Origin of the sequence: Rossellomorea sp. LjRoot5, assembly GCF_964253455.1 — a bacterium.
GTDB lineage: Bacteria > Bacillota > Bacilli > Bacillales > Bacillaceae_B > Rossellomorea.
In genome coordinates, this window is record NZ_CAXUQN020000001.1 from 2,239,869 (window position 1) to 2,296,599 (window position 56,731).

Genomic DNA, 56,731 nt, shown 5'->3' on the forward strand with positions numbered 1-56,731 from the left:
GCGTTTAGATTGTTTCAGAATGTTTCCGATTTCTTGTCGTGATGGATTTTCCATGGTTGTTTCCCACTCCTTTATTGATCCTTAACGAGAAAGTCTCGAACTGTTTCTTAAGTCCTATTCTTCTTTTATACCATATTTCCCTTTAATTTTTCAAAATTTCCTAAAATTATCTAAATAAAAGGAAGTGTCAAAAGGGAAGTGAGAATGCGTTTTTGTATTCCGCTGCACCTCCCTCTCCGTTGACACTCCCGTTATAGTTACTGTTTGATCAGCCCTTTGGATATAAGGAATTCCCGTGCGACATCTTTGGGATCTTGTTTATCCATATCTACTTTTGCATTCAATTCGCTCATTTCCTCTTCCGAGATTTTGCCTGCTAATTCATTCAACACTTTCTTTACTTCAGGATGCTCTTTCAGTACTTCTTGACGGATAACCGGTGCAGCATCGTAAGGTGGGAAGAATCCTTTATCATCCTTTGTCGTCTTTAAATTGTAACGCTGGATCCGACCATCTGTTGTAAAAGCAGGAATAATGTCTACATCACCGTTCTTAACCGCTTCATACATAATGTTCGGGTCAAAGCTTTTCTTTTCTTTGAATTTGAATCCATATGCTTCACTGAAGGCATCGTATCCGTCCCCTTCCCGTTCATAGAACTGATGGGGTGCACCGAAACTCAAGTCTTTGGATAGTGGCACGATATCTGAGAAGGTTTTTGCATCAAAGTCCTGATCTTCGGTATAGGCAAGCGTATACGTATTTTCAAATCCAAGTGGCTTCAACCAGGTGACATCGAACTTCTTCTCATAACCTTTACGCACTTGTGAAAGGATTTCATCTGCTGAAGCTCCTTCTTTTGCTTGTTCTTTCAAGACCGCTTCAAGACCTGTACCTGTATATTCCACATAGACATCAATGTCGCCTTTTTCAAGAGCTGGGGTGAGGATCGATACTTCCCCTAAACCTTCCTCGACTTTTACATCAAGGTCTGTCTTTTCTTTTAAGAGTTCAGCCATCATTTGTGTAAGGATGAATTGCTCCGTCCACATCTTTCCTGACACGGTGATGGTATTTTTATCCCCGCCATTTCCGCACCCTGCGATGAGGATGGATAATACAGTGAGTATGATAAATCCTTGTAATTTCTTTTTCATTCTTACTCTCCTTTGGAATTTGCTTTATTTTCTTGCTTTCAGTCCTTTAGGTGTGGTCATTTTCTCCAGGATCTTTAATATGAAATCAAAACTTAATGCGAGTAATGCTGAAGGAATGGCACCTGCAAGGACCAGTGCATTATTCCATGTGGATAGTCCGCGGTAGATAAGATCACCAAGTCCTCCTGCTCCTACAAAGGTGGCAAGTGTGGCCACACCAACTGTCAGCACTGTAGCGGTCCGGATCCCTGCCATGATAAACGGCAGGGCCAATGGAAGCTCCACTTTAAATAATAGCTGGGAGTTGGTCATCCCCATGCCTCTTCCTGCCTCGATGACGCCTTCGTCCACTCCGATTATACCTGTGTAAGTGTTCCTTAGAATCGGAAGCAGTGCGTATACCGTCAGGGCAATGATAGCCGTAATACTGCCGGTTCCTAAAAGGGGAATAAGAAATCCGAATAGGGCCAGACTTGGTATCGTTTGGAAGACGGCTGTGATCCCGATGAAAAATTCGGCTGATTGCTTCTTCCGTGATATGTAAATGCCTAAAGGAAGGGAAATCGCAATCGCAATGAAAATCGATACAAAAGATAAATAAAGATGTTCAAATAATCCTGTTAATATGGCATCGGACCGGTTTGATATGGTTTGGACGAACAGGATGGAAAATGCATTCATACAGAACCCGCCTCCTTATTTCCTTCTGAGGCCACAGTTTTAAGAATATCACTTGATGTGACGATCCCGATCTTCCTGTCGTCTTTTGTCACCATAAGATAAGGTTTACCGGATGACAGGAGCATGCTCGCCGCCACGTGGATGGATGCATCAAATGGGATCAAGGAGTATTCCGGTTCCTCAAGCAGGTTGTGAAAATTGGTTTCATCGTCTCTCATGATGTCTGATACCTGCTTGTGCCGCCTATGAACGTTCAATCGGTTTTCACCGATGAAGGCACGGACAAATTCATTGGCTGGTTCTGATAGAAGGTCAGCAGGGGCTGCAATCTGTTCGATTTTACCATCGCGCATGACAGCAATCACATCCGCGATCTTTAACGCTTCATCAATGTCATGAGTGACAAACACAATGGTCTTATGTATCGAATTTTGGATGCTTTTCAGCTCATCCTGAAGCTGTTCCCTGCTAATCGGATCCAGGGCGCTGAATGGTTCATCCATCAGAATGATCGGTGGTTCCGCTGCAAGGGCGCGTATCACCCCGACCCGCTGCTGTTGTCCTCCGCTCAATTCGAGGGGATACCTTTTCTTGTATACGTCCGGTTCCAGTCCTACCAGATTGAGGAGCTCATCGACGCGTCCCTCATATTTTTCCTTCTTCCATCCCTTTAAACGTGGGATGAGGCTGATGTTTTCTTCAATCGTCATATGAGGGAGAAGTCCGATCCGCTGAATGACATACCCGATGTTCCGCCTGAGCTCCACTTCATCCGTTTCTGAAGTGGCTCTTCCATCAATCAGAATGGTCCCCCCTGATGGAGCGATTAGTTTATTGATCATCTTCATCGTAGTCGTTTTCCCGCATCCGCTCGGACCGATCAAGGCAACAAGCTTCCCTTTTGGGATAGTCAGGTTGATACCCTTTATGGCTTCTGTCCCATCCTCGTAGACTTTCGTGACATTTTGGAATTCAATCATTTTTACACCTGCTTTATGTACTGAGAAATTTTACTAAACATAGACGGGATACCCTCATTATACAAAAGGTAAACATGTTGTAAAAGAAAATGCCTTTGTTCCATTAGTTTATGATGAATGTGGGATGGGCATACGGTTTACTTCGTTTTTCGACAGATAAAAAGACCAGCACCCTACTGGTTGCTGGTCTTTTTGATGATATATTGTTCCGCTATGATGGCTGTTATCGTACCCAGTATCAATCCATTATTCAAAATGGAAGCAACGACGACCGGCATGTCCGTAAAGGCAGAGGCAGGAACAAACATGGCTCCGACCCCGACAATGAGTGAGAACCCCGCCACAAAGTGAATTCTTTCTACGTCTTCCTCTTTACGATATTCGGATAATGCGAGTCCGACCATCTTGATAAAGATGACCGTCGTCACTGCATACCCGACAGGTGCAGGAAGACTGGCAAATAGATTCATGATCTTTGGAATCAGGCTGACGACTATAATGATCCCGCTGCCTATGATGAAGGGGATGATGGAATACATTCCCGTCGCAGCAACAAAACCTGCTGATCCTGAAATGGGAACTGAGCCAATGGCAGAAAACACTCCCCCGAACAGCTGATTCAGTCCTGAGGCGAAGCCGCTCTTCGTATACCGTTCATATGTAGGTTGCCCCTTTGCTCTCATCACCTCTTCCATCACCCGTATGGAAGCAATCATATTGGTCGTTAACAGGAAAGTGATGAATATGGAAGTCACGATGACACCCGTATCAAATACAGGTGCTCCGAATACGAACACATGAGGTAAAGAAAACCAGCTGTCTGAAACGGAAGTACTCTCAGAAAGCCCCATGATGATGAATATGAGCCATCCAGCGAGCAGGGCAAGGATAATGGAATATTGCTGAATCCACTTAACCTTATGACTTGAAAAGTATAACGCTGCAAGGATCGTCAGAATACTTCCCAGTAGGACGAGCGGTTCCATGGATTGTCCTTCATGCTGGATTCCGAACATCCCTTTAATAAAGGATCCGCTTAATTGCAGAATTAACAGCATCAAATAAATGAACGTAATGGTCGGAGTGAACAAAGAAGATAACCTCTTTAGAAGTCCTGTGGAAGACAGAATGAAAAAAATCGCTCCACTGACAATCATCCCCCCCTGCAGTACGGTCAGGACTTCTTCGTGACTGCTATAAAGAGTTCCGGAAAACCCTGCATAAATGGCAAAAACGCCCCACCACAGTCCTGCCGGTCCTTCATTGATCGGAAGTTTATGACCAAAGAGTGCCTGGATCAGGCTCGCGAATCCCAAAACGAATATGGTCCGCTGAATGAATCCGGCTGTATCGGCTGGAGACAATTGGAACAAGTCAGCAATCGCGATGGGTGCGGCAATGGATCCCGCTACCATGAAGGCCACCCATTGAAAAGCTGATAAAAGTATTTGCATCTGTGTACACCTTCATTTCAACTATGTAAAGTGTGTTCATTTTAACATATTTCGTTCATAAGATGACGGTGGAGGTGGAAATTTAAGTTATAATATCTACTTTTAAGAACAGGTACTAATTTTTTCGCTTATTTTCTCCCCTTTGGAGGAAAAACATGTTAAAATAAGAACGGATTAGTTATTTTCAAAGGAGCAGTGATGATGATTTTTGCCCTTATACTCATACTTTCTTATTTACTGGGTTCCATTCCATCAGGTTTACTGATCGGTAAGACGTTTTACGGTAAAGATATCCGTGAACATGGGAGCGGAAATCTTGGGGGAACGAATACCTTCAGAACCCTGGGTGTGAAAGCCGGAATGATTGTGACGATCATGGATATTCTAAAAGGAACCCTCGCCACCTTGCTGCCATTGATGTTTGCAAGCGACGTACATATGCTGCTTGCAGGGGTGTTTGCCGTAATCGGTCATATGTATCCCGTTTTCGCAAACTTCAGGGGAGGAAAGGCAGTGGCAACCTCGGCTGGTGTCCTTCTAGGGTACAATTACATCTTATTCTTAATCTTACTGGCTGTCTTTTTTATTTGCTTGTACGCAACGAAATATGTGTCCCTTTCTTCTATGATTGCAGCGATACTTGCCTTTACGTACTCGGTCTTCACTGGAGATATTCCACTCATCATTGTTGTTGGCATTCTGACCATTTTTGTCATTTACAGACACAGGGCTAATATTGTCCGGATCAAAAATAAAACAGAACCCAAAATTAAATGGCTTTAGTGAAAAAGCGACCTGTGCACGGGGTACCGGACTCTCGGGTACCTTCGCAAAGGTGGCTTTTTTTATTGGACTCACCCAGGTATAGGCATTCTCACATTTGAGAAAGATGATGAATAATAATCGGGTCCAATAAAATGATAATATTCTTCAGAATTCTCTAAATTTCTCCCCGTTCCCTCTTTTTTTTTCGTAAAATGGAAGTAGTGCATAATAAAGGATGATGAATATGAATAAAAAGCGAATGATAACAGGGGTGGTTCTCTGTATTCCGTTCCTACTGGTGATTGGCTTCCTGCTAAATAGGCAATATGCCGACTGGAACACCTCTTCGAAAGAAGTTGAATTTAATTCCCTCCTCCATACGACAAGGGAGGTGCAGGCATCGGGCAAATCGATCAAAGCCAGTGCTTCCATCGCTGCAATCGGGGATATCCTCATACACGATACCGTCTATAATGATGCAAAAAAACAAAATGGATATGATTTTACACCGATGTTCTCTCCCGTTAAAGATATGCTTACTGCACCCGATTTTTTGATTGCCAATCAGGAATCAACCCCGGGTGGTGTGGAACTGGGCGTTTCGAGCTACCCCCTATTCAACAGTCCGCAGGAAGTGGTTAAATCACTGCAGGAGGTTGGAGTGGATGTTGTGACCACTGCCAATAATCATTCGTTGGATCAGGGCGAGGCAGGTCTACTGAATGCGATTGATTATTATGGGGAGATATCGATGCCGTATGTCGGGGCATTTAAAAGCCCGGAAGACCAAAGCAGGATACGTACATTTAATGTGAATGGAATTAAATTTGCCCTACTCTCTTATACCTATGGTACAAATGGGATTCCTGTCCCTGAAGGAAAAGAGTATTTAGTTAATGTAATAGATGAACAAAACATGATCGGGGAAATCCAGAAAGCTAAAAATATGGACGTTGATTTGGTGATCATGAGCCTTCATTGGGGAAATGAATATCAACGTTTCCCTACTGAGGAACAGCAGAGACTTGCCAAGGTGTTGACGAATAATGGGGTCGACATCATTTTCGGACACCATCCACATGTCCTGCAGCCGATTCAGACCTATAAGACGAGTGATGGTCGGGAAGCCGTTGTCATTTATTCACTTGGGAATTTCCTTTCTGGCCAGAAGGATGATTTTAAGGATATCGGTGGCATAGTGACGGTTCAGGTTGAGAAAACGAAGAATCCGGCGGGTTCCAAAATCATCTTTCCGTCCATTGGATTCCAGCCTACTTTTGTGTCTGAGAATCATTACAAAAACTATCGGATCTACCCCCTCGATTTTGCCAGAAAGAATGGCATGATTGCATACACGGAAGAAGAGATGGTTTCCCATATGGTGAACGGGGTACCGGAATAGATAGCATGGTTATCGTATGAACGCAAAGAACGAGCTTTCCTTATGCTCATAAGGAAAGCTCGTTCTTTTAATGTCCCCCGAATATCATTGAATTGAAGAATATGCCAACTAAAGCTACAATAGCCAAAAAGGTATTGGCCAACAAGAAAGTTTTACGGGTGCCCTTAAAGTACAGAGTCACCATCCCATAATAAATGCCTGCTGCGATTACAATGAAACTCCCTGCTTCGATCTGGTATTTGGGTTCATGCAATTGTAATAGAGTTAATATACTTAATCCGGCAAAGATAAAGGCACCAATGTAATAAAATAATGCTTGTGTTTTCATTATTCTCACCCTTTATACGTATTAGTAGAAGTTCCGGCTTTATTATGTTTATAATAGGAAATGAAACTTTCTTTGTCCAGGATCACTCTGGAAAAATACCTAGTAGAGAAAGGAGTCTCACCAATGAACATACATATTTCAGAAGATGCTCTTACGTGGTTTAAAGACGAGATGCTTGTGGAGGAAGGCGAACAAGTCCGTTTTTATGTGCGATATGGAGGTTCCAGTCCTCTCCACGATGGTTTTTCATTAGGAGTGAACAAAGACGAACCAGTGGATGCTGGTGAACGGGTCGAGATCGACAAACGGGAATTTTTTATAGAAGAAGGAGATTTATGGTTCTTTGATGGCCATGATTTATTTGTTGAGTTTGATGAAAAGCTTCAAGAACCATCATATGAGTACAAGAAATAACGGAATGATCATAGGCTGGCGTATGCCAGCCTGTTTACTTTTATGACTGACCCTTACTTTTTAACAAAACGGGAAATATGCTCCTGAAGGCCTTCTTTCATCAGAATTTCATATTGTATATCCCCTACCAAATCAAAATGTGGAAAGCCGTCTTTCCTTTGATGGATCCATTCCTTTTTCAAACCATATTTCTCTCCCCAACCGGATAATACCTCAATGTTACAGCAGCCCACTTTCGTTACAGAGCGAACATCGGGAAATCGGTCATCCAGCCAGTAGTGGGTAAGGAAGGCAATCTGTCCATTACTCACCTGATGTTTCCATCCGTTTAGCTCTTGTTTGGTTAATCCGAATGCCATGACCCTCTTCCTTTCCAATCCCCTTTTTATGAAAAGATCCCGGACCCCCCCTATGTAAGGTTTATTTTTTTGCCTTTTCATAGGCTACGTGCCAATCGGGGAACATCTTTCGGATTGAAATCGGACGGAAGTTCTCTTGCTTCACGCACACATGTTTCGACTGCCCGGTAATGGCCAACTGGTTCTGTCCGTTATAAATTTCGTATGCATATGTAATCCGGAGTCCATCATATTCTTCTACCCATGTTTTAATAAATGCTTTTTCGCCGTAGCGAACAGGTGACTTATAGCTTACATTCAGGTCAATGACCGGGGAAAGAATTCCTTCTTTTTCGATATCAGCATATCTGAAGCCCAGGTCTTCAATCAATTGTGTACGACCAAGCTCCATCCAAACAAGGTAGTTTGCATGATAGACAACCCCCATTTGATCCGTCTCTGCGTAACGCACTTCAATGGTTTTTTCTGCAATTTGCATCCTTTACACCCTCTTCATCTAATCAGTATCCTATCCCATTTTATCATACAAGCAACAGGCATAGAATTAATCGGCTTGAACTGACATCGAATATGATTTCTTTCTCGGAGAGGACAAAATTGCCAATAACATCATGACCCGAACAGAAAGGCTAATTAATAAAACCTTTCTGTCCGGGTCACTGAAATCTTTATCCTTTATTGCTTTGTCTGATTTGCTTCATCTTTTATTTCATTGCGGAAAGCCTCTAGACTCTCGCGGCGGCGTTCATTCTTTGCCTGGATGGACTGAAGCTGTTCTTCACTGTCCGTGCAGGCCATCGACTCCTCGGCCCGGTCCATATTCTCAATCGTATGCTGAACCATACCCTGAAGCTTCTCTACATTATCACTGCGATCATCCGGATTCGGTTTATCCCATGCCATCCTGCATTCCTCCTGTGTCAATAGTATGAGGGACGGACCTCAAGGGCTGCTCCCTCTTCAAACGAATGAATTATTCACCCTTGGTTTGAATTACTTGCGCATGCTTGCCTGATTTATCCTGCATTTGTTTCCCTTTGTTGCCTCCTGCGGACCTCGATTGTGTCCCGATATGGTTAGGTGCGAAGTGATTCGGACTTCCCTTTGAGTTACTCATGAATATCCCCCCTTACTAGTATGATTACCAAAATAACAAGGAAGAATAGGCGTAATAATTGGTAGTAATATTTTCAGGGCAAAAAAAATAAGCCTCGTAATTACTTACTCGGCTTTGCTTACTGGACGCTTTATTTCAAGTCTTGCATCAATTCGCTCTTCTATGGCGTCAATGGCATCCTGATCCAACAGAAGCTGTTGTTTGTTTTCTTTCACCAGATCTGCAAATGATTTTTTGCGTGGTCTCCGCATTTCAATCCCCTCGCTCTCTATTGTGGTTTGTATAAATAGTATATCCAAATGTCAGATATTTTAAACAAAGGTCACAATTGATGATGGGGAGTGATTTAGGACTCGCTGTAGAAAAGCGGTTCCCATGTTTTAAGGTCCGTCCCTCACTTAAACAGTGCTTTGAGGGAGTCCATATTGGTGATCGCTCCGATTTGTTTGTGGGTGATGATGCCTTGTTCGTTGATGATGAACGTGGTGGGGACGGTCAGGATGTCATAGGCATTATTGATCTTGTCATCAGTGTCCAACAGAATCGGGAATGAGAGTCCCAGTGATTTCTGGTATTCTTTGACGTTGTATTGTGGATCGATGTTAATAGCGAGTAGTTCAACATCTTTCCCGTATTTCGTATAAAACTCCTGCATGACAGGCATTTCTTCTTTGCAGGGAGGGCACCACGTAGCCCAGAAGTTTACGATCACTTTCTTTCCTTTTAGTTCAGTTAAGGTAATGGATTTGCCATCCAGGGTATCCAGTTTAAAATCAATGGCCCGATCCCCGACATTCGGTCCTGGTGAATTTTCCACTGGAGTGGCTTCAGAAACCTCTCCTTCTTCTATATCGATCAATTGATTGTAGTCATCAGCTTGTTGAAACGTATTTTCTGAAAAGGAAGAAGGATCGGATTTATTCTCAATATAGAATGAGAAGACTAATAAGGTGACAAGTAAAACGCCAAATACAGATTTCAAAGGAGTGCTCTCCTCTCAAGTAAATGATTTTACTATCATCATATGTAGGCTTGTCTCTGTTTAGTCATGGATTTTTTTTAGATTTCAATAATGAGGAATTAAAAGCCCCGGGGAAATCCCCCGGGGCTTTGAACACATATTATGCTTTTAATTTATTACGAAGAACCATTTGTAGGATACCACCATGACGGTAGTAGTCTACTTCTACGTCGGAATCAAAACGAGCCAGTACTTCGAATTCAGTTGTAGAACCGTCTTCAGCCACAGCTGTTACCGTAAGGATATCACGAGGTTTTACATCGTTTGTTACATTTACGGAAATCGTTTCTCTACCCGTCAATCCTAATGACTCAGCGCTGTCACCCTTCTTGAATTGAAGGGGAAGAACACCCATCATCACAAGGTTCGAACGGTGAATACGCTCATAGCTTTCAGCGATGACAGTCTTGATTCCAAGTAGATTCGTACCTTTCGCTGCCCAGTCACGAGAAGATCCCATGCCGTAATCTTTTCCTGCCAGAACAACTAATCCAGTTCCATCTTGTTGATACTTCATGCATGCATCATACATCGGCATCACTTCATCTTCCGGCCAGTAAGTGGTGAATCCACCTTCAGTACCAGGAGCAATTTGGTTACGGATACGAATATTTGCAAATGTACCGCGCATCATCACTTCATGGTTACCACGACGGGAACCGTAAGAGTTGAAGTCACGTGGCTCTACATTATTCGCACGAAGATATTTACCTGCCGGTGTATCTTTGCCGATTGCACCTGCTGGTGAAATATGGTCAGTCGTGACAGAATCCCCAAATTTACCGACGACGCGTAGTCCGTTCAAGCCTTGAATGTCTTCAGGCGTTGTCGCAAGTCCTGTAAAGAACGTTGGATTTTGGATGTAAGTCGAATTTTCGTCGAAGCTGTAAAGTGGTTCGTTACTTGTCTTGATTTCATTCCAGCGCTCGTTTTCAGAGAAAACGTGCTCATATTCTCTACGGAATAATTCAGGGGTAACGGTTGATTTCACAGCATCCTTCACTTCATCCTGTGAAGGCCAGATATCTTTGAAGAACACGTCATTACCATCTTTGTCCTTACCCAGAGAATCTTTTTGAAGATCGATGTCCACAGTACCCGCCAGTGCATATGCAACAACAAGTGGTGGTGAAGCCAGGTAGTTTGCTTTCACAAGTGGATGGATACGACCTTCAAAGTTACGGTTACCTGATAGGACGGATGTTAACAATAAATCAGCATCTGAAACAGCCTTTTCGATTTCAGGACGAAGTGGGCCGGAGTTACCGATACAAGTCGTACAACCATACCCGACAAGGTTGAATCCGATATCTTCCAAATAAGATAATAGACCTGAATCTCTCAAGTAACCAGTTACAACTTTAGAGCCTGGTGCAAGAGATGTTTTGACATAATCAGGAACATTCATTCCAAGTTCCACTGCTTTTTTCGCAACTAAACCGGCACCTAACATAACATATGGGTTTGATGTGTTTGTGCAAGATGTGATGGCAGCGATTCCGATTGCACCAGTTGGCATCTCGACATCTTTACCATCTTCTGTTGTATATTTGGCCGTTTTGTTAATTTCAGACGCATCCAGCCCAAAGCCTTGAACGCCTTCTTTAGCTGTGATGGACTTATGGAAAGCTTCTTTCATATCAGTAAGAGGAATTAAATCCTGTGGACGTTTTGGTCCTGAAAGGTTTGGTTCCACTGCTGAAAGATCGATTTCCACTACATCTGTGTACGTTGGTTCTTCTTTCTCTGGAGTGAAGAACATTTCATTTTTCTTTAAGTATTCTTCAACCATTTTGATATGTGTTTCGTCACGGCCAGTCAGACGCAGATAATCCAATGATTCTGAATCCACTGGGAAGAAGCCGCAAGTCGCGCCGTACTCAGGAGCCATGTTGGCAATCGTTGCACGGTCGGCAAGTGGAAGAGTCGCAACACCCGTACCGAAGTACTCGACAAATTTCCCTACTACCCCTTTTTGACGAAGTACTTGTGTCACTTTAAGGGCTAAATCTGTAGCAGTAGCTCCATTTGGTAGCTCACCAGTCATTTTGACCCCGATAACTTCAGGGATCGGGAAGTATGAAGGCTGACCAAGCATTCCAGCTTCCGCTTCAATACCGCCAACACCCCATCCAAGTACACCGATACCATTGATCATGGTAGTATGAGAGTCAGTACCAACCAATGTATCAGGGTATGCTTCAAAATCGCCTTCTGTTGTTTCAACAGCATGAACGACATTTGCTAAATATTCTAAGTTCACCTGGTGAACGATACCTGTTGCTGGTGGAACAGCACGATAGTTTTCAAATGCTTTTTGAGCCCAGCTAAGGAATTGGTAACGTTCAGCATTCCGTTCAAATTCAAGGTCCATATTGGCCTGCAGTGCGTTAGCTGTACCGTATTTATCAACCTGTACAGAGTGGTCGATGACAAGGTCAACCGGGATCTCAGGATTGATCTTTTGTGGATCTCCACCGATATCTGCCATTGCTTTACGTAGAGACGCTAAATCAACTACTGCCGGCACACCGGTGAAATCCTGAAGGATGACACGTGATGGTTTGAAAGGAACTTCTGCATCCTTGACTTCAGTTGATCCCCAGTTTGCCAGGTTTTCAACATGATCTTTGTTAATCACACGTCCGTCAAATTGACGAAGTACAGACTCCAAGAGTACCTTCACACTGTAAGGCAAGCGGTTAATTTTTGTTACTCCTGCTTCTTCAAGCGCTTTTAAACGATAATAATGATAACGTTTTCCTTCTAGTTCGAAAGAAGATCGTGCATTAAATACATCGTTCTTTGCCATTTCGATTCCCCCTCTAAACTGCATCAAACAATAAGTCGAAAAGTTTTCGTTCTAAACGAACTTTTCTCACATTTACATCTTAATACAAGCGATTACATAAGTAAATAACAATAAAGTTATTGTTTTTGATAAGTTTTACTTATCTAAATGATTAAACTCCTAAAGGTTTCTAGATAAATATTGGTATAACAACATTTCTGCCCTTGTCAAATCGTGTCAGCTCGTCCAAAACATTATTTTAAAAAAATGAATCTGTTAGCGATTCCCTTTCATAGATCGTCACAGATGGTGGCATTCTATCCTTATGGAGGTGTTCTACATTGGCAAATCGTAAATCAAACCATGTAATAAATGGAATGAATGCAGCAAAAGGTCAAGGCCAAGGTGCAGGTTACAATGAAGAATATTCGAATGAACCATTGACTCCAGCACAACGTCAATTCAATAAGAAAAGAAAAATCAATCAGTAAAAAATAAAAGGGTGGCTATTAAAGTTCTGCAAAGAATTTGTAGATATGGTCACCCTCTCTCCCTGGAACTATTTTCATCTATTTTCCCCTACCCTCTTCGTCCCAAAATAAAACCCACCCTTCAAGCAGGGTGGGTTTTATTTTGGGACGAACCAACAGGTTGATTCCGTTATTGTTCATTCACTTCATTCACTATGGATGACAAATCGTATTTGAATTGTTGAAGTTGTGCCCGTTGAGTATCCGATGCGACTTCAAGTGCATTTTCTATTTGTTGATACGCCTCATTCACTTCATTTTTGAGATGTGCGAGTTGTGAGCCGTAGCTTGCTCCATCCAGTACCAGTTCGTTAATGGTATGCTGTACTTCCGTCACGCTTTGTTCAGCAGCTTGAAAGGCTTGTTGTTTATTTTTATTGTAAGGCATTGATGATCTCTCCTTATTCAGAAATTAGCTTCTTTAGTTTAACCAAAACACCAGGAACCTATACATCTGAATAAACAGTTCTCTAACTTAGCATGCTAAAGAGTAGGAGGGATGATACATGAACAAAAATGATGGCAAAGATATGCGTAAAAATGCTCCAAAACAATCAGGACAGCCGGAGCCTTTAAGTGGTTCACATAAGGTGAAGAACCATAATCATACCCGTCAAAAAAATAATAGTCACCACGATATGTAAGAGATTTTAGGGAGTGCCGGCGCTTTATGCCTGCACTCCCTTTCGGTCTGTCCCTTGTATGGTCTTAAAAGCGTGGAGGACTTCTATCTGTTCGTCCATGGAAACGGTCCGTAGATCAAAGAGGACGACACCATCCTGAATCCTTGTAAGAATGGAGGGATTCCCCTTTCTAAGCTTCTCATGAATGTTCTGTGATGAATCAAGAGCGTGGGATACTGCGACAATATAGGTGTCTAATTCAACATCCGGCATCGTTCCTCCCCCGATCTGGCTATGTCCTTCAACGATGGTGGATGTGTAACCGCTCCCGAGTCCCTGTATATCCCGGACGAACTTCCGGGACTGATGCAGGATTTCTTCTTTGGTCCGCGTGATGGCCGCAATGGTTGGATTTTTCTCTTGTTCCTCCCCCTTTATATAGTGTAAGAGTGTCATTTCCAGGGCTGCCAGTGTCATTTTGTCGACCCTGAGGACGCGGGCAAGCTGATGTTTCTTTAATTGATCGATCAAAGCTTTTTGCCCTGCTATGATTCCCGCCTGAGGTCCCCCTAATAATTTGTCTCCACTGAATGAGACGATGTCTGCCCCTTTATCCAGCACTGATTTAACCAGAGGCTCATTTCCGATTCCCAATCGGGTGAAATCGTAAAGAGCACCGCTTCCTAAGTCTTCATAATAAAGGACTTTGGCATGCAGGCGTGATAATTCAGCCAGTTCTTCTGTCGGTACAGAAGCTGTAAATCCTTTTATGATAAAATTACTTTGATGAACCTTCATGATCATTCTTGTTTCATCGTTCACCGCTTCGTCATAGTCTCTTAAATGGGTTTTGTTCGTTGTCCCCACCTCGTGAAGGAGAGCACCGCTTTCTTCCATGATAGAAGAAATCCGAAATGACCCGCCGATCTCCACCAGTTCGCCCCTTGAAACAATTACTTCCTTATTCTTGGCAAGAGCAGTAAGGATAAGAAAAATGGCTGCTGCATTATTATTGACAACCATGGCTGCTTCAGCCCCGGTCAATTCACATACGAGCCCCTCTGCATGACTATGCCTTGAACCCCGGACACCTTCCTCGATGTCATATTCCAGATTGCTGTAATGACAAGATGCACCCATGACATGGTTCATCGTTTCCTTGCCTAACCGTGCCCGCCCTAGATTCGTATGTAAAATGGTTCCCGTTGCGTTTATGATCCTTCTGAGAGACAGGGAATGAGATGTGCGTGCCATAGCTTCAGTTTGGCCAAAGACTTCCTCAATGAATTCTGTGGACGATGGATGAGGCCCGCTCCACTCTTCTTTCAAGATGAAGGCCCTGCAATTCGAGATCACCTCTTTCAAGAGGTCCGTCCCTCTTTCCATCGAAAGGTTGTGATGATGGAGGAAAGTATGGAATTGGTTGGTTTGCTGCAGTTCGTGAATGGATGGAATGTGTCTGACAAGATGGTTCATGACTTTTGCCCCTTCTTTCTTTTCCCTCATTATAACACCCTCACCATTTATAGTAGAAAGAATACAATATGTAAAAGATGTTGTTGGGGGTCAGGTGTAAATGAGTAAGGATAAGGAGGATTTCTATTTAGAGAATTGGGAGGAGAGTATGAAGGATTGGTTATTGGATCCTGCTACGGTTCAATTGGATGAACAAGAATTCCGTGTGGATTTTCTTGATACGACGGAATCGTTCATAGTGGAGATCGAGACAGAAAATATTTGTCCCGAAGAATTGATTATTAAGAAGAAGGACACTCAATTGTTGGTATTGATCATGCTGAAAGACGAAAGTAAAGTCAGAAAACGCTCCATTCGTTTTCCTTTTTGCTTAAAGCAGCGGGCGATTACCTATTCCATTGAGCATCATACAATCGAAATCAATGTGCCTAAAAAGGCATGTTCCACCCCCTCATCCATCGTGATTCGAGTTCAGGGATTGTCGAATGAATAACCGTCATTCTTTAAATAGAAGAAAAGGTCATCAGCATGGGCTGATGACCTTTTCTATGTGTTTTATTGAGATTCAATGATTGAAATGGTTTCGTTGATATCAGGAAAAACGCCTGTATCGAGTTTGGAGTAAATCTTTTTCCCGTCTACTGTAATTTCGAATGCCCCTCCGGAAGACGGTATCAACGCCAGTTCCTTTATATCGGATCTGAAATGGTTGAATAACTGTTCCGCGAAACTCGCGGCTTTAGGTGCATAGTTTCACATCATACAGAATTCAATCTTCACAGCTTTCATCAAAATTATCCTCCCTCCGCCTTAGGTCATTTTCAACGTGTATGTTCATTTTATTACAGGGGAAATAGTTGTGCAAATATTCAAATCTCTTCCTTATTTCTGTATCTCCTTCCTTCTCCTTTGCTCAATTGTATTTTTATCCTGTACAATGAATTTATTCATACATAAAGGGGTGAATAGAATGAGCAAGGAAGAGATCATCCGCTTAACAGAACTTTCTTCAAAAGCTGGCTGAGGCTGTAAACTTAGTCCTAGTGACTTGACGCAAGTTTTGCGTCAACTACCTCCTCAACCCTTTACGAAAGAATTATTAGTAGGGAATGAATCATCCGATGACGGCGGCATCTTTCAGCTGACAGATGACCTCGCCATGGTTCAAACGGTTGATTATTTCACTCCGATTGTGGACGACCCTTACCAATTCGGTCAAATTGCTGCTGCAAATGCTCTAAGTGATGTATATGCGATGGGTGGAACGCCGAAAACCGTTTTAAACATTGTAGGCTTCCCGATTAAGAAGCTTGGAAGCGAGATGCTTGCCGCTATCCTTAAAGGGGCACAAAGCAAAGTGATCGAAGCCGGTGCCGTAACCGTGGGAGGTCATTCCATTGACGATCAAGAACCTAAATTTGGTCTTAGTGTGACCGGAATCGTTCATCCGAAAAAGTATTGGACCAATACCGGTGCACAAGAAGGAGACGTCATTGTATTGACAAAACCATTGGGTGTAGGGATCTTGACAACCGGGATCAAGCGAAGGGCTGTGACTCCCGCTCAGGAAGCGGCTGTAATCGAGGTTATGAGCATGCTGAATAAAACGGCTGCAGAATTGCTGCAAAAATTTCATCCGAATGCTGTGACCGATGTGACGGGATTTGGATTGATGGGGCATGCGTATGAAATGGCGAAAGGCAGTAACGTATCAATTGAAGTCTCTTATTCCTCCATCCCACTTTTAGATGGGACGAGAGAATTAGCAGATCAGGGAGTGATTCCTGGGGGATCGAAAGCGAACGCTACTTGGCTTCAAGACATGGTGCATTATGATGCGTGTCTTACCCAGGAAGAACGATGGATCCTCTCAGATGCCATCACTTCCGGAGGTTTACTTGTCAGCATGCCTCTTTCCGAAGGGGAAAAATATGTAGAAGAACTTCAGCGTCACTCCATCTCTGCCAGTGTCATTGGCCATGTCCGACCGCAACAAACATGGAGTATATATGTAGAAAAATAAAAAACGGTGATCCCTTTGAGGAAGTAAACAGCTCAAAGGGGCACCGTTTTTTGTTCTTCAATCATTTTGAAGAATTGGCGGGTTATTTTTTTGGATAAGATTCTCACCGAGAAAGGAAATCGATTTGATTCCTTTGTAAAAGAATTGAACCAGATTACTTTTTCGTCGAATGCGATGAATGGTATCGAAGTGATGGATTTTTTCATTTTGACGCTTGAATAGGACTGTGAATCACTGCCTGCTTGACTGAAAATCGTCACCTGTTTATCCTTTGCTGCCATTTGTAAGGCCCGCATCATATCGTTTGGGATCTCTTTTAAATCCTGGACATTCACCACGATCTGAGCTTTTGCAGCTGCCATATCTTTACCCAGCTTATGGTGGTCATCGGTTCTGAACCACTTCATTTTCTTTGTGGAAGTTGGAATGAGTGAAGCGCTCGATTCATTATGAACTTCCCGCTGAAGGTGAGAAATGAATTGATGGACAGGTTTAGAAGGATGTGTCTTTTCCTGTATGAATCGATCATTCCCCACTAAAATAAACTTCCCCTTGGCTCGGGTGACGGCTACATTGATCAACCTCTCGCTACCTTTCCGGGTAATCAACGTGCCCGGACTGCCATGGGACTCTCCATCGACTAAATCGAATAGAATCATATCATTTTCCGACCCTTGAAAGCCATGGACCGTGGCGGCGTATAGGTCGGCTGAAGGGGCAATACTCTTTACCAGTTCATCGAGTAAGAGGTTATACCATTTGGCTTGGGCCCGATACGGGGTCACGATCCCAATGGAAAGTAACCCGTCACGTATGGATTGAAGCGTCAGTTGGATAGTGACTAAGCTGGACAACAGATTCCATCGTGATCCTTTTTGGGTTTCTGCCCACTCCGTCCCTTCTCTCAGGGAAAATAGTACCGCTCCATGTGACGGGAAGGGTTTTTTATTTGTGATGATCTCCCGAATCGTTTTGACCGAACGATGGTCCCCCACCTGTGAATGATAAATGTACCGATTGGTGAATGCCGAAATACTGGGATGCATCCTCCTTTGTTCCGGAAGTAATAAGAGATGGGGGTGATCCAGCTCTTTCTCGACGGCTCCTGCCACCCCGGCTGCATGAAAGATGTCTTCCTTCAGCCACTTGGCTGCCAGGGGATGAAAGGATGTTGAGATGGGTGGAAGCTGTTTGAAATCTCCACATATGATGATCTTCTTCCCCATGGTCGCAGCGAACGCCACTTGAGGTATATAGGCCATGCTTGCCTCATCCACGATCACTAAGTCGAACTCCTCTTCATACAGAAGTCGGTCAATGGCCGCCTTTGAAAGGGTTGTCCCGATTACCTTAGCCTCCGAAACTAACTCTCCTTCCCTTCTCTTGAACGTTTCCTTGATTTTTTGATAGTGAATTTCGAGATGGGATAACCTCTCTGAATCATAAGAAGAATAGGTTCTGGACAGTTTGTTCTTTAACCTTCTTCTGTACTTTTCAACCTTCCCTTTTTCCTCGGAAAGAGTCGGATCCTGTTGTTCCAGTAATTGAAGAGCGCTTAAATCCGTCACGTCACCGCTATAGGTTTTCCTGCTTGTACCATACCGGATCACCTCTCCAGTGGTCCAACGGTCATGACTGCTTAGAAAACGATACATTTCTTCTATTAATACATCCACTGCTGCATTACTATGGGAGAGAAGCAGCACTCTCTTCCCTTCTGAATAATGATAAGCGGCCACTCTTGCAAGGGTATAAGTTTTTCCTGTTCCAGGTGGTCCCCACAGGTACGTAACAGGATTATGCTTACTTCTGACATAAGCTTCATGCAATGGGGTCTTGTATTCGTATTCAGGATGTCTTTGAGCAATTTCCGGAAACATCACCTTCTGAATGCGCTTGGATTTCCCATGGCGTTCCCTTGCTTCATCCAACCGTTCCATCAGCTTCTCAAGGATATCCCATGGCTCGTGAAGGATCTGTCCGTATGGTAGAGTATCCCCGAGGAACTGATCGAGCTCTATGATGCATTCTCGTTCTTCTGAATTAATCACGATCCCTTGGGTTGAAGAATGCTTCCGTTTATATAGGACGCTTCCCCCTTCAGGCAGCGAAGCGGGATAGTGAAGGGTGAACCAATAAATATAGGCGCCTTCTTCTTTTCGGATGCATCTTCCCTCTTCAATGAGGATCCCATTCGTTTCCCGTTTTTTTAACTGCAGTATCTCCATATCCAAAGCAGATTTCCACTCTTCTATCATGTCTGTTGTCTTCATTTAAATCACCTTTGTTAAACGATAAAAATTCAAGACCTTTATCATAACAATTTATGTAGTAGGTGTACATGGATATTGCCCGATTAGGTACCTTTTTCAATCATATAAATAGAACGTGAATCGGTTCGTATCCTCATTATAATTCTGCTGTTAATTGACTCAATTGATCTGCAGAAGTCGTTAGAAGGGAAATGGCGTTAGAAATCTCCTCTACAGCCAGTGAAATCTCTTTCATCTCTGTTTCTACATGCTCACTTTGGCTCTTCGAGGAATAAATGGATTCTACAATTTCGTGAAAGAAAATATGAGCTTGATTTGTAGAGTCCATCCCCTTCTTAGCAGTCTCTTCAACCGAAACAATATAACCAGAAATTTTATCCACTTGTGATTTTGTCCCGTTAATTAGACTGGAGACATTGGTTACAGATTTTTTTGTCTGCTCTGAAAGTTTTCGTACTTCTTCAGCTACTACAGCAAACCCTTTCCCATGTTCCCCTGCTCGTGCAGCTTCTATACTAGCATTAAGAGAAAGTAAATTCGTTTGCTCTGCAATGGTTTGCACGATTGAAACGATATCAAAAATTTGGTTGGAAATATGTTGTAATTGACCGATCTCCTTCAGCATCTCTCTCAAGTCAGACAGGATTTTACTCATATGGTCTTTCTGAATCCCCATATTACCCTTTCCCTCAATTGAGAAATGACTGATTTTTTCAATTGATTGAGTTCCTTTGACCGATAATAAGCTAACCTCACTCATTTTTGCATTAATTGAATCTAAAGAAGCCATTGACTCTTCTGATATTGCCGATAAACCGATAGTGGCTTCACGGACATTTTCATTCATCTTTTCTTTTAAACGTTGAGACTCAGCTCTAACACCTTCGATTTCTTCTTCATATGCTTCTAAAACCAATTGTTGCTCCAAATTTAATATCTTGGTGAAGGCATTAATAACCTTGTTATAATCATCTATGTGTGTAAAGTAACGGTACATCACTGTGAAAATGGTGGTTTGAAGGTTTTGAAAAGAAGCAATGTACCATTTTGTAGGAAGTCCTATATGTATATGCATCTTAGCGATTTTTCTGCGTTTTTCAATGAATGGTTGATCAATGATACCGTTTGTCAATTCAGTGACATGGATTGCTAGCGTATGTTTTAAACGATCTATAGAGCTGTATTTTTCTATAATCTCCAATAAAGTAGGGTTATTTTCAATTGGATTATAAAAGCCATCAATAATTTCTTCAATATTCTCCACTAGATAAGATTTGGTAGAAGATAATACAGCTAATTCCTCTTTAGACAATCGAATCATATTTAATTGTTTTCTTACATCTTGTGAAACCTCGAGTTTTACTTCCTGTAACTTTGATGCTTCATTTAGTCTGTTATTTTCTTTGTGTTTCAACCTATTTTTTAATAGCACTATTTGTACCCCTCATCATAATGATAATTAGAATAAAAATCCTTTTATGGAAATCTTGCGTGAATAATATAACAAAAAAACACCCTAATGAGTATGGGTGTTTAGAGAAAATTGTGACAAAAATAAGAAATTACATGGGTTTACCTTCCTCGTCCTCTTCCACGAATCGGTCAGCATAATAGAGGACATCTTCAACATATTGTTCGCTATGGTTGTAGGCAAATACAGCTTGTTCGAGCTTTCCTTCAGCAGCTCCATTATGAGCCAGATAGTTGGCGGCACTGAATATGGCATCTTCAATCTGGAAAGGATCCGCTTTTCCATCCCCGTTTGCATCCACGCCATATCCGCCATATTTTTCAATGACGGCAGGGTCCGTTTTTTGATCTGTTGGGATATCCCCTTTTCCGAGTCCCGAACAACTTGGATGTGACCAGCCTACAAAGGTACAGGGCATAAACTGCATGTGGCCCTCTGCCCCGGCTGGAGAGACAAGGGACTTCATGGTGGAGAATTTCGTTTCAACCCTGTGGTGGGCAGCTAAAAGATACCAGGGCACTCCGTATTCATCTTCAGCTGCTTTATAGATGGGGATATATTCAGAAGGTATCTCATTTTTTCCAATCGATGAGAGGTTAAATGATGGGTCATCATAATTGAGTGCATAATAAATAGCTAAAATGATGATGGGGATAAGAAGCATTCTTATGGGTGATGATTGCTTATTTTTTCTTGACTGCTTTTTTCTGGCCTGTTTTTTTGTCATTGATGTCGATCCTTTACAAGGTTATGGCTGCACCTTGTATTCTAATATGAGAATTCATTTATGACAATCCATTATGTAAAAAAAGATGCCCCCTAAGCAGAAGGCTCTCTGCTTCTAAAGGACATCCATCCATTATCTATTTATTGTTAACAAACAAACGCTGCTCCAACGATAATTAAAAGGATGAATAAAACTACGATTAACGCGAAACCACCAGCGTAGCCACCACCACCGCAGCCATATCCATATCCAGGGTATCCATATCCATACATCATCAGTCACCTCCAGTTATCTTACTACGATATTAATGTATGTAGTGGACAAAATGTAGGTTAATTAAAATCATCAAGCATTTCCCATCCAGGTTCTGCATACGGATCGAAATCCGCATAAATAAAGGTTTTTGGTTTTTAAATAAGAGAAAAAATGAGTAAAATGTCTAGTTGAACCTAATGAAAGTATAAATAAAGCGCCTGGAAGTTTCCAGGCGCTTTTAAGTCGTTTACATGTGTTCTTTAGGTTCTTTTGTTTTTCTTGGCTTAGGTTTAATGTATAACCCAAGTTCCTTTTTCTCCTGGTTCAATGACTTGTACAGAGAAACCATCATGAGTGCCATGATCACCGAGAATGGCAGTGCTGCAACAATCAATGCATTCTGTAAAGCCTGTAACCCTCCGCTGTATAGTAAAATTAATGCTACGGTAGACTGTGCGAGTCCCCATGTTAGTTTTACATAGTTTGGAGGGGTTAACGAACCATAAGTCGTTTGCATCCCCAACACGAATGTAGCCGAGTCAGCAGATGTGATAAAGAATGTTCCAATCAATGTAATGGCAATGACTGAAAGAATCGTTGACCATTCAAATCCGTTAAAGACAGCAAACAATACTTCTTCCGTTTTTAAATCAGAAAGAGCTGCGCCGGCTTGTTGAACTTCAATGGCGGATGTACCAAAGGTAGCGAACCAGATGAAGCTGACTAGAGCAGGTAATAATAATACACCAATCAGGAATTCACGAATCGTTCTACCTCTTGAAACACGTGCGATGAAGATACCCACGAACGGTGACCATGAAATCCACCATGCCCAGTAGAAAATGGTCCAACCATTGATCCATGAACGGTGCTCTTCATTTAATGGAGCGATCCTGAAACTCATTGCGGCGATATTTTGAATATAAGCCCCAATCGTATCAGTAAACATATTGAGAATTAATAAAGTCGGTCCAATAAAGAATACCAGTACGAGAAGCAATACAGCGAGTACCATATTTGTATTGGATAAGTACTTGATACCTTTACTTAACCCGGACCATGCAGAAATCATGAACAGAACGGTTACAATCCCGATGATGATCGCCTGGACGGTGAAGTTGTTTGGAATATCCAACAGATAAGATAATCCTCCGTTAATCTGTGCCGCTCCAAATCCGAGGGTTGTGGCTACCCCTACAACCGTAGCGAATACAGCCAGGACATCGATGATCGTTCCGAGTGGTCCATTCATCTTATCGCCAAAGATCGGTTTCAATGTCGCGGAAATTAACCCAGGCTCATCTTTTCGGAATTTAGAGTATGCAAGTGCTAAAGCAACGATCGCATAGATCCCCCATGCGTGAACCCCCCAGTGAAAGAATGTATAACGCATTGCTTCTTTAATCGCCTGGTCGGTCCCCCCTTCTGCCATCGGAGGGGTCATATAGTGAGACAGCGGTTCGGCTGCCCCCCAGAATACTAATCCAATTCCCATTCCTGCACTAAACAACATGGCGAACCATGTTCCTCTTGTATACTCGGGTTTTTCATCCGGTTTTCCTAATCGAATTGTTCCCATGGGACTAAAGATTAAGAACACACAGAAGATGACAATCACTGTAACTAAAATAAGATAATACCAACCAAAAGTTGAAGTGATAAATGCTTGCATTTTTGTTGTTACGTCTTCAAATGATTTTGGCGCGATTGCTCCATATGCAACGGAAGCAACAACCAAAATGACGGTAATCCAGAAAACATTTGATATTCTCTTCATGAAATTCTCCTTTCCGTATTTAGGTTTTTGTTTTGGCTCTTTCTAAATGAAGGGAACTACAGTGGGATTCGAGGTGTTTATGAATTCGTATGTACACCTACTGTCTAGACCCCTCATCGAAGAGTCCCGGTTAATGCAAATGGGAAAATGTGCATTCTGAGGATGAGGGAATGATTACTTATTACCTATTCCCTTGTCACTCTCTTATAAAACCAACATTTGTTACCCTATCAGAAAGAAGTTTAACTTTGCAAGTGAAAACCATCATTATTTTTATTAGTCTTTGTCTTTTTTTCATTTTCATTCCTTTTCTTTTAGATCGATTTCCCCTTAATATCAAAATCTTTTTAACGAAGCTTAGATGGAAATGAAACCGCTTCATCAAAAGCCCTGAGTGCAAAGGTTTAGTGTTCTGCTTAAGTGAGATTTTATGACTATATAGGAAGAAGTGATGCGAAAGAGAACACGATTAGAACCCGATGCCAGAAAGGATGAATTGGTAATTTTGCCATGATTTTAGTATGGTGAAACGCCTCCAGTAGTGGAACATATAAAGAGACATATGTGAGGAGGAAATTCAATGAAAAATAATAATAAGAGAACACAGCATGAAGCAGCAAAAAAATTGGCACAACAACAGATGGGTGAAGAAATCGAGTTAAAATCCGTTGCTCCATCAGCAAGAAATAGCCGTAAGGAAAAGTAGGAACTCCGTCAGCCGTTATTACGGGAAATAAGTCAACGAATGAAAGAGGACGCCAACCGGCGCCCTTTTCATTCATTATTCTTCAATAATTTTGACTTTCACATTTCTTACCCCATATTGAAGGGCATCTTTTTCTTTTTCCATATAGATATCGATGCGGTTCCCTTTGATGGCTCCACCGGTATCTTCTGCTCGGGCATAACCATACCCTTCAATATATACCTTGGACCCTAGAGGTATGACGTTTGGATCGACAGCTATGACTCTCGCATCAGGATTCTCAATCAGGTCTACCCCTGTCTTCGTAATACCGATACACCCATCACAATGTGCCGTATAAGCAGTTGCTTTGATATCTAATTCTTTCACAACGTTATTAGTTTGTTGATCAGTGGTCTTTGCTGCTTTCACTGCTTGCGTTTCCTCTGAATCATTATTCACAGAATACCCTTCTTCTAACAATTGCTTGCGTGTGCCGACCTCGTCGACGGAAACATGATATCGGTTCGCGATTTCCCAGAGGATATCGCCTTCTTCTATATTATGATAATCATTGATAGCAGTATCATTACTCTCTGCAGAAACAGAGGCAAGTCCGATTGAAAGAAAAACTGCGAAGGAAAAAATGGAAAATAAACCTTTTTTCATCTTGTCAAATTCCTCCTTTTGTGTTTGGCCTTTAGACCAACAGTTGAAATAGTAACATAGACTTACCTCAGATACATAACAAACTGTTTATAAACCAATAACAATTAGATGACAAGCATGTAATATTTCTACTATTGAGTCGACCTTGTCGTACTTAATCCTATGTATTTCTTATAGAGGGAAATATTGATAGTTAATGAGGAAAATATAAGTGTAAACTGGAGGGATCATGATTAATCACTATCCGGAATAAACAAAAAACCACTGAGAATCTCGTCTCAGTGGTTTAGAATCTATTATTTTGTTTCAAGAATTTTTACGTTTACTGTTTTTCTTCCAAAATCAACGGCTTGATCTTTTGATGGAATGAAAACATCAATTCGGTTTCCTTTGATCGCTCCGCCGGTGTCTTCCGCAGTAGCATAGCCGTAGCCTTCAACATATACTTTTGATCCAAGCGGGATGACATTAGGATCTACTGCAATTACTTTAGCATCCGGATTTTCTTTTAAATTCACACCGGTAGCTGTAGTACCTGAACAACCTTCACAATCGGCTGTATAAGCAGTTGCTTCAACAGTAATTTCTTTCACTGCTTTTTCTTCGGCAGCCGGTTCAGCTTGTACAGGTTTTGCTTCTGCCGTTTCCGCTGCAGGTGCTTCAGCTTCTGGAGCTACTTCTGCTTTTGGTTCTGGAGCAGGCGCTTCTGCCTTCTCAGAAGTATGTGCAGTAGCTGAAGGTGCTTTATCGTCTAAGTTGATGACTAATTCTTGGCCAGGGACAATCAGGTCACTTTCAAGTGCGTTCCATCCTATCAAGCTGTCCACTGAAATACCATATAGGGAAGATATTCCCCAAAGGGTGTCACCTTTTTTGACTGTATAGTATTCCTTTGAAGAAACCTGTAATTCCTGATCAGGATAAATGATGGATGAACCTAAGTTGTTCCATGTCATGAGTTGATCAACGGATGTTCCGTATTCATTTGCAAGTCCCCATAAAGTGTCGCCTTTTTTTACTTCTATGTCTTGTGCTGAAGCGCTAGCTCCACCAGATACTGCAAGTGTTGTAAATGCAGCCACAGAAATAATCGATTTTTTTAGTTTCATTGAAAAATTCCTCCTTATGTAGCTAGCGGTTTATTTATTTTTGCTAACAGGGAAAATACTAACATAGTAAAATCTCAATTCAATAACAGGAACTTTAACATCGTGCGTCAAGAATATTTCACTACTGTAATAGAAAGCGATTTCCTGTATAAACTATCATGTAGAGGAATACTATGGAAAAAAGTTTAGAATAATATAGATATAAAGGATATTTATGGATTTATTGGTGGTAGAGTATTCCCCTTTGGTTAAATGGCATTTGAGACAAGCAAGGTCAATTAGCGTCAGAAAATAATTGAATGAAATGCATTTATTAGCAGATTGTGACGATTATTCCTTAACAAGCTTGACTGTTCCCTCTATACTATAGAGAGAACAATGGTTTGTATTGGAGGAATAGCTGGATGGAAAATCAAGAAGAGATTGTAGTCCTTTATAAAGATGATCCCGACGAGCATAGTGGTCGTTGCGAATGTGGAAATAATATTTTCAAATCAAGGGTACTGGATGGGAAGTTTTATCGTAAGTGCCAGGAATGCGGGAAAACCAAAATCGTATAGCGTGGAAAGAAAAGGGAAACCGGTTGAATCCGGTTTCCCTTTTCTTTTATTTGTTAATTTTCCGAATGATGGTGGAAGCAAATTGGACCAACTCGTCTGTTGTGTGATTGATTTTCTTGATTGCCTCTACGATATGATTTAATTCTGATTGGTTTCGTTTAAACATATCCATATAGTTTTCCATTTCCATCTGGACCGTCATGATCCCGCTTTGAACATTTCCGATTTCTTTACGTGAGTTTTCGGTCAGGTCTGTCATGTTTCGAACACGATTTGAGACCACTCCGATTTGCTTATTGCTTTCATTCACCAACTGATGAATGGATGTGCTTAGTTCTTTGGAATCTTCGGCAAGCTTTCTTACCTCCGATGCAACGACTGCAAACCCCCTGCCTTCATTTCCTGCCCGTGCGGCTTCAATGGAGGCATTCAATGCCAGAAGATTTGTCTGTTCAGCGATTTGCTGGATTGAGTTAGAAAGAGGCGTGATCTGTTCTGCAATGTTCTTAACGCCCTGGATTTCCTTAAGGAGCGTGTTGATTTGCTCTGTGATGACACCAAAGCTATCTATCATATGATCCGTTTGATCTTTATTCATTTTTGATAGTTGAAGAAGATTTTTGCTGCTTTTCTCAGTATTTTCCGATTCTGCACGTATGCTTTCAGCTTTCTTGGCAGTCTCATTCAGGCTTTGCTCCGTTTGACTGAGTGATGATTCCAGTTCTGTATTCATATTGAGCATTTCTAGTTGCAGTGCCTGATTTTCCTGATGCAGTTTTTCAAGCTCGTCCATCCTGCTCTGAATATAGTATTCTGAAACGATGCTTGCATCCAGATGGATACCATGATCGATCGCAACAAGTACAGATGCAAGTTTAGAAGGTTCGTTTTGGTACAGTTCTACAATTTTTGGGATTAGTAAATGTTGAATGGTGGTGTAAGTCGAAATAAACCAATCGATTGTTACCCCATTCCGGTTATGGGTTTTTCCCATTCGCTCCCTCATTGAAAAATACTCATCATTCAACTCACCTGAAAATAAAGAACGGAAATAATCGTTGAAAACGGACTTTAATCGTTCCCTGCTGGAATGGTTCTCGACAATATCCACTAAACTTGGATGCTTGTATAAGTGATCGAGTACAGTATCTAGCAGGATGTCAGAAATTTGATCGTATACGGGGAGAATTTCTTTTAATTCCTGTAAATGGTGCTCCTGAAACTGCATGTAATGAAGCCGTTCATTCAGTTTCTGGTCGCTTAGGACAATGACATTTGATTCAGGTACCATTACGGGTTCAGACTTCGGTTTTCTTGAAAATAATACAGCCATTAAGGGGATGCCTCCGATAACAATGTTATTTATTGGTCGTTATGTATAAATTTTGTACAACGTCAATATCTTTACTTTACCCCAACTTTTTTCCTATGACAATCATTTTGTTCGTAAAATTTCAAAAACTTCTATGTATTGATTTAATCGATCTTTTTCAGCAGATCCACCTCTTCTCATATCCTCGAAAAATTTACTGGGACAGAACCATTCCCTTGCATCACTATTGCGTGAATGGTTATACAAAACATATACAAAGAGAGGGACGGACCTTGACTCATAGGAGCTGCTCCTAAGAATCGAGGTCCGTCCCTCACGCATTATTCTGTTATGATAATGGGTTCGTTATGTGTAATGATGATGGTGTGTTCAATTTGGGCGACCAGGCTGTTGTCTGGGGTGATGTAGGTCCATCCGTCACCTTTCTCCACTACGTTTTGGGCTTTGGTGGAGATGAATGGTTCAAAGGCGATGACCATTCCCTCCTTCAAGAGTGCATTATCCCATGGGTCGAAGTAATTCAGGATATGATCCGGCTTCTCGTGCAGGGAACGCCCTACACCGTGACCGGTCAGGTTCATAATGACCGTATAACCATTTTTCCTGGCTTCATTATTCACGGCTTTTCCAATCCCATTTTGTTTAGAGCCGGCTCTTGCCTTTTGAAGTCCTGCCTGGAAAGACTTTAATGCAGCGTCGCATAAATCCTTCAGCTTGGGATCACCCATTCCGACAATAAATGAAATGCCAGTATCAGCATAATATCCATTTTTTGATCCTGAAACGTCTATATTGACAAGATCCCCTTCGTTTATCACTCTTTCTCCGGGAATCCCGTGGGCAACTTCTTCATTAACACTGATACATGTATACCCCGGGAAGTCATATTCTCCTTTAGGACCTGAAATCGCGCCATTTTCTTCAAACATTTTTCCTGATAAATCATCAAGTTCCTTCGTCGTTACGCCGGGTTTTGTTTGAGAGCGTAATTCATCGCGGATCATTGCGACAATACGGCCAATTTCTTTGAGTGCCTGTAAATCTTCATCAGTTTTGACTATCATAATATCTTCCTTCTCTTTTTGAATTTCCTTCCCTTACTATACATAAACCTCATTCATTTTTAAAGGGAAAGCCCCTGCTTTCATGAATATGTATCACTTCATGGCCAGCCCTGATTTCTTCATAAAGGTGCTTTCCATCATTAGCTTTTCCTTGGACAAATGATTAAATCAACAGAAAGAGTACGGGAATGACAAAAGACATGATGGTTGCGGTCAACGCCATGGCGGCACCACTTACGGCCCCTTCTTTTTCACCTTCTTTAATGGCCTGTGCCGTACCAACCCCGTGTGAGATGACTCCGAATGGGAGTCCCCTGGCAATAGGGTGCTTAATTCCCATCGCCTTAAGGAGATACGGAATGATCATTGCCCCTATCATCCCTGTGACGATGACAACGGTAGGAATGACCTCGATCTTTGCCCCGATTACGCTGCCGATGTCAACTGCGACAGGCGTCGTAATGGTCTTAATCAGTAGTGAACGGTTCCACTCATCCGGAATCCCCAACCATAGGCTGAGGGTATAGGATACAAGCATGGACAAGCCGCTTCCAAATAGGATGCCCACCAAGATCGGCTGGAAGTTTCTCAAAAGCAATTGTCGGTGTTGATAAAGGGGGTACGCAAGAGATACTGTCGCAGGTCCAAGTAAATAAGTGATGAGTGAAGTGTTCTGTGCAAAGGTTGAATAGGAAATATCCATAGTGAATAATGTGGCAATAATCGCAATCGTACTTAAGAAAATCGGAATCGTTAACGGATTGGGCAAACATTTATGAATCTTGACACCCAATGAAAAATATAGGAGAGAAATGCCTATTGATAGTAGAGAATTAATAAGACCGGTCATATTTCCTTTTCTCCTTCCATTTAATGAACACCTCTGCTGAAACCGAAGTGGCCAAAAATCCAATCATCCCGCTTACAATGAGAACGATAACCAGCTTCCAGCCATATTTGATAAAATAATGCCCGAGAACAATGGCGCTGACAGATAAGGGAAGGAAAAAGAAGGAGAAGTGTCTTAAAAAGAATCCTGAACCATCCAACAGTAAACGCTCATTCAGTACCCCTGTTAATAATAATAGAAATAATAGCAGCATCCCGATAATACTTCCGGGGATCGGTAAATGAAAGAATGAGGTACACCATCTTCCGAGTTCATAAAATAAACAAAGAATCGTCATCTGTATAATGATCCGAATAGCCTGCATATATTTCTCCCCTCTTAATTATTCTTCTACCGATTTTATCACATTTGTCGATGTGTTTGAGAGTAATAGAAAAGAGCATGGACCAAGTCCATGCTCTAAGAATAGTTACAGTATTATAAAACCTTAATGAACGCTTCTGCCGCTGCTTGACTTGATTGTGGATTTTGTCCCGTCACAAATTTACCATCGGTAATGACATGATTGCTCCATGCACCTGATTTTTCGAATTGAGCTCCCTGTTCCCTCAATTTCGTTTCTAATAAGAACGGCATCAGTGAATCAAGACCGGTTTGCTGTTCTTCTTCATTCGTGAAGGCAGTTAAGCTTTTTCCTTCAACCAGCCATTTACCATTAGATAATTTCGTTCCGACAAATCCAGCCGGACCGTGGCAGACGGAACCGATCGCTTTATCATTTTCAGCAAAGTGCACTAATGCCTCTTGAAGTTCAGGGCTTTCAGGCAGGTCAAACATCGTCCCGTGTCCACCTGGTAAGAAGATACCGGCATATTCATTTACATTTAATTGGGAAAGGACCAGCGTTTGATCCAGTTCTTTAGTGACCCCTTTCCACTTCTCCACTTGTTCATCATCAAGGCTGTTCGGATCCAGCGGGATGCGACCGCCTTTCAAACTTGCAACGTCCACTCCAAAACCTTGATTCTTAAATTCTTCATATGGTTCAGCGAACTCGGATAACCATAGACCTGTTTCGTGTTCATCATCAATCTTACTTTCATTTGTTAAGACCATTAATATCTTTTTCAATGTATACCCTCCATTTTTTTCTCTAATTTCTTATCACTCTATTGTTTTATCCATTTCACATAAAATTAAACTTCTTTTAAAGCATACGACCTATCGGTAGTTGGTCAGATATAAGAAAACGACCCTTGCGAGAAGGAGTCGTTTTACACTAGTTGATGTCAAATTCGAATTGGATCTTTTTCTGATTGGCATCCCAGCTCAGATAAGCGGAGAATTCTTTTTCTCCTTTCTTGAATCCGTCAATTCGGTCGGATTTACCTTCGGTTAATACCTTTTTAACGATCTTCTGTGTCATTTTCTTTGATAAGATGGTTTTAGAAATAGTAAAGCTGCACTTAGTACTCTGATAATTGGAACACCCATAGAATTTCCCTTTATCAATCACTTTCCCACCACATTTCAAACAGTTGCCTATACTTGTTTTGGGAGCTCTTTTTCCGCTTCTTCCCTTCGTTCTTTGAATAGAAATTGTATCCAAATCCTCAAACTTCCATGTGGTGGATTCCTGAAGGGCGTTTTGAACGAGCCGTTCATTTAATTTCTTCACTTGCTCCATAAATTCAGGTGCAGATGCGTTGCCTTTTCCTATCTCCTGCAGTCGCTGCTCCCACTTAGCCGTCATTTCTGCAGATGCTAACACATTATCACCTATTGCACGTATCAGTACCTTCGCTTTATCAGTGGGAAAGACGATATTTTTTTGGATATCAATGTACTTGCGATCTTTGAGCATGGTGATGATGCCTGCCCGGGTCGCTTCCGTCCCAAGGCCTTCTGTTTGTTTCAACACTTTTTCAAGCTCATCATTGTCCATATATTTACCGGCCGTCTTCATTAAGGTGATGAGTTGTCCTTCTGTGTAGCGTTTCGGGGGCTGTGTTTTCCCTTCTTTGGTCACGACCTTCTTTACGACGCCTTTATCCTGTTCTTCGACAGGTGGCAGGAGAGGTTCCTCTTCTTTTTCGTTTTGCATGAGAACCTTACGCCAGCCTTCCTGTAAAATCTGCTTCCCTTTTGAAACAAATTCAGCCCTTTCATCTACGACCGTTGAGATGGTCGTGTAATTGATGATCGCTTTGTCGTGGTGAGCCGCGATAAAGCGTTTAACGACGACATCATAGATCTTTCGTTCATCATCTGATAGGGAATGGGGATCTGTTACTTGCTCTGTAGGGATAATCGCGTAGTGATCCGATACCTTTGCTTCATTCACAAAACGTTTATTGTTCATGATGCTTGCATGGGGAGTCGGGATCCAATGATTGTAAGGGCTGAACTCTTTCAGTTTGTTCAATATTTCAGGAAAGCTTTCAGCTTCACCTTGCGTGACATATTGGGAATCAGACCTTGGATAAGAGACGATCCCTTTTTGATACAGTTTCTGCAGCACATCCAATGTTTTTTTAGGTGAGAACTTATACATTTTATTGATGGTTGCCTGCAGGGCTGAAAGATTGAAAAGTAAGGGTGGTGCGAACTCTTTCCTCTCTGTGTTCAATTTACTGACAGTTGCAGGCTTGTTTTGACAAAAAGAAGCGATTCTTTCAGCAAGATCCCGTGATTGAATCCGGCTCTCTCCATCTTTCTGCCAAATCCCTTCATAAATGTGATCGTCGATGTGAAAGGTTGCTTTCACTTCCCAAAAGGGTTCGCTTTTAAATCGGTCGATCTCTTCGTCCCTTCTCACGATCAAGGCAAGAGTCGGAGTTTGAACCCTGCCTGCAGAAAATACATCGGACATACCCTTTTCTTTTAGCAGGATGCTGTACACCCTTGAAGCATTCATACCCACGAGCCAATCGGCACATGCCCTGGAATAGGCTTCAAAATATAAACTTCTCATTTCTGTTTCTTCCCGTAGACTCTCGAATCCTTGAATGATGGCTTTCTCAGTCAGGGATGAAATCCACAGTCTCTTCATTGGTTTCTGAACCTTGGACATGGAGATGATATTCCGGATGATTAACTCCCCTTCACGCCCTGCATCACCTGCATGAATGATTTCTGTGACTTCGTTTTTTTTAAGAAGGTCTTTAATGATAGAGAATTGTTTCGCTTTAGCCCTCTGTAACTCATATTGAAATCTGAGTGGAATGATTGGAAGGTCGTCCAGTGACCATTTCTTCCATTTGCTTTCATACTTCTCAGGGGCTTGAAGCTGAAAAAGATGTCCAACTGCCCACGTAACATAAGCACCTTTGGGGAATACATCGTTTGGATGAACTTCGATATATCCTTGACGTTTCCTATGGGAAAAAGGCTTGGCAAGGGTCGCTCCCTGGTCGGGTTTTTCAGCTATTACGACTTTCATAACATTCTCCTTTTCATTTTATTGATTTTATCATTATACCATTTTTTAAGAACTGCTGTTCTACTAAAATAAGAAATCGGACTTGCATTTGATTAATCAGAAACTGGTTGTTCTTTTAGAGGGTTATATATGTTCATTCAGTATGTAAAAAGGTGTTACAGACTTTGAATCTGTAACACCCGTTCGTTACTGCCCTAGATTTTCCAAGTTTCCTTTGATGTCCTGTAATTGATTGAATGTATTCACGATTTCAAGGTTCTTGAGCTCTGATATTTGAACTTCCCCTTTATCAATTTCAACTAAAGCCCGATCGATTCCTTCCAACGCTTGTTGGTTATATCCCTCCACTTTTTGGTGGATATCGTCAGCTAGCTTAGGAGGATTTAAATCATTGATTTCCTTGATTTCATTTTTCATATCAACAAGTCTCGTCTCAAGTTCCGGAATAGCGGATGAATCAGCAGCAGCATTTTCCATTAAACCGGGAAGGTCATTCGCAAATTGATCAGTTTCGTTAAGGTAATCGGTCATCTCGTCTACATAGGTTAAACTGTTATTTGCTTCTTCCAATATGCCGCAGCCTGTCATTGTTAAGAAGCTGAATGCTATGAGAATCAGTAATTTATTCATGTATCGGTCCTCCCTGTGGTGTTCCTTCCCCTGTATATACGAACCTTATCGATAAAAGTTTCACTTTTTTGTTGAATGGTCAATCTGTGAAACCAAACGATATGGAGGTTTAGGGACATGCTCAAAAAAAGAAGGCCAACGCTTATACGTTAGCCTTCTGTGTTTATTCGATGATTTGAAGTTCTTTTGGATAATTGGTTAATGTGGTATACCCGTCCTTCGTGATAAGGACGTCATCTTCAATCCTTACACCACCGATTTCCGGCACGTAAATACCAGGCTCTATTGTGTATGTCATGCCTTCTTTTAATATGCCATCATTTAAATGACTCATGGAAGGGAATTCATGGACGTTGATACCTAATCCATGCCCGATTCGATGTGGGAAGTAATCACCGTATCCTGCATCTGTGATGATGTCACGTGCGATTTGATCCAGGTCGCCAATGCGATTACCTGGCTTGCTTGCTTCTAAGGAAGCGAGCTCTGCTTTTAGAACAGTGTTGTAGATTTCCTTCTGTTTATCAGACACTGACTTATAAGCGAACGTACGTGTAATATCAGAAGTATAGCCTTCAAGGACAACCCCTAGATCAAACAGGACGAAATCTCCCGCTTTCAGTTTACGGTCTCCCGGATTACCGTGTGGATCTCCAGCCTTTTCACCGAAGAGTACCATTGTAGAGAATGACATTTCACGGATTCCTTTTTTCTTTAATTCATATTCAATCTTTGCAAGGACTTCCATTTCGGTAATGCCTTCTTGAAGTGCACTTACCCCTACTTCAACCCCAAAGTCAGCCATTTCCGCTGCTCGGCGCATGACCGCGATTTCGCCCTCATCCTTCACTACCCGCATTTGATTTAATTTGTCTTCAACGTTCACCACATGTGGCGAGTCGAAGATGTTTATAAACGCCTGACTGCGTCCATAGGTTACGACTTCATTCTCAAAGGCCACTTTTTCCCCTGTAATTTTTCTTTCATGAACGGCATCCTTAATAAAGTCCCAAGGATTTTCGTGGTCTGAGTAGCCAATCACTTCGTTGCCCCATCCGGCATCCTTCACTTGTCTCGCTTCCATTCCTGGAACCACTACAAAAGGTTCGGCATCCGGAAATAAGAACAGTCCCATTAATCGCTCATGTGGATCTGTGTGAAAATTCGTTAAGTAAAATACGTTTTCAGTTGAATTGATAAATGCTGCGTCAATTTTCTCTTCTTTTAACCATTTTTTTAACGTTTCTATGCGGTGTTTCATCGTGTGTTCCTCCTCAAGTGTCATGATGTTATGTAATCGTTTAATGTGAGCATATCTATGCTAACATATTTAAGTGAAGTTTGAAATCATTGTAGTATGGGACGGTTTTTAAAGGGTGTGTGTTTTTAACAGGGTAGGCTTTTCCTACCTCCTGCCTATAAAGGATGGAGGGCGTATGTGATATAATTTGGAGTATACAGTGAATGTAGGGTGGGAGTGGCCACTTCCTTATAGAAGGAGGTGGTGCTTATAGTGACAACGTATGAGGCGTTAACGCTAATGATTACATTTGGCTCTTTAATTGTCTCCATCATTGCCATAGTTATTTCAAATGACAAAAAGAAATAACCCCACCCTCATGAAGCGCCTAAACTTTGAAGGGTAGAGTTATGTTCCTTTCTCTATTGGGCCACTGCTTTCCTTGCAGTTTGCTGTGTAGCAAGAGACATTGGTTGCCGCCAGTGTCTCTTGTTTTATATTATACTCTCCTTTTAAGATAGTATATTTTCTAACGGAAAGCAAGATGTGGCCGGGCAAAAAAGAAAGCTCAGTGAGAATTCTCTAAGCTATACGTATTAATAAACGGTTTCGGTTCTTTTTGGTTTACGAACAAAAGCCATGATGCCGGCGATTAAGAATAAAAGTCCAGGAATGAAGCCGAATCCGATTGTTCCAAGTCCGATCACAAGAGCAGCAATGATAAACATGATTCCGGATAGTACCGGCTTTTTATTTTTGACAATGGTCATAACCGCAATGATACCAAGGATTGATGCAATTATGCCTAAGATCACCAGATAAGAACCCATGGATTCAGCTGTTTCCATGATGGCACTCATATCCCCTGCTGTCATCCCTGATTCCTGTAGATTCGGGTCACTTTCCATTCCTTCCTCGATTTGGGACATCACTTCCGGGCTGCTCATGCCCATGTTCAGTACGATTCCAATGATGGAAAATAAAGCGGATAAGACAATTCCGATCACTCCCATGATGACTTCACCAGTACGTTTTACCATGCTAATCTCTCCTTATAAGTTGAATTCTTTATAGTATATTGTGTTTCTTGCTCATATAGGCCTCCAGGATGGATTGATCCTCTGGAAAGCCTAGGGGCAGATTTTTTAACTCTTGAAGTGAGATCCATTCAATCTTATGTATTAATTGATCGGGATCTTGAAGTGTCGCTTTCCCTCCAAGAAGTTGGACTTCGTAATAGTGAATGGTTGTGGAAATGTCGCCTTCACACCCCCATTTTGTGTAAAGATGTTTCCCTGAATACACCTTATAGCCGGTCTCTTCCCATACTTCTCGTTCACAACAATCCCTAAGGGTTTCCCCTTCTTCAAGACCACCTGAAGGGACCGACCATCGTTTCTCTTCCTCTTCTTTTCCCTGTAAAACCATTAATAAACGCCCTTCATTCATACAAAGGGCAGATGCCCCTTTCCATTCATTCACCTCGCTTCAAATTGATATGTACTTTTTCCATTTTTGGAATTGGATCTCCTTAAGCTTATTCGCTCTTTTGACAAAATTCTCCTTCATTAGAATAAAATTCTTTATTTTCAGACTTCAGCCTCTTCCGCATCAATCAGAGAACACCCTTTTTATTAATATAGCAATTACTAGCTCGTTCACAGGAATATTTTCTTAGTAAGAAAACAAAAAAAGGGCTGGCTTCATCCCATTGAAGCCAACCTTTTAACGAGGAGTCGTGTCAATTTCTATTCTTACTCTACCGTAACGACCTCGCTCCCTCAACTTCCCTCTGAAGGGATATAAAGTTCTCTCAATAAATGAAATGCACGGTTTAGGCGGTTTCAGCTTCATTTCATATATTTATATAATTGTAAGCATAATTCAACATGCATGTGTTGATGAAGTGCATTAATAACTGAAAAAACGGCAGAAAATGCATTCTGCCGTTTTCAACCTTATGATTGTAAATCTACCGGTACCACTGCATTTTTTAATTCCTCGTTTAAATCAGCAGTGTATTTGTCTTTCTGTTCAGTAGTCCAATTCAACAATTTGGACATCATCTCAATGACTGGTTCCTTCCACTTCTCTACCCACTCACGGTCAAAGAACAAAGCGCCTGTCCGTCGAATGAAGAAATCCACTGGAGTCGCTGCCATCTCTTCCTGAATCGCATAAATCAGTTGGGCGTACAAGTAAGGAGGGACGGACCTTTCATCCGTTGATCCACTGTAAGCATGGGCAAGCTTGAATAGCTGATCCACATTGGAGCCATACATTCCGGCAAACTTTCGACCCTCCGACTCTGTTAATCCATATTGAGTGGCTTCTCCTGCCTTCTGGTCAATGAATGATTGAAAATTCTGCGATCCTCCAACATGCCCACCGGAAATCGGCATATGCTTTGTCGAAGATGCAGGGAACTTCTGCTTATGTTCTTCTTTTAAACGTTTAGATACAAGGTCAACGACATGTTCCCCCATCTTGCGGTACCCTGTCAGCTTACCGCCTGCAATGGTGATCAGTCCGCTTTCTGCTTCCCAGACTTCATCTTTGCGCGAAATTTCAGAAGGATCCTTCCCTTTTTCGAATATCAATGGACGCACCCCTGCCCAGCTGGATTCCACATCGTCTATCCCTACTGACACATCGGGAAACATGAAGTGAATCGCATTCAAAATATAATCTCTGTCTTCTGATGTCATATGAGGGGATGCTTTCTCAGAGTCAAAGAATGTGTCCGTTGTCCCTACGTAAGCTTTCCCGTTGCGAGGAATCGCGAATACCATCCGTCCATCCGGTGTATCAAAATAAACGGCTTGTTGAAGAGGGAATTTGCTTTGATCGATGACAAGATGGACTCCCTTGGTCAGGCGGAGCTGTTTATTATTCGTGCTGTAATCCTTACCACGGACATCATCCACCCAAGGACCGGCAGCATTGACAATTTTTGATCCGCGAATGTCAATCGTTTCACCTGACACCAAGTCTTCTGCTTCTATTCCGACTACTTTCTTGTTGTCATAGAGGAATCGTTGGGATTTCATATAGTTTAGAACCGTTGCCCCATGTGCAACTGCTTCCTTCATGACCTCGATGGTTAAACGTGCATCGTCTGTACGATATTCAACATAGTAACCGCCGCCCTTCAACCCATCCTTTTTGACGAGGGGCTCTTTTGTTAACGTCTCTGATACCGATAGCATGGATCGTCTTTCATTTCTTTTAACACCTGCGAGATAGTCATAGACCTTCAACCCGATCGAGGTGCTAAATTTACCGAAGGTTCCTCCTTTATGAAGGGGTAACAGCATCCATTCAGGAGTTGTGACATGCGGCCCGTTTTCGTATACGATTTCACGTTCTTTTCCTACCTCGGCCACCATCTTGACTTCGAATTGTTTTAAGTAACGCAGTCCCCCGTGGACCAATTTTGTGGAACGGCTGGATGTACCTGCGGCAAAGTCCTGCATTTCCACCAGCGCCACTTTCATTCCACGTTTGGATGCATCGAGGGCAATCCCTGCACCGGTAATACCTCCTCCGATGACAATCAGGTCGAATTGGTTGGAAGACAGTGTATGTTTTACTTCTCTTCTTGCAGTGCTTGAAAATGTCATAGTTGGTTCCTCCTAAGAATTAAAGAAATGATTTCTGCTCTTACTCTACTGTTTAACCATAAAAAAAGAGACCGAAACAAACATCATGGTCAAAATGTGCCATAATGCAAGTTTGGTCTCTCTTGGTCTCTAACCGTTTTATTAACTTGGGTTCATTATATCATATGTTTCATTTATTTAAAAGCCATTGCTGCTTTTACAGCTTTTTTCCAGCCGCCATATAGTTCTTCCTGTGTCTCAACGGCCATATCCGGTTCGAATTGTTTATCTTTATTCCACTGTTTGAAGATTTCTTCGCGATCTTTCCAGAAACCGACGGCAAGTCCTGCAAGGTAGGCAGCACCTAATGCGGTGGTTTCATTGACCACTGGACGTTCGACCGGTACGGATAGCAAGTCACTTTGGAATTGCATTAAGAAATCATTCTTGACTGCCCCTCCATCGACTCTCAGTTTTTTAAGGGAAATTCCGGAATCGGCTTCCATGGCTGTCAATACATCCTTTGTCTGATAAGCAAGGGATTCAAGAGTGGCTCTTACAAAATGTTCCTTCGAGGTGCCTCGCGTTAAGCCGAATACAGCACCGCGAACGTCACTATCCCAATAAGGAGTTCCCAAGCCTACAAAAGCAGGTACAACATATACGCCATCAGTTGAGTCCACTTTTTCTGCATAGTCCTCGCTATCCTTTGCATCTTTCAGCATGCGGAGTCCATCGCGAAGCCATTGAATAGCAGAACCTGCAACGAAAATGCTGCCTTCAAGAGCATATTCCACCTTTCCGTCGATTCCCCAGGCAAGGGTCGTTAATAGACCATTATCAGACTTCACCGCTTTCTCACCTGTATTCATCAGCATAAAGCAACCTGTCCCGTACGTATTCTTAGCCATGCCTTTCTCATAGCATGCCTGTCCGAATAATGCAGCCTGCTGATCTCCCGCCGCACCTGCAATCGGGATTTCTCTACCAAAGAAATGATACGGAACCGTTTTCCCATACACTTCTGATGAAGGACGGACCTCTGGAAGCATACTTGCCGGCACGCCGAGAATATCAAGGAGCTCTTCGTCCCATTTCAAGTCATGTATATTGTACATAAGTGTACGTGAAGCGTTGGAATAATCCGTTACATGAGCCGTTCCACCAGACATTTTCCAAATCAGCCATGTGTCGATCGTTCCGAACAGAAGCTTTCCTTCTTGCGCCTTTTGCTTTACACCTTCAACATTGTCCAAGATCCATTTCACCTTTGTGCCGGAGAAATAGGCATCAATCAGCAAACCGGTTTTATCACGGAAGGTATCGTTTAGTCCCTGTGATTTTAATTCCTCACAGATTCCAGCAGTTTGTCGGGACTGCCACACAATCGCATTATATACCGGGTCACCGGTCTCTTTATCCCAAACGACTGTTGTTTCACGTTGATTCGTGATCCCGATTCCTTCGATTTGATCGGGTTTCACACTAGATTCCGATAAAACGCTTGCAATGACGGCAAGGACAGATCCCCAAATTTCATTCGCACTATGTTCTACCCAGCCCGGTTTAGGAAAATGCTGAGTAAACTCCTTTTGAGCAGTATGAACGATTTCCCCTTTTTTATTAAAAAGGATGGCTCTTGAGCTTGTAGTTCCCTGATCCAAAGATAAAATAAACTTTTCCATTGATAACCCCTCCAAAGATTAATTTTCTGTAGATAATTGATGTACTTTTTTAGCTAAACTGGTCTTTCTGTCACTTGCGTAGGCAAGTCCAAGGACGGCAAGAAGAATCACAAGAACCACCCAGAAGCTGGTCGTGACTTGTCCAATGAAAACCGCTTTATAAAAGACGCCACCAAAAGATCCGCCTAATACCGGGCCTACTACTGGAACCCATGAATATCCCCAGTTGGATGGTCCCTTTCCGGGAATAGGAAGCAGGAAATGAGCGATACGCGGTCCAAGGTCACGAGCCGGGTTAATCGCATATCCTGTTGTACCGCCAAGAGAGATTCCGATCGCGATGATAAGGAATCCGACGATAAATGGATTTAATCCGTCTGTAAAGGTATTCGCCCCTATAGATAATAATCCTACTACTAATACAAAAGTTCCAATGATTTCACTCAATAAATTTGAAAAATAATGCGGAATGGCTGGACCTGTAGCAAAAACTCCTAATTTCACACCTGGATCCTTTGTTGCGTGCCAATGGGGTAAAAAGTGTAAATATGTGATGGTTGCCCCGATGATTGCCCCGATCATTTGTGCGAGGATATACTCAGGTACATCGCTCCATGGGAAATCACCATTGAACGCAAGTCCCAAAGTAACAGCAGGATTCAAATGTGCCCCACTAAACTGTCCTACGGCGTATACACTCATGGCAACACCCAATCCCCAACCAAATGTAATGACGATCCAGCCGGCGTTATACGCAAATGACTTCTTGAGATTTACATTGGCGCAAACCCCCGCACCGAAAATAATGAGCAATGCTGTACCTACCACTTCTCCTATAAATGCATTCATGCATCATCCCTCATTTCTATTAGATTTTGCTCTGATTCACTATAAGCCGACATTAACAATTGATTTCCTGTAAGAAGAACTGTCAGTACCATCACTTTTCAGGCTTTAACGGGGCTTTTTAGCTCGTTTACCCGATAAATGACAGTGATAATCCTGTTAGTCAAGCTTGACCTCGTCATCAGAGCCCGTTGAATCATAAATAAAGAGACTCACGGAATATGCCCATCAATTGCGGGCACTTCACGTGAGTCTCTTCATCTCTTTCACAACGTATTAACTTGTCATATATGTTACTCCACAATGAAAGCGGTGTCAATGGATTTTCAGGATTTTTTATTTGTCAAAATGTTTCCATAGGACTCGATCAGAGGTTGTAATCGCCGTCGCTCCTGCCTCAAGTGCCGCTTCCACTTCATCCACTGTATCAATGAGTCCGCCTGCAAAGATGGGTTTGCCTGTCTTGGTGCCTATTTCCTTAATGATTTTCGGAACCACGCCGGGAAGAACTTCAATGAAATCCGGATCTGTCTTTTGGATTAATTCAATACTGCGGTTCATCGCGCTCGAATCTATGACAAACATTCGCTGGGTGGCAAACACGCCTTTTTGCCTCGCTTTTTTTATGACGTTTCCTTTAGTGGATATAATGCCATAAGGTTTGACTTCCTGGCAGACATACTCAGCTGCGTATTCATCACTCGAAAGTCCATGAATGAGATCCAGATGTAAAAACATCTTTCGATTTTCGTTACGGGCATATTCAAAAACACTTTTCAGCATCCCGACATGAAGATCTAGGAACACGCCGTACTGAAAAGAGGTTTCGAGCATTTTTTCAAAGTCCTTCATTGATCTTATGGCAGGTAATATGTTTTGGCCTTCAAAACTCAATGTCTTTCACTCCTTATGTATCAGCTTGCGTTTTAATTGATTTTACCACAAATATATTGGGGTGTAGGATGAATCATTAAATGCTTTTAACAATATGAAAATAAACATCTGTTAATAAACTTACTATATGGAAAAACACCAAAAAAAAGAGAACCCCCTCGGTTTAGGGTTCTCCCGTCGAAACCTACGTCGTGACTGTGATGTTCTCAAAGTTTTTCGGGGTAGGTCCGTATTGATTGCTCCCATGATCACTATCAAAACACATAAAGACAAGTAAAACGATAGCTCCAGCAATAGGGACAAAAGCAATGAAGTACCACGCACCACTTCTGCCTGTATCATGCAGACGCCTGACTGAGACAGCTAAAGAAGGTACGAAAACAGCTAATGCATAAATTCCGTATAGTACCATAAAGATTGTGCCTGAAGAATCGACTATATTAGCTGCAAAACTAAGTATAAACATAATAACGAAATTGACCAATGAAAACATCCAGAATTCCTTTCTCCTCGATCTACCTGTGAAATCTGCATACTTATTTAATGCGGTTAAGTACCAATGCATTTTGGAATCATTCCTCCTTATTTGGTGTTTAATAAATCTAAGAAATTTACAATTAATTGAATTATTTCCAATTTACCTCTTTTAATAATAATATAAACCTTTTTTATCATTTTTATAGATTGTATTGAAAATCAATTGAAAAACCCTGTTCTAAAAGGACAGGGTTTTTCCTCTTCTTCAATTTTTTCGACGCGTACCGAAACATAACGTACTTACTAAACTTATATCGCCCAATTCCCATTACGGAAAATGGCAATCTTTTTTCCATCGCGACAAACTCCGTCAATATTCATAGTGGCTGAACCAATCATGAAGTCTTCATGCACGACACTTTCATTGAGACCCTTTACTTCCCGCTCTTCGTCAGATAATATGTTTCCATCTTTAATACAAGTCGGATATGAAGACCCGATCGCTAAATGATTTGATGCATTTTCATCAAACAAGGTATTAAAGAATAAGATACCGGAGTCTGAGATGGGTGAATGATGAGGGACAAGCGCCACCTCTCCAAGGTAAGCTGCCCCTTCATCGGTTTCGATTAATTTACGTAGTATTTCTTCTCCTTCTTTAGCGGAGACTTCCTCAATTTCTCCATCAACGAATGTGAGAGTGAATCCATCTATCACATTTCCATTGTAAGCAAGTGGCTTGGTACTTATAACGGTCCCATTCACTCCTGTTTTTACAGGGACTGTATATACCTCTTCTGTCGGCATATTGGCAATGAAGTTGGTTCCCTGAGGGGTCTTGCTTGCGCCGGTAAGCCATATATGGTCTTCATGCAGTTCAATGGATAGGTCCGTCCCTACCGCGCTGTAGTGAAGGCTTTCTAAATTTAGTGAGTTGAGTTGGGTGGCTTTATCGGTCAAGGTTTGGATATGGGATTTCCATGCGGAAACAGGATCTGGATGATCGATGCGGACCGAAGTGAAAATACGTTCCCATAGACTGGCGACTCTTTCTGATGATGGGAGTTCAGGAAACACTTTATCCGCCCATTTCTGTGAAGGAATGGCGACGATGGACCAACTGATTTCATCCTTTTCAATCGCTTCATAGAATCGATCAAGTGCATCCCCACTCGCTTTCTCGAAATTCATGATCCGGTCAGGATCGATACCTTTCAGAAGATCCGGATCATTGGCCTCTATTTGAAGAAATGCTCCTTTAAGGTCCACTACCCATTCATGAGCAGCAGCCAGCCAGCTCGGATATTCATAAAACACATCATCCGGTGCCGATTCATAATGCATTCTCATAATTTCTTCATCATACCATTGAACATGTACAATTCTTGCGCCTGCAAGATAGGCTTCCTTCACGACAAGGCGAACAAAGTCTTCTGTTCCGAGCGGTGCTGAGATCCAAAGCGGTTGATCTTCTTGTACATTCACCCCGACCTTTACTGCCAGCTCTGCATATTGTTTTACTTTTTCTTGAAAATCTTTATGTATACTCATTCTGAATTCTCCTATTCTAGTAATCTAGTGATGTATTCTTTCATTTTTTCGTGTGTTTCCTCCAACGATTCGGAGGGTTCATCTACCTCGGCATGTCCATAAAACATATTACCAAAATGCTCTGCTTCTTCATTCCTTGGAATAACATGCATGTGGTAATGTGTTAACTCATTGTAGATTCCGCCATTCTGGCAAATTGTCACTCCATTCGGTTCATATAATGCATGAATGGTACGTGCTACCAGTTGTGAGGCCTTTATAACAGAGAGACTTTCCTCATCGTCCAGTTCTGTCACTTCCGCTTTATGTTTCTTTGGCAGGATCAGTGTATGACCTGAATGGTGGGGTACATGATCAAGTATGCATGTGACATATTCATTCTCATATACAATATGTACTTTTTCTTCATGATTTGAAAGTCGGCACCCAAGACAATTTTTCATTTGTACTCCTCCCATACACAATGGATTTAAAAGGGTTTTTCTAAAAAGTGTCGAACATGGATGCATAGCAGCGTTTCTCCTATCATCATATCACGTTATGGAAAGGATATCAGAAAATAATGGAAATTACATTGCTTAATGAAACTCATGCTGAAGATTATTGGAACCTTAGGTTAGAGATGTTGAAGCAAAGTCCTTCTAGCTTTGGCAGCAGCTATGAAGAGGCACTTGAGCGTCAAAATCCAATTGAAATGACAAAAGAGAGGCTTTCAAGTGAAGACAATTTCACGTTTGGCTGCTTTGTTGAGAAAAGACTGGTAGGGGCTGTTACGATGGTACGGGAAACTACTTTGAAAATGAAGCATAAAGCCTCCATCTATGCTATGTATGTCACCCCCACACAAAGGGGGCAGGGCTTGGCAAGACGACTGCTGGAAGCAGCCATAAATCTTGCAAAAGAAACAGAAGGCATCGAACAACTGATGATCACAGTCGTTACTAACAATGAAACAGCAAAAGGACTTTATCATTCGTGTGGATTCATACCATACGGAACTGAAAAGAGAGCGTTGAAGTATAACGAGGAATACTACGATGAAGAATTAATGGTTATGTTTTTATAGTGATGCTCTGATTGAAAAAGCGGATAGTGCATCATGTTAAAAACGGTGGGTCTCCAAAAAGAGGTTCACCGTTTTTCATAATACATGATAGTCGAAGCTGATTAAAAGAAAAGTCACCACGAAAATGGATGCAATAAAGGCTTTTATAGGATTCAGGTAGTGAAGGCGTAGCATTGGGAACATAATACAATAAAAAAGTATCGTCCACCATAGATTCCATCCTTCAAAATATTCTATGGAATCGGTTTTCCCCGCAGCCCATTCAGTCAATGTTGCAACACCGATATATTTCAGATAATAGACAATCTTGATTCTCCATTCTTCAGGATAATGGCTCAAGAACAGAATGACAAGGCAAGGATAAGCAACCATTGTATAGAGCGTATCCGTCACAAACATATTGACAAAAAATCCGTCTAATTCCCACACGGCCTTAACTGTATAGCTGAGATACTGATAAAACATATTGAAAAAACTAAAATAGTAGATGGTGGGAAGAAACTCCCTCCACCTACTCCAAGATCCCCATTTCAAGGAACTAAGAACAATCAATACAATCACGGCAATATGAAACATGGGATCCCCCCATAATATGATACAAATGATTGGTCATAGTGTACCCTTCTATATGGAAATTCATTCCCAAATTCGATTTTGGGTTAGTGTCACATCTGTTTGCTGTCCGTAAATAAATCCGCTACTTTGTTGCTGAACTCTCTTAAATAATGAAGATAGTCCTCCCCACCGTAGTTATAGCGCTTATTGTACATCTTTGCCACCACAATGTTTAAAGATGGGATGACAAGAAGCGTCGGTCCCGTTACTCCAAGTATTTGATACGATTCACGGGGTACCCGTTCCCCCATTTCACTTCTCGGCCGTGCTTCTCCTTGTACATACCAGAATAGACCGTTATCTGGAAGGGACTCGTCATGATAAGCAACATTTTGGATCGAGGTAGATAACTCGATTACCTGGGATGGAACAATCTGTTCGCCTTTCATCCTGCCCTTTTGCAGGTGCAGTTGTCCCCATAGGGCAAACTCCCGCGCGGAAACGAATAGATTTTTTTCTGTACCATCATTGGTCGTGCCCAGTCCTGAAAGAGACGGTTCCGTTACTTCTACGATAATGTTCACAAGGTTTGCGTCGGGTTCTGTCCGCCAGCCCGTTTCTTTTAATCCGATACGTGAAAATATCCGTTCTTCCAATAGCTGAGGGAACCCTTTTCCGTAAAGTCGCTGAATCAATTCGGTCAAGATCTCCACTCCGATGTTACGATAAGCCCAACCGGTTCCGGCCTTGAATTCTCTGTACCATTGGCCCTTCTCATCGATATGAAGGCCGTGGGAATGAGTGGCAAGGTGCCGGATGGTCGTATCCATCACTATTTCAGCATCCAATTCAGGCATATACACAGAAATCGGATCGTCAAGACTTTCAATGTATTTGTCATATAATGTAAAGGAAACGGCAAGTCCTAAATAGCTCTTTCTGGCAGAAGCCACATTGAATTGTGAATCAGCCTGGACAATCCTCGCATCCTCTTCGTGGGAGTGGCGTCCACTATAATGCTCTACCACTACATGATTATCTTTAAGGATATAGAGTGCGCCGGCAGAGCTTCCATTTTTATCTTTGATTTCTTCCACCCAGGAAATCAATTCCTCTGCACGGTGTTCGATTTCCTTCACTCTCTTCCCCATTCTTCCGCTAAAATTCCATAAACAATATGATCAACATAGTGATCGTAGAGCCATTCCCTCTGTCTCAGCTTCCCTTCCTCTACAAATCCAAGTCTTTCCGGGATGCTGCGGCTCCGTTGATTAAATTCAGCAGCAGTTATTTCGACTTTATTCATTTTATAATAATCAAAGGCGTAGCTCGTCAACCCTTTTGCAACGGTCGTCATGATTCCTTTCCCTTGATAGCCCTCACCCAGCCAATAGCCGATATAGGCGACTTTATTGGACCAATTCAGTTCATTGAAACCCGCAACACCGACGATTTCATTTTGATAAACGATCGCAGTCGTCAAACTCTTATTATTGGCAAATCCTTGCCGGGTCGCCTTAATGAACTCCCTTGAATCCTCCACCGTTTTAGAGTAGTCCACCCAAGGAAGCCACTCGCGTAAATAGGAGCGGGATCCATCTGTCAGTTCGAATAACCTTTCTGAGTCTTGTAGTTCAAAAAGTCTTAATTCCAATTTATCGTTTAATTGATAGGTAAACATCTTCATTGCTCCTTATCTTTGTTTTGTAAGATTATTGGTATTCATGAAACTCATTACCACTTCTGTGAAGTGGTGTGTTAGAGGGACGGACCTCCATACATATAATTATGGTAAACTGCTACTGCTTCATGAAGGTCCGTCCCTCTAATGGAATGTTTATCGGAAGGTTTGCGTTACCTTCCCTTTTCCATTCTGGACTTCTACTTTTCCGTAAGCCCCATTGATGAATGTAATCTGGGGCGGCTGATGACCACAGTCGATATCATAGACCACAGGGATTTGTAATTCGCTTTCGATTTCAAGATAAACATCTTCTGCTGTATAGCCGTCCACTGGAGTATTAGCGGCACTTCTCCCGAATAGCAGCCCTGCAGAATGCTCTAACCATCCTGCGAGTTTCATTTGTACGAGTGTCCGGCGTAAATCTGCCGTATTTATCTCACAGTTTTCCAAATACCAAATGATCGGCTCATCGACAATATGTTTCTTTCTGAATGAAGCCACATCCCCGAATGGTGTCCCGATAAGGTTTCTGATCACATCGATGCAGCCTCCGAGGAATCGGCCTTCCATTTCTACCTTCTTGTCCCCGACGGTTTTCCAGAACGTGGGCTCAGTTAAATGAAATACATATGGTGAAGGCTGTTCATGATTCCATTCTTTTTGATACTTCTGGGAAGATAATTGGGTGACCGAAGAGCCTTTTTCTGTGTAAAGGACATTTTCCCATTGTTTCGTTGTCGGATCAGTAGTTTCTCCTCTCAAGTCAATGAGGTTGGTCCCATGTGCCGTGGCCATCCCTGTCTTTAACGTTAATGCAAGTAAGAGGGCACTAATATCGGAATATCCAAGCACCCACTTAGGCTTGATTTGTTGAAAGTCGATTAAATCGAGGACTTCTATGAGGAGCTCTCCTCCCCAGGGCGGAATGATGAGTGAAATCGAATCATCCTGAAGCATTCTATTTAATTCGGCTGCTCTTTCCGTTGCCGGAGCAGACTTTGCTTTATGCTGCTTCCAAACGGTTTCACTACACTCTAAGGTGTACCCTGCTTCTTCCATTTTAGCTATCGCTTTCTTCAGTAAATCGTGGAGCTCATGTGGCACGCCAGAAGAAGGTGCGGTCAAGCCCACAGTAGAATGTTTCGTAAGTAATGGATATGTAATCATCTATATCCCCTCCCAGTGGTTTACCCGATTTTACCAGAATGGTAGAGTGGGGACAAGAATTTTTTTCCATTTTGAGGGACGGACCTTCTCCATTCATATTAAGGTAAACCCAGATTGATAGATGAAGGTCCGTCCCTTAGAACAACAATTATTTACAATAATTTGAACGAATTGAAAAGGTTCGTGGGTTTTGGGGTGTTGGGGAGGTTTGTATGGTAGAATGATTTGGTTGCGTAAAATTGGTTTTATGGAGGTACTATTTTGGAAAAGAAGACGGTGAAACAAAGCCTGGCGGTTTTGATGATATCATGTATGGCCATGACGCCTTTTCAGCAGACGGCGCATGGTAAATCAACAGTAGAAATCAATGCAGATGCTGCAATATTAGTAGAAGCAGATACAGGAAAGATTGTTTATAGTGAACATGAAGACAAGGCACTTGGTATTGCGAGCATGACGAAAATGATGACGGAGTACCTTGTGTTAGAAGCGATTGAAAATGGGAAAATAAAATGGGATCAAACGTATAAAGTAAGCGATAAGGTTTATCAATTAGCTAATGCCCCTGGATTAAGTAACGTTCCATTGAGAGCTGATGAAGAATATACGATAAGGGAATTGTACGATGCCATGGTCATCAAGTCCGGCAATGGGGCCGCAATTGCGCTTTCAGAGGTGGTGGGTGGTTCTGAAGGGGAATTTGTGAAGATGATGAATGCCAAGGCGAAGGAACTTGGCTTTGAACATTATCAATTCGTCAATTCCTCCGGGCTCAGTAACTACGATATGCTGGGGATGTATCCTGAAGGAACAGATGTGAATGACGAAAATGTGGTGTCAGCGGAAGATATGGCAACCCTTGCCTATTACCTCATTCATGATTTTCCGGAAGTATTGGAAACATCAAGTCTCACTTCTAAAGTATTCAGACCTGGGACGAGTGAAGAACTGGTCATGAAAAACACAAATGGCCTATTAAAGGGGAAATCCTATCATTACAAAGGCGCAGACGGTCTGAAGACCGGCACGACTCCCTTCGCCGGCTCTACCTTTACCGGGACGGCAAAAAGAAATGGGGTCCGTTACATTACTGTCATTCTTGACGCCAAGGATGAGTACGGCCAGCCAAGCAGTGCAGAGCGATTTATTCAAGCAAGGGAACTCCTCGATTACGGTTTCGATGAGTTTAAGACTGTAACCTATGACTTGAATAGCATCGAAAAGAAAAAGAAGCATACCATACCGGTTCCGAATGGAAAGGAGCAGGAAGTGACAATTAAGGTCGACAAACCCCTCTCTATCCGCTTAACGGATGAGGAGGAGGACAAGGTAGAAACCACACTGAATCTCGATGAAAAAAAAGTCAACAAGGATGGGTCCCTTCAGGCTCCTATTGAAAAAGGAGAAAAAATCGGGGAATTGGTTATCGATACAAATGAAAAAGAAGAATATATCTTTGACAAGAAGTCCTCAGCTTATAATGTGGATGTTTATGCTGCAGAATCCGTAAAGAAAGCGAGCTGGATTGTCCGAAGTGCACGCGGCATTCAGGATTTTTTCGGTGATCTCTTCTAACGGATAGGATACCCGTTAATGATTGGGCTAGATTTAGTGTTTGCTTTTCTATCCCGTTCGTGTCAAACTTATTTAGTCAAGGATTTAGAAAGCAGGTGGCATAATGATCGAAGTGAAACTATCGTCTCTTAGCGACGGAGATCTTAATCGTGGAGTTTTTGCAAAAAGAGATATAGCCAAAGGAGAACTGGTTCATGAAGCACCAGTCATCCCTTACCCAAACGAGGAACATGAGCATATTGAGAAGACGTTCCTGGCGGATTATGTATTTGAATACGGAATCAACCACACAGCACTTTTATTAGGATACGGAATGTTGTTCAACCATTCATATACACCGAATACGGTTTACGAAATCAATTTTGATAATCATACTTTCGACTTTTATGCTTATAAAGATATTCAAGCCGGAGAAGAACTGCTTATTAACTACAATGGCGAAGTGGATAATGATGAACCGCTTTGGTTTAATAAAGATAAGAACGAAGAAGAATAATGAAAAAGGGACTTCCAAATTTGGAGGTCCCTTTTTTCATTTATAGGGGGACGGACCTCTATAAATACTCCGAATATGATCAAGAATAAGCATAAAACCTGAATTCCTCATAAAAATAGCAGGTTAAATTGAGGTCCGTCCCTCTTTGAGCTTCGTGAGGATCCTTCTTTTTCGGTAGAGCATTCGACCGGTCTCCCCTATGTCTTTGATCATGGATTTGTTGATGAATGAGCCGAAGAGGATACCGGCGATGGGAACCATTTGAAAGAGTTTTTTCCATCCGAAGTTGTCACGAAAGCTGACCATCACTTCCCTCCAACCCTGCAGCTGGGACAGGGTTTGCTCTCTTTTATCCTTCTTCTCCCCATTAAAGTCTTCGAGTTCTTGTAGTATAGCTTGTTTACCTACAATGTCCGATGAAACAAATTGGAGGCATTTAATAATAAAAATACGCTCTTCTTGATCATTGGGATTATAACCATAGCACAAAGCTATTTCTTGAAGGGTTTTTAGTGATATTCCCAGAATGAATGGGATATCGATACTTAATGTCAGAAAACCACCGATCCCTGTAGTGGCCCCTTGAGTCATCGCCACCTTTTTCCTCAAATCCACAATTCCTTCGCTCACTTGATCCATGTAGGCAAGTGGAAACTCTTCAATTTTCTTTAAAGTTAAATCAGAATCTCCCGTTTTTTTGATGAATCGATTTAAGACCTCCTTCTCACTTGTCAGATGACTTCCACCTTTTTGTATGTAGCTCCCTATCTCATCCAAGGCTTGACCAATTTTATTATGTACCATTTGAGGGGTGATCCGATCAAGAATCATAAATGGAATCCTGCCGAGTTTCTCCCAGAACCACAATCCTTTTTGATCATCAGCCCATTCATTGACAATCTCAAGTTCCTTTAATAGGACCTCTTTCGTTTCTTCTTGACTCATGATACAGCTCCTTTCGATTACGTATAAAAAAAACAGGCATCTAAGCCTGTTTTTTTAAATGTAATTAAACCAAGTCTCCGGTTTTTTCTTCTAAAATCTCAACTTTAATTGTGCGCACCCGGCGGTTATCCACTTCTTCGACGCTTACCTTCAAGTTTTCATAATCAAAGCTGTCACCTTCTGATGGAAGGTCTTCAAAGCTTTCAACGACCCATCCCCCAATTGTATGGTAAGAGCTTTCAGGCTCTGGTACGTCGAGTAACTCTGTAAATTCATCCAATTGATATTGGGAATCGAATCTATACTCTTTGTCACTGATTTTTCTCATGGAATGTGTTTTTTCATCTTGCTCATCCCAGATTTCCCCTACAATCTCTTCCAGGATATCTTCAAGGGTGATGATTCCTGTGGTTCCACCAAATTCATCTACTACAATGGCCATATGCACATTGTTCTTTTGAAGCTTAGTAAGAAGTGAAGAGATCTTAACCGATTCAAATACAAACATCGGTTCACGAATCAATTCCCGAATGTTCACTTCACCGAACTTAATCAAGTGAGTGAAGAACTCTTTTTCCGAGAGAATTCCGATAATGTTATCAATATGATCCTCATATACTGGAATCCTCGAAAACCGTTCTTCAAAGAACATTTCTTTGATTTCTTCTATCGGCTGATTCACCTCAACGGCCATCACATCGATCCTTGGGGTCAAAACCTCGGTTGCAAGGATATCATCAAAGTCCATGGAGCGGTGAATCAACTCCCTTTCTTCTTTATCGATGACTCCTTCTTCTTCACTAATATCAAGCATCACCTTTAACTCTTCCTCTGTGACAGACGGCATTTCGTGATCTTTCGAGAAGAATTTCGATACCAACTCCTTTAATTTAATAAAAAAGAAGTTGATCGGTGTAAGGACCTTGATTAAGAAAAATAGCACGCCGGATATGGTCAGGGAATATGTTTCTGCGTTTTCTTTGGCCAATGATTTCGGGAGGATTTCTCCGAAAATCAGAATTAACAGCGTCATGACAAACGTACTGATGACAAGACCAGTGTTCCCTCCGAAAATATCTGTCGCAAGCTTTGCTGAAATACTTGCTGCCGCGATGTTCACGATATTGTTTCCGACTAATATCGTAGACAGGGCTTTATCAAAATTCTCAGCAATATAATGCGCTTTAATGCTTCCTCTTCTTCCTTCAGTTACGAAATTCTTAAGTCTGATCTTGTTCACGCTTGAGTAAGCCGTTTCCGCCGATGAGAAAAAGGCAGATAAAAGGATTAATGCTCCCAGTAATACTAATGAATTCAGTGGTATATCGTCCAAAAAAAAGTCACTCTCCTGTAATTGCTTATCTATTATGCTGGATTAACCAGAAAAAACCATTAATGTCTGAAATAATGCCAAAGCCTGTGGGGAAACCTGCTTCAACATGCGTTTGCGGTCTTCATCCCCTAGTGTATCCAACGCCTGCAAGACTTCATGTAATTCATTATGCAAATGCTTCATTTCATTTCGTATATGCTTTACCTGCTTTTCAAGCACGGATTGATCGACCTGATTGGACTTCAATAAAATCATACGATCTTTGATTTCATGTAAGGTCATTTTCATCTGTTGACATTGTTCAATCAGTTTCAGATCGGCTAATGACTCTTCATGATAGTATCGATAATTATTAAGGGACCGGTCGCACTTCAATAATCCCATTTTTGTGTAATAGTCTATGGTTCGCTTGGATACTTCACTTATCTTCGACAGCTCGCCTATTCGATACAACTTCCCAAGTGATCACCTCTAGAGTAGTATACTGCATTTTAATAAAACCGTACAGTTAAACGTTACGGTTTAGGGACGGACCTCAAAAATCCATCTATTTTAGGGGTGTAAATGCTTTATAACAAAGGATTCGCCCTGAAAAAGCGTGGTGTTTTGAGGTCCGTCCCTCTATTGGTTGAAAGACCTTTTTAATCGTAAGTATGGAAATGCATGAATGACGCACGCTGCTACTATCATCACTACTCCCACCGATAGGAACAACCAAAATAATGTGTTTCCACCCGCAGTAGGTGATGAGGAAATGACATAACTTAATGTAAGGTAGTTTACGCCAAGTAGAGCGAGGGAAATCAGGAAACCTCTTTGTTTAAATAACCTAAATCCAACCAGTATGAAAAGATAACTGGCGCTGATTATCATCATCCCCGGGTAGAGTGGCGAGAACTTCGCTGCATATACAAAGAAATCCAGGGCTACAATATCATTTGTACCCGTTACACTTCCATGAACTATCTCACTAAAGGGAGCCGAATACCTCCATTCCCAGGTATGATCCAACAACGCACTCCCTTCATACCAACTAACCAGAGTCGAAAAAACGAGTACAAGCAATCCTATTCCTGCTTGTGACCAATATTTAATGGACATAACCTTCTCCCTTCCTTTGAGGGACGGACCTAAATAATTGTTCAGTATTATGATTGAAATCGTTTCATATCAAGGGATCCACTCTGACAGAAGGTATCTAAATTGAGGTCCGTCCCATAATTTAGATACCGTGAACTTTCACCTTTGGCCACTTTTTATCCCATTGCTTTTCCTGCACCCTTTTTTCATAAATGGAAGACAGTGCCTCTTTTTCTTTAAATGGTGGAGTCGGCTTTATTTGTAGAGAAATCAAGTCTTCGATCCCCCAAGGCGCTGCCAAGATAAGCTCATTCTTCTCGTTCAGCTTCAGAGCGATAGAGGTAGCAGTCTCCGGAAAACGGGAAACGGCATCAATCGTGGAGGTATATGGCTCTTCTCCATTTTTAATATGCATCCTTGCCTGGTTTTTCACAGACCATGGTTCGGAGGGAGCTTCCCCCTTTAATCGGGATTCTAAGTATTTTTCAAAATGTTCATCTGTATTGGATGCATCGAAGTACACGACATCAATATCCGGAAGGGTCGTTTTGTTTGAATACCCATGCAGTGTATCCCACACTTTTGTCCTTACGAACCCTGCGCAGACCCACCAGTCAGGCAGGTTCAGTTTATGTGCTGTTTTAAGGAGTTCCATCATCCAGGAATCTTGTTCAACGAGCTCCAAAATATCATGTTCTGACTTGATCACATTCTTCTCTCCTTGTTCATATTTAAATACTTTGAAGACCTCGATTGACCATGAAATTTGATTCATTTACCTTTATGTATTGGTTTTAGGTACAACCTTTATGTATTGGTTTTAGGTACAACCTTCAAAGTTATCAATAAAAATGCCAGGAAAATGTTCCTGGCATTTTCCAATCACTGCCCACCGTTAAACCAGCTGCTCGCTTTCACACGTTCTTCTTCCTGCAATTGCCTTTCGTGGCAATTACCGGCTTCGAATGTATTTTGGGAGAACCTACGTCTAAGAAGACTACTTATTATACCGAACACAACAGCAATTCCTATAATCCACCATAGCACGTGCACTACACCTCCATAAGGAATACTTTCCTTACATTAATTTACGTTTGAAGAAGCGACAGGTTTCATATTTGAAAGAATTATTCTTCTGTTGTTTCTGGATCTTCTGTGTTTTCAAGCTTATCAGCATTACGGACTTTTTCTTCTGTTGAAGAGTTATAGTAGCCTTGTTTTTCATATTGCTTTTTTAATTCGAAGTATTTGTCCATGACGCGTTTGGCGATGGTTTTGTTTACGTATGGATCTTTGTCTTGATGTGAATAGGGTAAGACTACAGAGAATGCTATTTCTGGGTTATCATATGGCGCATATCCAATTAAAGTCGTATTGTAGGTATCAAATTGTTTTTTCTGCTCTGGACTATAGTAAAATGCTTCAGCAGTACCAGATTTAGCTGCTGCATCATATGGTGCATTTCTGAAATTATTGGCAGTACCTTGGCTACCATGTGCTACCTTATAAAATCCTCTCTGTACTTGCTGAATTTGTCTTTCGGTTGCATCGATTCTATTCAGAACCTTAGCCTCATTTTCATAAATCAAAGGCCCAACTTTGTCTCTTTCCTGACTGGGTTCCCTAACTTCTTTCATTAAATGAGGTTCCATCCTGAAACCTCCATTAGCTATTGTGGAGGCATACTGAACAAGCTGCATGGGAGTATATAAATCGTATTGGCCAATGGCGAAATCCATTAACTTACCTGGCTCTCGTTCTGTTCCTTTTAATCCCTCCACTTCTCCAGGGAGGTCTATACCAGTCTTGACGCCAAGTCCAAATTGGCTATAGTAATTACGCATGGTATCAAATGCTTTTGGGTCCATATCGATGGGCTGGTCCTTCCTATATACACCACCTGCAATTTTTATCGCAGTTTTAAACATGTATGCGTTTGAAGAAATCTCCAGTGCATCGATATCATTTAAGTAAATGGGTCCTCTTGAGAGGTTAAACCATGATCTTTTAACTGGAGTTCCCTTTATGGCAATTGCCTCGTCATACAAAACCTCCCCAACATTCAACGCTCCAGTCATATACCCTGTCAACACAGTTGCACCCTTTACAGCAGATCCTACACCATATTCAGAAGTATACGTTCCTAAAGCATAATCCTGCAATTCCGTCTTTCCATTTTCATCCTTACCATACTTCTTTCCTACCATGGAGAGGATCTCACCTGTGTGCGGGTCCATCATGACGACAAATGCACGGTCCAGGAATGGAGATTCCCAATATTTCGAGGCTTGTTTGCTAAGCTCTTCTTCAACAATCTTTTCAATTTCTTTCTGGAGCTGCAAGTCAATTGTTAATACGACATCCTTACCACTATGTCCTTCGCTTACAAGCTGTGTATCAAGGACGCTACCATTTTTCGTAATGTACTCGATTTCTTCTTTTTGTCCTTTAAGGATGTTTTCATATTCAGATTCAAAATAACTCGTTCCAACCCGGTCATTTAAAGCATACCCTTGAGCTTTATATTCTTTTACAAGTTCGCTCGGCAGTCCTTGTTGGGAGGTGGATA

The 56,731-nt window shown here is 41.8% G+C and carries 62 protein-coding genes and 2 pseudogenes (2 of these 64 only partly in view); 13 read left to right on the top strand and 51 right to left on the bottom strand.

The features are described 5' to 3' along the window. The 5 genes from ACSQ2E_RS11520 to ACSQ2E_RS11540 form a co-directional block, all read right to left on the bottom strand. A protein-coding gene (locus ACSQ2E_RS11520) for a CoA-binding protein (protein WP_435990662.1) crosses the window boundary here: on the bottom strand, positions 1 to 54 show its beginning. It extends 354 nt beyond the left edge of the window; only the first 54 of its 408 coding nucleotides appear in the window; the start codon lies at positions 52 to 54; its stop codon lies beyond the left edge, outside the window. A 203-nt stretch (positions 55 to 257) separates the two neighbouring features. Continuing rightward, positions 258 to 1,157, bottom strand: a complete 900-nt coding sequence (locus tag ACSQ2E_RS11525; RefSeq protein WP_435990663.1) for a glycine betaine ABC transporter substrate-binding protein — start codon at positions 1,155 to 1,157, stop codon at positions 258 to 260. 24 nt (positions 1,158 to 1,181) lie between these two features. Next, entirely contained in the window at positions 1,182 to 1,838 is a 657-nt protein-coding gene (locus ACSQ2E_RS11530; protein WP_435990664.1) for an ABC transporter permease, read from the bottom strand. After that, a complete protein-coding gene (locus ACSQ2E_RS11535) occupies positions 1,835 to 2,818 on the bottom strand; it encodes an ABC transporter ATP-binding protein (protein WP_435990665.1) in 984 nt (327 codons plus the stop codon). The genes ACSQ2E_RS11530 and ACSQ2E_RS11535 overlap by 4 nt, the downstream gene beginning before the upstream one ends. Before the next feature lie 173 nt (positions 2,819 to 2,991). After that, positions 2,992 to 4,272, bottom strand: coding sequence for a purine/pyrimidine permease (locus ACSQ2E_RS11540; RefSeq protein ID WP_435990666.1), 1,281 nt, complete (start codon positions 4,270 to 4,272; stop codon positions 2,992 to 2,994). Between the two features lie 198 nt (positions 4,273 to 4,470). Between ACSQ2E_RS11540 and plsY the strand changes: the two genes are divergently transcribed. Beyond that, a complete protein-coding gene (gene plsY / locus ACSQ2E_RS11545) occupies positions 4,471 to 5,055 on the top strand; it encodes a glycerol-3-phosphate 1-O-acyltransferase PlsY (protein WP_435990667.1) in 585 nt (194 codons plus the stop codon). 226 nt (positions 5,056 to 5,281) lie between these two features. Beyond that, positions 5,282 to 6,439, top strand: a complete 1,158-nt coding sequence (locus tag ACSQ2E_RS11550; protein ID WP_435990668.1) for a CapA family protein — start codon at positions 5,282 to 5,284, stop codon at positions 6,437 to 6,439. Positions 6,440 to 6,506: 67 nt separating this feature from the next. Here the strand turns inward: ACSQ2E_RS11550 and ACSQ2E_RS11555 are convergent, their stop codons facing one another. Further along, positions 6,507 to 6,767, bottom strand: coding sequence for a hypothetical protein (locus ACSQ2E_RS11555; RefSeq protein ID WP_435990669.1), 261 nt, complete (start codon positions 6,765 to 6,767; stop codon positions 6,507 to 6,509). Positions 6,768 to 6,890: 123 nt separating this feature from the next. Between ACSQ2E_RS11555 and ACSQ2E_RS11560 the strand changes: the two genes are divergently transcribed. After that, complete coding sequence (locus tag ACSQ2E_RS11560) at positions 6,891 to 7,181, top strand: HesB/YadR/YfhF family protein (protein ID WP_435990670.1); 291 nt, start codon at positions 6,891 to 6,893, stop codon at positions 7,179 to 7,181. A 53-nt stretch (positions 7,182 to 7,234) separates the two neighbouring features. Here the strand turns inward: ACSQ2E_RS11560 and ACSQ2E_RS11565 are convergent, their stop codons facing one another. From ACSQ2E_RS11565 to acnA, 7 genes are all read right to left on the bottom strand, one after another. Continuing rightward, a complete protein-coding gene (locus ACSQ2E_RS11565) occupies positions 7,235 to 7,540 on the bottom strand; it encodes a hypothetical protein (protein ID WP_435990671.1) in 306 nt (101 codons plus the stop codon). Positions 7,541 to 7,601: 61 nt separating this feature from the next. Then, the gene (locus ACSQ2E_RS11570; protein WP_435990672.1) at positions 7,602 to 8,018 is read right to left on the bottom strand and encodes an acyl-CoA thioesterase; all 417 of its coding nucleotides are present in this window, start codon (positions 8,016 to 8,018) and stop codon (positions 7,602 to 7,604) included. A gap of 197 nt (positions 8,019 to 8,215) precedes the next feature. Continuing rightward, positions 8,216 to 8,443: a small acid-soluble spore protein Tlp gene (tlp, locus tag ACSQ2E_RS11575; protein ID WP_034759293.1), complete on the bottom strand. Its 228-nt coding sequence runs from the start codon at positions 8,441 to 8,443 to the stop codon at positions 8,216 to 8,218. Between the two features lie 70 nt (positions 8,444 to 8,513). After that, entirely contained in the window at positions 8,514 to 8,657 is a 144-nt protein-coding gene (locus tag ACSQ2E_RS11580) for an acid-soluble spore protein N (RefSeq protein ID WP_034759295.1), read from the bottom strand. 104 nt (positions 8,658 to 8,761) lie between these two features. Further along, positions 8,762 to 8,908, bottom strand: a complete 147-nt coding sequence (locus tag ACSQ2E_RS11585; protein WP_079532604.1) for an FbpB family small basic protein — start codon at positions 8,906 to 8,908, stop codon at positions 8,762 to 8,764. Positions 8,909 to 9,051: 143 nt separating this feature from the next. Beyond that, positions 9,052 to 9,639 carry a peroxiredoxin family protein gene (locus tag ACSQ2E_RS11590; protein WP_435990673.1) on the bottom strand — a complete coding sequence of 196 codons (588 nt, stop codon included), beginning with the start codon at positions 9,637 to 9,639 and terminating at the stop codon, positions 9,052 to 9,054. 139 nt (positions 9,640 to 9,778) lie between these two features. Continuing rightward, positions 9,779 to 12,490 carry an aconitate hydratase AcnA gene (acnA, locus tag ACSQ2E_RS11595; RefSeq protein ID WP_435990674.1) on the bottom strand — a complete coding sequence of 904 codons (2,712 nt, stop codon included), beginning with the start codon at positions 12,488 to 12,490 and terminating at the stop codon, positions 9,779 to 9,781. A 320-nt stretch (positions 12,491 to 12,810) separates the two neighbouring features. Here acnA and sspO point away from each other — a divergent pair, with 320 nt between their 5' ends. Next, positions 12,811 to 12,960: a small acid-soluble spore protein O gene (gene sspO / locus ACSQ2E_RS11600; protein ID WP_435990675.1), complete on the top strand. Its 150-nt coding sequence runs from the start codon at positions 12,811 to 12,813 to the stop codon at positions 12,958 to 12,960. Between the two features lie 169 nt (positions 12,961 to 13,129). Here the strand turns inward: sspO and ACSQ2E_RS11605 are convergent, their stop codons facing one another. Beyond that, positions 13,130 to 13,387 (bottom strand): hypothetical protein, encoded by a 258-nt coding sequence (locus ACSQ2E_RS11605; RefSeq protein ID WP_435990676.1) that lies wholly within the window; start codon positions 13,385 to 13,387, stop codon positions 13,130 to 13,132. Positions 13,388 to 13,505: 118 nt separating this feature from the next. On the opposite strand from ACSQ2E_RS11605, the gene ACSQ2E_RS11610 reads away from it, so the two are divergent. Beyond that, on the top strand, positions 13,506 to 13,643 hold the full coding sequence (locus ACSQ2E_RS11610; protein WP_201714973.1) for a small acid-soluble spore protein P: 138 nt from the start codon (positions 13,506 to 13,508) through the stop codon (positions 13,641 to 13,643). Positions 13,644 to 13,667: 24 nt separating this feature from the next. Here the strand turns inward: ACSQ2E_RS11610 and selA are convergent, their stop codons facing one another. Then, positions 13,668 to 15,128 carry an L-seryl-tRNA(Sec) selenium transferase gene (gene selA / locus ACSQ2E_RS11615; protein ID WP_435990677.1) on the bottom strand — a complete coding sequence of 487 codons (1,461 nt, stop codon included), beginning with the start codon at positions 15,126 to 15,128 and terminating at the stop codon, positions 13,668 to 13,670. A gap of 70 nt (positions 15,129 to 15,198) precedes the next feature. Between selA and ACSQ2E_RS11620 the strand changes: the two genes are divergently transcribed. After that, positions 15,199 to 15,591 carry an Hsp20/alpha crystallin family protein gene (locus tag ACSQ2E_RS11620; RefSeq protein WP_435990678.1) on the top strand — a complete coding sequence of 131 codons (393 nt, stop codon included), beginning with the start codon at positions 15,199 to 15,201 and terminating at the stop codon, positions 15,589 to 15,591. Positions 15,592 to 15,653: 62 nt separating this feature from the next. Here the strand turns inward: ACSQ2E_RS11620 and ACSQ2E_RS11625 are convergent. Further along, positions 15,654 to 15,839 (bottom strand): annotated as a pseudogene (locus ACSQ2E_RS11625) (Rdx family protein); the annotation flags it as partial. 229 nt (positions 15,840 to 16,068) lie between these two features. Between ACSQ2E_RS11625 and selD the strand changes: the two are divergent. After that, entirely contained in the window at positions 16,069 to 17,121 is a 1,053-nt protein-coding gene (gene selD, locus ACSQ2E_RS11630; protein ID WP_435990679.1) for a selenide, water dikinase SelD, read from the top strand. A 32-nt stretch (positions 17,122 to 17,153) separates the two neighbouring features. On the opposite strand, the gene ACSQ2E_RS11635 is transcribed toward selD, so the two are convergent. From ACSQ2E_RS11635 to ACSQ2E_RS11655, 5 genes and pseudogenes are all read right to left on the bottom strand, one after another. Further along, entirely contained in the window at positions 17,154 to 19,394 is a 2,241-nt protein-coding gene (locus ACSQ2E_RS11635) for a DEAD/DEAH box helicase (RefSeq protein ID WP_435990680.1), read from the bottom strand. A 136-nt stretch (positions 19,395 to 19,530) separates the two neighbouring features. After that, positions 19,531 to 20,826, bottom strand: coding sequence for a protoglobin domain-containing protein (locus tag ACSQ2E_RS11640; protein WP_435990681.1), 1,296 nt, complete (start codon positions 20,824 to 20,826; stop codon positions 19,531 to 19,533). A gap of 130 nt (positions 20,827 to 20,956) precedes the next feature. Beyond that, positions 20,957 to 21,592: a lytic transglycosylase domain-containing protein gene (locus ACSQ2E_RS11645; protein WP_435990682.1), complete on the bottom strand. Its 636-nt coding sequence runs from the start codon at positions 21,590 to 21,592 to the stop codon at positions 20,957 to 20,959. Positions 21,593 to 21,738: 146 nt separating this feature from the next. After that, positions 21,739 to 21,819 (bottom strand): annotated as a pseudogene (locus ACSQ2E_RS11650) (YjcZ family sporulation protein); the annotation flags it as partial. Between the two features lie 275 nt (positions 21,820 to 22,094). Further along, on the bottom strand, positions 22,095 to 23,624 hold the full coding sequence (locus ACSQ2E_RS11655) for a glycine betaine uptake BCCT transporter (protein WP_435990683.1): 1,530 nt from the start codon (positions 23,622 to 23,624) through the stop codon (positions 22,095 to 22,097). 580 nt (positions 23,625 to 24,204) lie between these two features. On the opposite strand from ACSQ2E_RS11655, the gene ACSQ2E_RS11660 reads away from it, so the two are divergent. Further along, positions 24,205 to 24,330: a hypothetical protein gene (locus ACSQ2E_RS11660; RefSeq protein WP_435990684.1), complete on the top strand. Its 126-nt coding sequence runs from the start codon at positions 24,205 to 24,207 to the stop codon at positions 24,328 to 24,330. A gap of 75 nt (positions 24,331 to 24,405) precedes the next feature. Here the strand turns inward: ACSQ2E_RS11660 and ACSQ2E_RS11665 are convergent, their stop codons facing one another. Together ACSQ2E_RS11665 and ACSQ2E_RS11670 are read right to left on the bottom strand one after the other, a co-directional pair. After that, positions 24,406 to 24,978 carry a 3D domain-containing protein gene (locus ACSQ2E_RS11665; RefSeq protein ID WP_435990685.1) on the bottom strand — a complete coding sequence of 191 codons (573 nt, stop codon included), beginning with the start codon at positions 24,976 to 24,978 and terminating at the stop codon, positions 24,406 to 24,408. 296 nt (positions 24,979 to 25,274) lie between these two features. Then, a complete protein-coding gene (locus ACSQ2E_RS11670; RefSeq protein ID WP_435990686.1) occupies positions 25,275 to 26,087 on the bottom strand; it encodes a LysM peptidoglycan-binding domain-containing protein in 813 nt (270 codons plus the stop codon). A 404-nt stretch (positions 26,088 to 26,491) separates the two neighbouring features. Here ACSQ2E_RS11670 and ACSQ2E_RS11675 point away from each other — a divergent pair, with 404 nt between their 5' ends. Further along, a complete protein-coding gene (locus ACSQ2E_RS11675) occupies positions 26,492 to 26,647 on the top strand; it encodes a hypothetical protein (protein WP_098440347.1) in 156 nt (51 codons plus the stop codon). Between the two features lie 46 nt (positions 26,648 to 26,693). On the opposite strand, the gene ACSQ2E_RS11680 is transcribed toward ACSQ2E_RS11675, so the two are convergent. The 8 genes from ACSQ2E_RS11680 to ACSQ2E_RS11715 form a co-directional block, all read right to left on the bottom strand. Next, complete coding sequence (locus ACSQ2E_RS11680) at positions 26,694 to 27,980, bottom strand: methyl-accepting chemotaxis protein (RefSeq protein ID WP_435990687.1); 1,287 nt, start codon at positions 27,978 to 27,980, stop codon at positions 26,694 to 26,696. A gap of 320 nt (positions 27,981 to 28,300) precedes the next feature. Further along, positions 28,301 to 29,044 carry a type I methionyl aminopeptidase gene (gene map, locus ACSQ2E_RS11685; protein WP_435990688.1) on the bottom strand — a complete coding sequence of 248 codons (744 nt, stop codon included), beginning with the start codon at positions 29,042 to 29,044 and terminating at the stop codon, positions 28,301 to 28,303. Positions 29,045 to 29,207: 163 nt separating this feature from the next. Beyond that, positions 29,208 to 29,894 (bottom strand): LrgB family protein, encoded by a 687-nt coding sequence (locus tag ACSQ2E_RS11690; protein WP_435990689.1) that lies wholly within the window; start codon positions 29,892 to 29,894, stop codon positions 29,208 to 29,210. Then, on the bottom strand, positions 29,878 to 30,258 hold the full coding sequence (locus tag ACSQ2E_RS11695) for a CidA/LrgA family protein (RefSeq protein ID WP_435990690.1): 381 nt from the start codon (positions 30,256 to 30,258) through the stop codon (positions 29,878 to 29,880). The genes ACSQ2E_RS11690 and ACSQ2E_RS11695 overlap by 17 nt, the downstream gene beginning before the upstream one ends. A 113-nt stretch (positions 30,259 to 30,371) precedes the next feature. Beyond that, a complete protein-coding gene (locus tag ACSQ2E_RS11700; protein ID WP_435990691.1) occupies positions 30,372 to 31,025 on the bottom strand; it encodes a type 1 glutamine amidotransferase domain-containing protein in 654 nt (217 codons plus the stop codon). A 148-nt stretch (positions 31,026 to 31,173) separates the two neighbouring features. After that, positions 31,174 to 33,336 carry a DNA topoisomerase III gene (locus tag ACSQ2E_RS11705; RefSeq protein ID WP_435990692.1) on the bottom strand — a complete coding sequence of 721 codons (2,163 nt, stop codon included), beginning with the start codon at positions 33,334 to 33,336 and terminating at the stop codon, positions 31,174 to 31,176. A gap of 186 nt (positions 33,337 to 33,522) precedes the next feature. Beyond that, a complete protein-coding gene (locus tag ACSQ2E_RS11710; RefSeq protein ID WP_435990693.1) occupies positions 33,523 to 33,966 on the bottom strand; it encodes a DUF6376 family protein in 444 nt (147 codons plus the stop codon). Positions 33,967 to 34,129: 163 nt separating this feature from the next. Further along, the gene (locus ACSQ2E_RS11715) at positions 34,130 to 35,227 is read right to left on the bottom strand and encodes a M24 family metallopeptidase (protein WP_435990694.1); all 1,098 of its coding nucleotides are present in this window, start codon (positions 35,225 to 35,227) and stop codon (positions 34,130 to 34,132) included. Between the two features lie 252 nt (positions 35,228 to 35,479). Between ACSQ2E_RS11715 and ACSQ2E_RS11720 the strand changes: the two genes are divergently transcribed. Continuing rightward, positions 35,480 to 35,575 (top strand): putative holin-like toxin, encoded by a 96-nt coding sequence (locus ACSQ2E_RS11720; RefSeq protein WP_224940763.1) that lies wholly within the window; start codon positions 35,480 to 35,482, stop codon positions 35,573 to 35,575. A 227-nt stretch (positions 35,576 to 35,802) separates the two neighbouring features. On the opposite strand, the gene ACSQ2E_RS11725 is transcribed toward ACSQ2E_RS11720, so the two are convergent. From ACSQ2E_RS11725 to ACSQ2E_RS11765, 9 genes are all read right to left on the bottom strand, one after another. Further along, on the bottom strand, positions 35,803 to 36,246 hold the full coding sequence (locus tag ACSQ2E_RS11725) for a DUF4064 domain-containing protein (RefSeq protein WP_435990695.1): 444 nt from the start codon (positions 36,244 to 36,246) through the stop codon (positions 35,803 to 35,805). 28 nt (positions 36,247 to 36,274) lie between these two features. Next, a complete protein-coding gene (locus ACSQ2E_RS11730; protein WP_435990696.1) occupies positions 36,275 to 36,688 on the bottom strand; it encodes an NUDIX hydrolase in 414 nt (137 codons plus the stop codon). Positions 36,689 to 37,164: 476 nt separating this feature from the next. Then, positions 37,165 to 38,829, bottom strand: coding sequence for a glycerol-3-phosphate dehydrogenase/oxidase (locus ACSQ2E_RS11735; protein ID WP_435990697.1), 1,665 nt, complete (start codon positions 38,827 to 38,829; stop codon positions 37,165 to 37,167). Between the two features lie 173 nt (positions 38,830 to 39,002). Then, positions 39,003 to 40,493, bottom strand: a complete 1,491-nt coding sequence (glpK, locus tag ACSQ2E_RS11740; protein WP_435990698.1) for a glycerol kinase GlpK — start codon at positions 40,491 to 40,493, stop codon at positions 39,003 to 39,005. An 18-nt stretch (positions 40,494 to 40,511) separates the two neighbouring features. Beyond that, positions 40,512 to 41,342 (bottom strand): MIP/aquaporin family protein, encoded by an 831-nt coding sequence (locus ACSQ2E_RS11745; RefSeq protein WP_435990699.1) that lies wholly within the window; start codon positions 41,340 to 41,342, stop codon positions 40,512 to 40,514. A 333-nt stretch (positions 41,343 to 41,675) separates the two neighbouring features. After that, positions 41,676 to 42,233: a glycerol-3-phosphate responsive antiterminator gene (locus tag ACSQ2E_RS11750; protein WP_435990700.1), complete on the bottom strand. Its 558-nt coding sequence runs from the start codon at positions 42,231 to 42,233 to the stop codon at positions 41,676 to 41,678. 184 nt (positions 42,234 to 42,417) lie between these two features. Continuing rightward, complete coding sequence (locus ACSQ2E_RS11755) at positions 42,418 to 42,798, bottom strand: DUF805 domain-containing protein (protein ID WP_435990701.1); 381 nt, start codon at positions 42,796 to 42,798, stop codon at positions 42,418 to 42,420. Between the two features lie 221 nt (positions 42,799 to 43,019). After that, on the bottom strand, positions 43,020 to 44,261 hold the full coding sequence (locus ACSQ2E_RS11760) for an aminopeptidase (protein WP_435990702.1): 1,242 nt from the start codon (positions 44,259 to 44,261) through the stop codon (positions 43,020 to 43,022). Positions 44,262 to 44,272: 11 nt separating this feature from the next. Continuing rightward, on the bottom strand, positions 44,273 to 44,704 hold the full coding sequence (locus tag ACSQ2E_RS11765; RefSeq protein WP_435990703.1) for an HIT family protein: 432 nt from the start codon (positions 44,702 to 44,704) through the stop codon (positions 44,273 to 44,275). Between the two features lie 119 nt (positions 44,705 to 44,823). On the opposite strand from ACSQ2E_RS11765, the gene ACSQ2E_RS11770 reads away from it, so the two are divergent. After that, the gene (locus ACSQ2E_RS11770) at positions 44,824 to 45,327 is read left to right on the top strand and encodes a GNAT family N-acetyltransferase (protein ID WP_435990704.1); all 504 of its coding nucleotides are present in this window, start codon (positions 44,824 to 44,826) and stop codon (positions 45,325 to 45,327) included. Positions 45,328 to 45,402: 75 nt separating this feature from the next. Here ACSQ2E_RS11770 and ACSQ2E_RS11775 read toward each other — a convergent pair whose 3' ends face one another. The 4 genes from ACSQ2E_RS11775 to ACSQ2E_RS11790 all read right to left on the bottom strand — a co-directional run bounded on the left by ACSQ2E_RS11775 (position 45,403) and on the right by ACSQ2E_RS11790 (position 48,733). Further along, on the bottom strand, positions 45,403 to 45,903 hold the full coding sequence (locus ACSQ2E_RS11775) for a CBO0543 family protein (RefSeq protein WP_435990705.1): 501 nt from the start codon (positions 45,901 to 45,903) through the stop codon (positions 45,403 to 45,405). An 89-nt stretch (positions 45,904 to 45,992) separates the two neighbouring features. Continuing rightward, complete coding sequence (locus tag ACSQ2E_RS11780; RefSeq protein WP_435990706.1) at positions 45,993 to 47,021, bottom strand: serine hydrolase domain-containing protein; 1,029 nt, start codon at positions 47,019 to 47,021, stop codon at positions 45,993 to 45,995. After that, positions 47,018 to 47,563 (bottom strand): GNAT family N-acetyltransferase, encoded by a 546-nt coding sequence (locus tag ACSQ2E_RS11785; protein ID WP_435990707.1) that lies wholly within the window; start codon positions 47,561 to 47,563, stop codon positions 47,018 to 47,020. The genes ACSQ2E_RS11780 and ACSQ2E_RS11785 overlap by 4 nt, the downstream gene beginning before the upstream one ends. Positions 47,564 to 47,719: 156 nt before the next feature. Next, the gene (locus ACSQ2E_RS11790; protein ID WP_435990708.1) at positions 47,720 to 48,733 is read right to left on the bottom strand and encodes a S66 family peptidase; all 1,014 of its coding nucleotides are present in this window, start codon (positions 48,731 to 48,733) and stop codon (positions 47,720 to 47,722) included. Positions 48,734 to 48,994: 261 nt separating this feature from the next. Between ACSQ2E_RS11790 and ACSQ2E_RS11795 the strand changes: the two genes are divergently transcribed. Beyond that, on the top strand, positions 48,995 to 50,308 hold the full coding sequence (locus tag ACSQ2E_RS11795) for a D-alanyl-D-alanine carboxypeptidase family protein (RefSeq protein WP_435990709.1): 1,314 nt from the start codon (positions 48,995 to 48,997) through the stop codon (positions 50,306 to 50,308). Between the two features lie 103 nt (positions 50,309 to 50,411). Continuing rightward, positions 50,412 to 50,804: an SET domain-containing protein gene (locus ACSQ2E_RS11800; protein ID WP_034759385.1), complete on the top strand. Its 393-nt coding sequence runs from the start codon at positions 50,412 to 50,414 to the stop codon at positions 50,802 to 50,804. 123 nt (positions 50,805 to 50,927) lie between these two features. Here ACSQ2E_RS11800 and ACSQ2E_RS11805 read toward each other — a convergent pair whose 3' ends face one another. The 7 genes from ACSQ2E_RS11805 to ACSQ2E_RS11835 all read right to left on the bottom strand — a co-directional run. Beyond that, complete coding sequence (locus ACSQ2E_RS11805; protein ID WP_435990710.1) at positions 50,928 to 51,749, bottom strand: EcsC family protein; 822 nt, start codon at positions 51,747 to 51,749, stop codon at positions 50,928 to 50,930. 64 nt (positions 51,750 to 51,813) lie between these two features. Next, positions 51,814 to 53,082 carry a hemolysin family protein gene (locus ACSQ2E_RS11810; RefSeq protein WP_435990711.1) on the bottom strand — a complete coding sequence of 423 codons (1,269 nt, stop codon included), beginning with the start codon at positions 53,080 to 53,082 and terminating at the stop codon, positions 51,814 to 51,816. 42 nt (positions 53,083 to 53,124) lie between these two features. Next, a complete protein-coding gene (locus tag ACSQ2E_RS11815; protein ID WP_435990712.1) occupies positions 53,125 to 53,535 on the bottom strand; it encodes a MerR family transcriptional regulator in 411 nt (136 codons plus the stop codon). Between the two features lie 168 nt (positions 53,536 to 53,703). Beyond that, a complete protein-coding gene (locus ACSQ2E_RS11820) occupies positions 53,704 to 54,183 on the bottom strand; it encodes a YjdJ family protein (protein ID WP_435990713.1) in 480 nt (159 codons plus the stop codon). A gap of 121 nt (positions 54,184 to 54,304) precedes the next feature. Further along, positions 54,305 to 54,820 carry a nucleotidyltransferase family protein gene (locus tag ACSQ2E_RS11825; protein WP_435994507.1) on the bottom strand — a complete coding sequence of 172 codons (516 nt, stop codon included), beginning with the start codon at positions 54,818 to 54,820 and terminating at the stop codon, positions 54,305 to 54,307. 224 nt (positions 54,821 to 55,044) lie between these two features. Then, entirely contained in the window at positions 55,045 to 55,209 is a 165-nt protein-coding gene (locus ACSQ2E_RS11830; RefSeq protein ID WP_435990714.1) for a hypothetical protein, read from the bottom strand. Positions 55,210 to 55,289: 80 nt separating this feature from the next. After that, positions 55,290 to 56,731 carry the 3' portion of a peptidoglycan D,D-transpeptidase FtsI family protein gene (locus ACSQ2E_RS11835; protein ID WP_435994509.1) on the bottom strand. The gene runs 691 nt beyond the window's last position, so 1,442 of the gene's 2,133 nt are visible here — the last part of the coding sequence; its start codon lies beyond the right edge, outside the window; the stop codon is at positions 55,290 to 55,292.

Bases quoted from the DNA above. Each gene is read 5' to 3' on its own strand.
- ACSQ2E_RS11525 (WP_435990663.1), bottom strand. From the start codon at position 1,157: ATGAAAAAGAAATTACAAGGATTTATCATACTCACTGTATTATCCATC.
- ACSQ2E_RS11530 (WP_435990664.1), bottom strand. From the start codon at position 1,838: ATGAATGCATTTTCCATCCTGTTCGTCCAAACCATATCAAACCGGTCC.
- ACSQ2E_RS11535 (WP_435990665.1), bottom strand. From the start codon at position 2,818: ATGATTGAATTCCAAAATGTCACGAAAGTCTACGAGGATGGGACAGAA.
- ACSQ2E_RS11540 (WP_435990666.1), bottom strand. From the start codon at position 4,272: ATGCAAATACTTTTATCAGCTTTTCAATGGGTGGCCTTCATGGTAGCG.
- plsY (WP_435990667.1), top strand. From the start codon at position 4,471: ATGATGATTTTTGCCCTTATACTCATACTTTCTTATTTACTGGGTTCC.
- ACSQ2E_RS11550 (WP_435990668.1), top strand. From the start codon at position 5,282: ATGAATAAAAAGCGAATGATAACAGGGGTGGTTCTCTGTATTCCGTTC.
- ACSQ2E_RS11555 (WP_435990669.1), bottom strand. From the start codon at position 6,767: ATGAAAACACAAGCATTATTTTATTACATTGGTGCCTTTATCTTTGCC.
- ACSQ2E_RS11560 (WP_435990670.1), top strand. From the start codon at position 6,891: ATGAACATACATATTTCAGAAGATGCTCTTACGTGGTTTAAAGACGAG.
- ACSQ2E_RS11565 (WP_435990671.1), bottom strand. From the start codon at position 7,540: ATGGCATTCGGATTAACCAAACAAGAGCTAAACGGATGGAAACATCAG.
- ACSQ2E_RS11570 (WP_435990672.1), bottom strand. From the start codon at position 8,018: ATGCAAATTGCAGAAAAAACCATTGAAGTGCGTTACGCAGAGACGGAT.
- tlp (WP_034759293.1), bottom strand. From the start codon at position 8,443: ATGGCATGGGATAAACCGAATCCGGATGATCGCAGTGATAATGTAGAG.
- ACSQ2E_RS11580 (WP_034759295.1), bottom strand. From the start codon at position 8,657: ATGAGTAACTCAAAGGGAAGTCCGAATCACTTCGCACCTAACCATATC.
- ACSQ2E_RS11585 (WP_079532604.1), bottom strand. From the start codon at position 8,908: ATGCGGAGACCACGCAAAAAATCATTTGCAGATCTGGTGAAAGAAAAC.
- acnA (WP_435990674.1), bottom strand. From the start codon at position 12,490: ATGGCAAAGAACGATGTATTTAATGCACGATCTTCTTTCGAACTAGAA.
- ACSQ2E_RS11605 (WP_435990676.1), bottom strand. From the start codon at position 13,387: ATGCCTTACAATAAAAATAAACAACAAGCCTTTCAAGCTGCTGAACAA.
- ACSQ2E_RS11610 (WP_201714973.1), top strand. From the start codon at position 13,506: ATGAACAAAAATGATGGCAAAGATATGCGTAAAAATGCTCCAAAACAA.
- selA (WP_435990677.1), bottom strand. From the start codon at position 15,128: ATGAGGGAAAAGAAAGAAGGGGCAAAAGTCATGAACCATCTTGTCAGA.
- ACSQ2E_RS11620 (WP_435990678.1), top strand. From the start codon at position 15,199: ATGAGTAAGGATAAGGAGGATTTCTATTTAGAGAATTGGGAGGAGAGT.
- ACSQ2E_RS11635 (WP_435990680.1), bottom strand. From the start codon at position 19,394: ATGAAGACAACAGACATGATAGAAGAGTGGAAATCTGCTTTGGATATG.
- ACSQ2E_RS11645 (WP_435990682.1), bottom strand. From the start codon at position 21,592: ATGACAAAAAAACAGGCCAGAAAAAAGCAGTCAAGAAAAAATAAGCAA.
- ACSQ2E_RS11655 (WP_435990683.1), bottom strand. From the start codon at position 23,624: ATGAAGAGAATATCAAATGTTTTCTGGATTACCGTCATTTTGGTTGTT.
- ACSQ2E_RS11660 (WP_435990684.1), top strand. From the start codon at position 24,205: ATGAAAAATAATAATAAGAGAACACAGCATGAAGCAGCAAAAAAATTG.
- ACSQ2E_RS11665 (WP_435990685.1), bottom strand. From the start codon at position 24,978: ATGAAAAAAGGTTTATTTTCCATTTTTTCCTTCGCAGTTTTTCTTTCA.
- ACSQ2E_RS11670 (WP_435990686.1), bottom strand. From the start codon at position 26,087: ATGAAACTAAAAAAATCGATTATTTCTGTGGCTGCATTTACAACACTT.
- ACSQ2E_RS11675 (WP_098440347.1), top strand. From the start codon at position 26,492: ATGGAAAATCAAGAAGAGATTGTAGTCCTTTATAAAGATGATCCCGAC.
- ACSQ2E_RS11680 (WP_435990687.1), bottom strand. From the start codon at position 27,980: ATGGCTGTATTATTTTCAAGAAAACCGAAGTCTGAACCCGTAATGGTA.
- map (WP_435990688.1), bottom strand. From the start codon at position 29,044: ATGATAGTCAAAACTGATGAAGATTTACAGGCACTCAAAGAAATTGGC.
- ACSQ2E_RS11690 (WP_435990689.1), bottom strand. From the start codon at position 29,894: ATGACCGGTCTTATTAATTCTCTACTATCAATAGGCATTTCTCTCCTA.
- ACSQ2E_RS11695 (WP_435990690.1), bottom strand. From the start codon at position 30,258: ATGCAGGCTATTCGGATCATTATACAGATGACGATTCTTTGTTTATTT.
- ACSQ2E_RS11705 (WP_435990692.1), bottom strand. From the start codon at position 33,336: ATGAAAGTCGTAATAGCTGAAAAACCCGACCAGGGAGCGACCCTTGCC.
- ACSQ2E_RS11710 (WP_435990693.1), bottom strand. From the start codon at position 33,966: ATGAATAAATTACTGATTCTCATAGCATTCAGCTTCTTAACAATGACA.
- ACSQ2E_RS11715 (WP_435990694.1), bottom strand. From the start codon at position 35,227: ATGAAACACCGCATAGAAACGTTAAAAAAATGGTTAAAAGAAGAGAAA.
- ACSQ2E_RS11725 (WP_435990695.1), bottom strand. From the start codon at position 36,246: ATGGTAAAACGTACTGGTGAAGTCATCATGGGAGTGATCGGAATTGTC.
- ACSQ2E_RS11735 (WP_435990697.1), bottom strand. From the start codon at position 38,829: ATGACATTTTCAAGCACTGCAAGAAGAGAAGTAAAACATACACTGTCT.
- glpK (WP_435990698.1), bottom strand. From the start codon at position 40,493: ATGGAAAAGTTTATTTTATCTTTGGATCAGGGAACTACAAGCTCAAGA.
- ACSQ2E_RS11745 (WP_435990699.1), bottom strand. From the start codon at position 41,342: ATGAATGCATTTATAGGAGAAGTGGTAGGTACAGCATTGCTCATTATT.
- ACSQ2E_RS11755 (WP_435990701.1), bottom strand. From the start codon at position 42,798: ATGCATTGGTACTTAACCGCATTAAATAAGTATGCAGATTTCACAGGT.
- ACSQ2E_RS11760 (WP_435990702.1), bottom strand. From the start codon at position 44,261: ATGAGTATACATAAAGATTTTCAAGAAAAAGTAAAACAATATGCAGAG.
- ACSQ2E_RS11765 (WP_435990703.1), bottom strand. From the start codon at position 44,704: ATGAAAAATTGTCTTGGGTGCCGACTTTCAAATCATGAAGAAAAAGTA.
- ACSQ2E_RS11770 (WP_435990704.1), top strand. From the start codon at position 44,824: ATGGAAATTACATTGCTTAATGAAACTCATGCTGAAGATTATTGGAAC.
- ACSQ2E_RS11775 (WP_435990705.1), bottom strand. From the start codon at position 45,903: ATGTTTCATATTGCCGTGATTGTATTGATTGTTCTTAGTTCCTTGAAA.
- ACSQ2E_RS11785 (WP_435990707.1), bottom strand. From the start codon at position 47,563: ATGTTTACCTATCAATTAAACGATAAATTGGAATTAAGACTTTTTGAA.
- ACSQ2E_RS11790 (WP_435990708.1), bottom strand. From the start codon at position 48,733: ATGATTACATATCCATTACTTACGAAACATTCTACTGTGGGCTTGACC.
- ACSQ2E_RS11800 (WP_034759385.1), top strand. From the start codon at position 50,412: ATGATCGAAGTGAAACTATCGTCTCTTAGCGACGGAGATCTTAATCGT.
- ACSQ2E_RS11805 (WP_435990710.1), bottom strand. From the start codon at position 51,749: ATGAGTCAAGAAGAAACGAAAGAGGTCCTATTAAAGGAACTTGAGATT.
- ACSQ2E_RS11820 (WP_435990713.1), bottom strand. From the start codon at position 54,183: ATGTCCATTAAATATTGGTCACAAGCAGGAATAGGATTGCTTGTACTC.
- ACSQ2E_RS11825 (WP_435994507.1), bottom strand. From the start codon at position 54,820: ATGATGGAACTCCTTAAAACAGCACATAAACTGAACCTGCCTGACTGG.